52 protein-coding genes (1 of these 52 cut by a window edge) are annotated in these 56,881 nt (G+C 70.5%); 29 read left to right on the plus strand and 23 right to left on the minus strand.

Features of this window, described 5'->3' with window-relative positions; all coding sequences use genetic code 11:
• Positions 1-142: 142 nt before the first annotated feature.
• The 6 genes from VF584_15125 to VF584_15150 all read right to left on the minus strand — a co-directional run bounded on the left by VF584_15125 (position 143) and on the right by VF584_15150 (position 6,897).
• Complete coding sequence (locus VF584_15125) at positions 143-2,488, minus strand: TonB-dependent siderophore receptor (protein HEX8211502.1); 2,346 nt, start codon at positions 2,486-2,488, stop codon at positions 143-145.
• 194 nt (positions 2,489-2,682) lie between these two features.
• Positions 2,683-4,059, minus strand: a complete 1,377-nt coding sequence (locus VF584_15130; GenBank protein ID HEX8211503.1) for a S41 family peptidase — start codon at positions 4,057-4,059, stop codon at positions 2,683-2,685.
• A gap of 86 nt (positions 4,060-4,145) precedes the next feature.
• Positions 4,146-5,300, minus strand: a complete 1,155-nt coding sequence (locus VF584_15135) for a M56 family metallopeptidase (protein HEX8211504.1) — start codon at positions 5,298-5,300, stop codon at positions 4,146-4,148.
• On the minus strand, positions 5,284-5,676 hold the full coding sequence (locus VF584_15140) for a BlaI/MecI/CopY family transcriptional regulator (GenBank protein HEX8211505.1): 393 nt from the start codon (positions 5,674-5,676) through the stop codon (positions 5,284-5,286). The genes VF584_15135 and VF584_15140 overlap by 17 nt, the downstream gene beginning before the upstream one ends.
• A 242-nt stretch (positions 5,677-5,918) precedes the next feature.
• A complete protein-coding gene (locus VF584_15145) occupies positions 5,919-6,047 on the minus strand; it encodes a hypothetical protein (GenBank protein ID HEX8211506.1) in 129 nt (42 codons plus the stop codon).
• 505 nt (positions 6,048-6,552) lie between these two features.
• Positions 6,553-6,897, minus strand: coding sequence for an antitoxin Xre-like helix-turn-helix domain-containing protein (locus VF584_15150; protein ID HEX8211507.1), 345 nt, complete (start codon positions 6,895-6,897; stop codon positions 6,553-6,555).
• Positions 6,898-7,040: 143 nt separating this feature from the next.
• Here VF584_15150 and VF584_15155 point away from each other — a divergent pair, with 143 nt between their 5' ends.
• A complete protein-coding gene (locus VF584_15155) occupies positions 7,041-7,478 on the plus strand; it encodes a hypothetical protein (GenBank protein HEX8211508.1) in 438 nt (145 codons plus the stop codon).
• A gap of 152 nt (positions 7,479-7,630) precedes the next feature.
• Here VF584_15155 and argS read toward each other — a convergent pair whose 3' ends face one another.
• From argS to VF584_15190, 7 genes are all read right to left on the minus strand, one after another.
• Positions 7,631-9,385, minus strand: coding sequence for an arginine--tRNA ligase (gene argS / locus VF584_15160; GenBank protein ID HEX8211509.1), 1,755 nt, complete (start codon positions 9,383-9,385; stop codon positions 7,631-7,633).
• A 226-nt stretch (positions 9,386-9,611) separates the two neighbouring features.
• Positions 9,612-11,681 carry a tetratricopeptide repeat protein gene (locus tag VF584_15165; GenBank protein HEX8211510.1) on the minus strand — a complete coding sequence of 690 codons (2,070 nt, stop codon included), beginning with the start codon at positions 11,679-11,681 and terminating at the stop codon, positions 9,612-9,614.
• 227 nt (positions 11,682-11,908) lie between these two features.
• Positions 11,909-13,744 (minus strand): carbamoyltransferase, encoded by a 1,836-nt coding sequence (locus tag VF584_15170; protein ID HEX8211511.1) that lies wholly within the window; start codon positions 13,742-13,744, stop codon positions 11,909-11,911.
• Positions 13,745-13,747: 3 nt separating this feature from the next.
• Entirely contained in the window at positions 13,748-13,897 is a 150-nt protein-coding gene (locus VF584_15175) for a DUF5989 family protein (protein HEX8211512.1), read from the minus strand.
• A 13-nt stretch (positions 13,898-13,910) separates the two neighbouring features.
• Complete coding sequence (locus tag VF584_15180; protein ID HEX8211513.1) at positions 13,911-14,384, minus strand: SxtJ family membrane protein; 474 nt, start codon at positions 14,382-14,384, stop codon at positions 13,911-13,913.
• Between the two features lie 88 nt (positions 14,385-14,472).
• Positions 14,473-15,027: a hypothetical protein gene (locus VF584_15185; protein ID HEX8211514.1), complete on the minus strand. Its 555-nt coding sequence runs from the start codon at positions 15,025-15,027 to the stop codon at positions 14,473-14,475.
• A gap of 96 nt (positions 15,028-15,123) precedes the next feature.
• Positions 15,124-15,669, minus strand: a complete 546-nt coding sequence (locus tag VF584_15190; protein ID HEX8211515.1) for a hypothetical protein — start codon at positions 15,667-15,669, stop codon at positions 15,124-15,126.
• Positions 15,670-16,063: 394 nt separating this feature from the next.
• Here VF584_15190 and VF584_15195 point away from each other — a divergent pair, with 394 nt between their 5' ends.
• The 6 genes from VF584_15195 (at position 16,064) to VF584_15220 (ending at position 21,446) form a co-directional block, all read left to right on the plus strand.
• Positions 16,064-17,503: a M28 family metallopeptidase gene (locus tag VF584_15195; protein HEX8211516.1), complete on the plus strand. Its 1,440-nt coding sequence runs from the start codon at positions 16,064-16,066 to the stop codon at positions 17,501-17,503.
• A gap of 199 nt (positions 17,504-17,702) precedes the next feature.
• On the plus strand, positions 17,703-18,353 hold the full coding sequence (locus tag VF584_15200; GenBank protein ID HEX8211517.1) for a hypothetical protein: 651 nt from the start codon (positions 17,703-17,705) through the stop codon (positions 18,351-18,353).
• Entirely contained in the window at positions 18,350-19,504 is a 1,155-nt protein-coding gene (locus tag VF584_15205) for a cellulase family glycosylhydrolase (GenBank protein HEX8211518.1), read from the plus strand. The genes VF584_15200 and VF584_15205 overlap by 4 nt, the downstream gene beginning before the upstream one ends.
• A gap of 190 nt (positions 19,505-19,694) precedes the next feature.
• Positions 19,695-20,693 (plus strand): hypothetical protein, encoded by a 999-nt coding sequence (locus tag VF584_15210; GenBank protein HEX8211519.1) that lies wholly within the window; start codon positions 19,695-19,697, stop codon positions 20,691-20,693.
• 5 nt (positions 20,694-20,698) lie between these two features.
• Positions 20,699-21,118 (plus strand): hypothetical protein, encoded by a 420-nt coding sequence (locus VF584_15215; protein HEX8211520.1) that lies wholly within the window; start codon positions 20,699-20,701, stop codon positions 21,116-21,118.
• Between the two features lie 97 nt (positions 21,119-21,215).
• Positions 21,216-21,446: a hypothetical protein gene (locus VF584_15220; GenBank protein HEX8211521.1), complete on the plus strand. Its 231-nt coding sequence runs from the start codon at positions 21,216-21,218 to the stop codon at positions 21,444-21,446.
• Positions 21,447-21,556: 110 nt separating this feature from the next.
• On the opposite strand, the gene VF584_15225 is transcribed toward VF584_15220, so the two are convergent.
• Together VF584_15225 and VF584_15230 are read right to left on the minus strand one after the other, a co-directional pair.
• Positions 21,557-21,937, minus strand: coding sequence for a helix-turn-helix domain-containing protein (locus VF584_15225; protein HEX8211522.1), 381 nt, complete (start codon positions 21,935-21,937; stop codon positions 21,557-21,559).
• Positions 21,937-22,239: a type II toxin-antitoxin system HigB family toxin gene (locus tag VF584_15230; protein HEX8211523.1), complete on the minus strand. Its 303-nt coding sequence runs from the start codon at positions 22,237-22,239 to the stop codon at positions 21,937-21,939. The genes VF584_15225 and VF584_15230 overlap by 1 nt, the downstream gene beginning before the upstream one ends.
• Positions 22,240-22,448: 209 nt before the next feature.
• On the opposite strand from VF584_15230, the gene VF584_15235 reads away from it, so the two are divergent.
• From VF584_15235 to VF584_15260, 6 genes are all read left to right on the plus strand, one after another.
• Positions 22,449-24,938: a TonB-dependent receptor gene (locus tag VF584_15235; GenBank protein ID HEX8211524.1), complete on the plus strand. Its 2,490-nt coding sequence runs from the start codon at positions 22,449-22,451 to the stop codon at positions 24,936-24,938.
• Between the two features lie 139 nt (positions 24,939-25,077).
• The gene (locus tag VF584_15240; protein ID HEX8211525.1) at positions 25,078-25,560 is read left to right on the plus strand and encodes an SRPBCC family protein; all 483 of its coding nucleotides are present in this window, start codon (positions 25,078-25,080) and stop codon (positions 25,558-25,560) included.
• Between the two features lie 90 nt (positions 25,561-25,650).
• Entirely contained in the window at positions 25,651-26,070 is a 420-nt protein-coding gene (locus tag VF584_15245) for a YciI family protein (GenBank protein ID HEX8211526.1), read from the plus strand.
• Positions 26,071-26,624: 554 nt separating this feature from the next.
• Positions 26,625-29,711 carry a DEAD/DEAH box helicase gene (locus VF584_15250; GenBank protein HEX8211527.1) on the plus strand — a complete coding sequence of 1,029 codons (3,087 nt, stop codon included), beginning with the start codon at positions 26,625-26,627 and terminating at the stop codon, positions 29,709-29,711.
• A 124-nt stretch (positions 29,712-29,835) separates the two neighbouring features.
• Complete coding sequence (locus VF584_15255; GenBank protein HEX8211528.1) at positions 29,836-30,711, plus strand: SWIM zinc finger family protein; 876 nt, start codon at positions 29,836-29,838, stop codon at positions 30,709-30,711.
• Between the two features lie 402 nt (positions 30,712-31,113).
• Positions 31,114-33,300 carry a M3 family metallopeptidase gene (locus VF584_15260; GenBank protein ID HEX8211529.1) on the plus strand — a complete coding sequence of 729 codons (2,187 nt, stop codon included), beginning with the start codon at positions 31,114-31,116 and terminating at the stop codon, positions 33,298-33,300.
• 325 nt (positions 33,301-33,625) lie between these two features.
• Here the strand turns inward: VF584_15260 and VF584_15265 are convergent, their stop codons facing one another.
• Positions 33,626-34,435 carry an SWIB/MDM2 domain-containing protein gene (locus VF584_15265; protein HEX8211530.1) on the minus strand — a complete coding sequence of 270 codons (810 nt, stop codon included), beginning with the start codon at positions 34,433-34,435 and terminating at the stop codon, positions 33,626-33,628.
• 312 nt (positions 34,436-34,747) lie between these two features.
• Here VF584_15265 and VF584_15270 point away from each other — a divergent pair, with 312 nt between their 5' ends.
• From VF584_15270 to VF584_15310, 9 genes are all read left to right on the plus strand, one after another.
• On the plus strand, positions 34,748-35,671 hold the full coding sequence (locus VF584_15270) for an SMP-30/gluconolactonase/LRE family protein (protein ID HEX8211531.1): 924 nt from the start codon (positions 34,748-34,750) through the stop codon (positions 35,669-35,671).
• A complete protein-coding gene (locus tag VF584_15275; GenBank protein HEX8211532.1) occupies positions 35,668-37,554 on the plus strand; it encodes a PQQ-dependent dehydrogenase, methanol/ethanol family in 1,887 nt (628 codons plus the stop codon). The genes VF584_15270 and VF584_15275 overlap by 4 nt, the downstream gene beginning before the upstream one ends.
• Positions 37,551-38,048, plus strand: coding sequence for a c-type cytochrome (locus VF584_15280; GenBank protein ID HEX8211533.1), 498 nt, complete (start codon positions 37,551-37,553; stop codon positions 38,046-38,048). Before VF584_15275 ends, VF584_15280 begins: the two co-directional genes overlap by 4 nt.
• A 124-nt stretch (positions 38,049-38,172) precedes the next feature.
• Positions 38,173-38,565, plus strand: coding sequence for a c-type cytochrome (locus VF584_15285; GenBank protein HEX8211534.1), 393 nt, complete (start codon positions 38,173-38,175; stop codon positions 38,563-38,565).
• A complete protein-coding gene (gene coxB / locus VF584_15290; GenBank protein HEX8211535.1) occupies positions 38,565-39,602 on the plus strand; it encodes a cytochrome c oxidase subunit II in 1,038 nt (345 codons plus the stop codon). The genes VF584_15285 and coxB overlap by 1 nt, the downstream gene beginning before the upstream one ends.
• A 13-nt stretch (positions 39,603-39,615) precedes the next feature.
• Positions 39,616-41,583 carry a cytochrome c oxidase subunit I gene (ctaD, locus tag VF584_15295; GenBank protein ID HEX8211536.1) on the plus strand — a complete coding sequence of 656 codons (1,968 nt, stop codon included), beginning with the start codon at positions 39,616-39,618 and terminating at the stop codon, positions 41,581-41,583.
• Entirely contained in the window at positions 41,580-42,191 is a 612-nt protein-coding gene (locus VF584_15300; GenBank protein HEX8211537.1) for a cytochrome c oxidase subunit 3, read from the plus strand. Before ctaD ends, VF584_15300 begins: the two co-directional genes overlap by 4 nt.
• The gene (locus VF584_15305) at positions 42,188-42,574 is read left to right on the plus strand and encodes a hypothetical protein (protein ID HEX8211538.1); all 387 of its coding nucleotides are present in this window, start codon (positions 42,188-42,190) and stop codon (positions 42,572-42,574) included. Before VF584_15300 ends, VF584_15305 begins: the two co-directional genes overlap by 4 nt.
• 294 nt (positions 42,575-42,868) lie before the next feature.
• Complete coding sequence (locus VF584_15310; GenBank protein ID HEX8211539.1) at positions 42,869-43,309, plus strand: hypothetical protein; 441 nt, start codon at positions 42,869-42,871, stop codon at positions 43,307-43,309.
• Here VF584_15310 and VF584_15315 read toward each other — a convergent pair.
• Complete coding sequence (locus tag VF584_15315) at positions 43,306-43,887, minus strand: hypothetical protein (protein ID HEX8211540.1); 582 nt, start codon at positions 43,885-43,887, stop codon at positions 43,306-43,308. The two genes, VF584_15310 and VF584_15315, sit on opposite strands and share 4 nt — an antisense overlap.
• Positions 43,888-44,100: 213 nt before the next feature.
• Between VF584_15315 and VF584_15320 the strand changes: the two genes are divergently transcribed.
• Together VF584_15320 and VF584_15325 are read left to right on the plus strand one after the other, a co-directional pair.
• The gene (locus VF584_15320) at positions 44,101-44,361 is read left to right on the plus strand and encodes a hypothetical protein (GenBank protein HEX8211541.1); all 261 of its coding nucleotides are present in this window, start codon (positions 44,101-44,103) and stop codon (positions 44,359-44,361) included.
• Positions 44,358-44,798, plus strand: a complete 441-nt coding sequence (locus tag VF584_15325; protein ID HEX8211542.1) for a PIN domain-containing protein — start codon at positions 44,358-44,360, stop codon at positions 44,796-44,798. The genes VF584_15320 and VF584_15325 overlap by 4 nt, the downstream gene beginning before the upstream one ends.
• Before the next feature lie 12 nt (positions 44,799-44,810).
• Here VF584_15325 and VF584_15330 read toward each other — a convergent pair whose 3' ends face one another.
• Positions 44,811-46,328, minus strand: a complete 1,518-nt coding sequence (locus VF584_15330) for an SDR family oxidoreductase (GenBank protein ID HEX8211543.1) — start codon at positions 46,326-46,328, stop codon at positions 44,811-44,813.
• A gap of 200 nt (positions 46,329-46,528) precedes the next feature.
• On the opposite strand from VF584_15330, the gene VF584_15335 reads away from it, so the two are divergent.
• Together VF584_15335 and VF584_15340 are read left to right on the plus strand one after the other, a co-directional pair.
• Positions 46,529-46,789 (plus strand): hypothetical protein, encoded by a 261-nt coding sequence (locus VF584_15335; protein ID HEX8211544.1) that lies wholly within the window; start codon positions 46,529-46,531, stop codon positions 46,787-46,789.
• Between the two features lie 4 nt (positions 46,790-46,793).
• Positions 46,794-47,369, plus strand: coding sequence for a hypothetical protein (locus tag VF584_15340; GenBank protein HEX8211545.1), 576 nt, complete (start codon positions 46,794-46,796; stop codon positions 47,367-47,369).
• Positions 47,370-47,463: 94 nt separating this feature from the next.
• On the opposite strand, the gene VF584_15345 is transcribed toward VF584_15340, so the two are convergent.
• From VF584_15345 to VF584_15365, 5 genes are all read right to left on the minus strand, one after another.
• Positions 47,464-48,993: a helicase HerA-like domain-containing protein gene (locus VF584_15345; GenBank protein ID HEX8211546.1), complete on the minus strand. Its 1,530-nt coding sequence runs from the start codon at positions 48,991-48,993 to the stop codon at positions 47,464-47,466.
• A gap of 79 nt (positions 48,994-49,072) precedes the next feature.
• On the minus strand, positions 49,073-49,636 hold the full coding sequence (locus VF584_15350; GenBank protein ID HEX8211547.1) for an HPP family protein: 564 nt from the start codon (positions 49,634-49,636) through the stop codon (positions 49,073-49,075).
• A 145-nt stretch (positions 49,637-49,781) separates the two neighbouring features.
• Positions 49,782-50,750 (minus strand): PQQ-dependent catabolism-associated beta-propeller protein, encoded by a 969-nt coding sequence (locus VF584_15355; GenBank protein ID HEX8211548.1) that lies wholly within the window; start codon positions 50,748-50,750, stop codon positions 49,782-49,784.
• Between the two features lie 103 nt (positions 50,751-50,853).
• Complete coding sequence (locus VF584_15360) at positions 50,854-51,459, minus strand: hypothetical protein (GenBank protein HEX8211549.1); 606 nt, start codon at positions 51,457-51,459, stop codon at positions 50,854-50,856.
• The gene (locus VF584_15365; GenBank protein ID HEX8211550.1) at positions 51,456-52,304 is read right to left on the minus strand and encodes a hypothetical protein; all 849 of its coding nucleotides are present in this window, start codon (positions 52,302-52,304) and stop codon (positions 51,456-51,458) included. Before VF584_15365 ends, VF584_15360 begins: the two co-directional genes overlap by 4 nt.
• Positions 52,305-52,543: 239 nt before the next feature.
• Between VF584_15365 and VF584_15370 the strand changes: the two genes are divergently transcribed.
• The 3 genes from VF584_15370 to VF584_15380 all read left to right on the plus strand — a co-directional run.
• Positions 52,544-54,397: a methanol/ethanol family PQQ-dependent dehydrogenase gene (locus VF584_15370; protein HEX8211551.1), complete on the plus strand. Its 1,854-nt coding sequence runs from the start codon at positions 52,544-52,546 to the stop codon at positions 54,395-54,397.
• Between the two features lie 125 nt (positions 54,398-54,522).
• Complete coding sequence (locus VF584_15375; protein HEX8211552.1) at positions 54,523-56,304, plus strand: methanol/ethanol family PQQ-dependent dehydrogenase; 1,782 nt, start codon at positions 54,523-54,525, stop codon at positions 56,302-56,304.
• A protein-coding gene (locus VF584_15380; GenBank protein HEX8211553.1) for a substrate-binding domain-containing protein crosses the window boundary here: on the plus strand, positions 56,285-56,881 show its 5' portion. The gene runs 279 nt beyond the window's last position; only the first 597 of its 876 coding nucleotides appear in the window; the start codon lies at positions 56,285-56,287; its stop codon lies off the right edge, out of view. Before VF584_15375 ends, VF584_15380 begins: the two co-directional genes overlap by 20 nt.

Consider the following 56,881-nt stretch of genomic DNA (forward strand, 5'->3'; position numbering starts at 1 on the left):
GCGGCATGTACCTGCGTCTCTGACCCAAACGGAGCGGAATCATACCCGCGGATCGGGTTCGAATTGCGTAGCAACCGCTCCGTACGACGTTTTCCACGGCTACCCGATACCCGCTTTTCCGCTGTTTCCGGATGGAAACTATTTACCGCCGCGTGCTCACCGACACCCGCACCGTCCGCGACGCGCCGGGCATGATGTTGTTGTTGCCATGCGAGGTGGCGTAGTAGCGCTCGTCAAGGACGTTCTCCACGTTGAGCTGCGCGCTGGCGCGGGCGCCGAGGCGCAGGAAGAGCGCGGCGTCGGCACGGGTGAAGCCGGGGAGCGTCACGGTGTTGTCGATGGCCGCGAACATCTCGGACTGGCGCACCACGCCGACCCCGAAGCCAAGCGCGGGGATGAGCTGCACCCGGTTCCACAGCGCGAGTGTGCGGTGCGGCACCAGCGCCACGCGCTGGCCCGCCTTCGCCGCGCTCGTGGTGCTCGTGATCTCCGCGTTCTGCGATGCGAAGCCGGCCACCACCTGCCACGACGAGGTCACGTCACCCGAGGCGCCCAGCTCCCAGCCCGTGGTGCGCTGGCTGCCCGTCTGCACCGTCTTCTTGGGGTCGGCCGGGTCCGGGGCCGAGGTGTTGTCACGGTCCAGGCGGTAGATGGCGCCGGTGAGGGCGAAGCTCGGGCGCACGTCCCACTTGGCGCCCACCTCGCGGTTGGTGAAGCGCTCCGGCTCCAGCGTCTCCGTCGTCGCCGTCAGCGAGCTGAACTGGTCGCCCGAGCTCGGCAGGTACGACACGCTGTACGTGCCGTAGAGCGACACCGGCTGCACCGGCTTCAGCACCAGCCCCGCGCGCGGCGACACCAGGTCGTCGCGGCGGTCCAGCACCTCGCCGTTGCGGTGGTTCACGAAGCCGATGTCGAAGCGCTCGAAGCGCACCCCGCCCACGACCTGGAGGAAGCGCGCGATCTCCACCTGGTCCTGCACGTATACCCCGGCCACCGAGGTGCGCGCGCGGTTGTCCGCGTCAGTGGCGCTCTGGCGGAAGGTGATGGGCGTGGCGACCGTCGGCTCGCCGATGGGGGCGGAGAAGGAGGTCGCGTTGTCGTTGTAGTAGCCCGTCTCGCGGTAGTTCTCCGTCTGCTGCCGCCCGATCTCCACGCCCGCCAGCAGCGTGTGGCGTACGGGGCCGGTGGCGGCTTCCACGATGACGTCCGTCTGGTTGAACAGGTTGGCGCGGTCCGTACCGTTGTTGTAGGCGGAGAGCGCCACCTGCGTCCCGTTCGCGTTCACCGCGCCGGGGTAGCTGTTCTGGTAGAACTTGTCGTACGTAGCGTAGCGCGTCCGGTTGCGCAGCGTGATCCCGCCGCGCGTGCGGTGCTCCAGAAGGCCGCCCAGCGAGTGCACCCGGATCCGCGAGTAGCTGGAGTCGGGATTGCCAAAGAAGGTGGTGATGTCCGCGTCCGACGGGCGCCCGTTGAACGACGGGAGGCCGCGGTCCACGGAGCGGTGGTCGCTGAAGAGCTCGTATCCTGCCCGGAAGGTGGTGCGCGTGCCGAGCGCGAGCGCCAGCGTCGGGTTGATGCCGTAGCGCTCAAGCGAGGCCCGGTCGCGGAAGCCGCCCGAGTTCTCGTACATCCCGTTGAAGCGCAGCGCCACCGCGCTCCCCAGCCCCTGCCCCAGGTCCACCATCCCGCGGCGGTGGTCGAAGGAGCCGCCCTCCATCGTCACCACGCGCGCGGGCGTCCACTGCGCCTCCTTGCTCACGCGGTTGAGCACGCCCCCGCCGCCGCCGCGCCCAAAGATCATCGCGTTGGAGCCCTTGAGCGCCTCCACCCGCTCCACGTTGTACAGGTCGCGGAAGTACTGCGCGTCGTCGCGCACGCCGTCCACGAAGAAGTCAGCCGTGGAGCTGTTTCCGCGGATGGTGGGAGCGTCGCGGTGCCCCTCCCCCTGCCCCATCGTGATCCCGGGAAGGTAGCGCACAACGTCGCCCATCCCCTGCATCGCCTGGTCGGCGATCAGCTCGCGCGTCACCAGGCTCACCGACTGCGGCACGTCGCGAAGCGGCGTCTCCGTCCTGGTGGCGCTGCTGGTGCGAGCCGCCGCATACCCGCGGTTCCTCGTCCCGAGGACGGTCAGCGGCGTCAGCGTGTACGCCGCCGTTCCGCCGCGCGTGATCTGCGCCGTCCCGTTCTCAGCGATGAAGCCCCTGAGCCCGGTCCCCTCCACCAGCCGCCCGAGCGCCTCCTCCGCGGTGTACGCGCCGGCAAGCGCACGCGACCGCACCCCCGCCGCCGCGGCCAGGTCGGCGCGCACCGGCACACCGGCCTGCCGCCCGAACTCGCGCAGCGCATCGGCGAGCGGCTGCGCCGGGATCTGGAAGCGGATGCTCGCCGGGACCTCGGCGGATACCGCGGTGGAAGCAGCGGACTGGGCCGCGAGCGGAGCGCTGCAGAGCAGGCACGCCGCCCCCAGAAGGGTGATCTGTCGCATCGGGTCGTCGGATAGAAGCTATATGGCGTTGAGAACGATTCTCAAACGCATTCTATCCTCCCTCTACGCCCGGCGCAAGAAGCTGGATCGACCACCCTCACACAGGGGGCACGGAGGGGAACCGCGAGCCGCGAAGAACTTCTCCGCTGTTCTTGCCGCTCCCTCTGTGGCTCCGTGTGAGGCTGTTTCGGTTCTTATCCGCGCCGGCACTGCGCCTGGGGAAGCGACGCAGCCGGCCGTCGGGCCGGGTCGCGGGCGGCACGCAGCGCGGCATTCAGCGCGTCGGCGGGCGCGACTGCGATGTCCGGCGCGATCCCCGTGCGCTCCCACTCCGCGCCCGTGCAGGGGTCCCATACGCGCGTCACGGAGATCGAGATGCTCATCCCCTCGCCCAGCGGGAAGAAGCGGTTGTTGCGTCCCGCTCCCGCCGTGCGCTCCCCCACCAGCGTCGCGCGTCCCAGGTTGCGCAGCACGAACGGCACGTCCTCCGCCGCCGAGCGCGAGCCCTTGTCGATCAGCACGAAGAGCGGTACGTCCAGCCGGCGCGGGCCGGCCACTTCCGGGAGCGTGCGGCGGAGCGTGGTGTCGCCGCTCGCGGGGTCGAACACCGCCAGCGAGAGCAGGTCGGGGGCGGTGAAGTGGCTGATGAGGAAGTTGGCGAGCTGCGCGCTTCCTCCCCGCGACTCGCGTACGTCGATGATCATGGCGTCGGTGCGCTCCAGCGTGCGCAGCGCCGCCGCCATCTCGTCCATCGCCTCGCTCGGGCCGGGGAAGGAGCTCATCTTCAAGTAGCCGACGTTGCCGTCCAGGACGCGCGCGTCGGTGATGAAGCGGAAGCGCCCCGCGGCTGAGTCCGCCTGTGGCGCGCGGCGCTGCGGCCCCTGCATCGCCGGGCCGGGGACGACGCGCAGGTGCTGGTCGGGGTGGGCGGCGAGGATGTCGGCCGTCAGCGCCGTGGCGAACGCGGCCCGGTCCGTCATCCCCGCGTACGCGCCGGATCGCGCGCGCTCGCGGAGGCGTGCGCCGATGATCTCGGCGGTGTCGCGCGTGACGTAGAAGCGCGCCAGGAGCCCCGCCGCGCTGTCCACCACCGCCATGCGCGCCTGGTCCGTGAGCGGACCCGTGGGGCGTGGCTCGGGCGCGCCGTCGCCCGCCGCCTGCACGCGCAGGTCCGAGATGCGGTGCGGAGCGGTGGGCTCCACTTCCAGCGACAGCATGAGCGGACCGCCCACCCCGCGCACCCTCACCTCCACCCGCGTCGGCGAGACGGAGCGCACCGCCTCCACCCCCGCCGTCCCGAAATCGGCGGACATGCGGCGGAACTGCGCCAGGTGGCGCTCAATCGGGATCTGCTGGAGCTCCCCCATCATCTGCTCTCCCACGAAGGCGCGCACGCGGTCCTCGCGCACCTCGCGGATCTCCGCCAGCAGCGCGGCGGCGCGGCGCCCGGCGGGCGTTTCGGGAAGCGCGGCGCCCTGCGCGTGCAGCGCCGGCGTGGTGCCCAGGAGCACGAGCGCGCCGCAGGCAAGGATGCGCCGCAGTGCGGCCGGAGCGCGGAATCGAGTCTTCATCGGTTCGTCTGATGTGGGGGGTTTCGAAGTACGATCTACAACTGTAGATCCCGATTGCACACGGATGGTTGCCGGGGTGGCGCGGGTCAGCGCGCCGGGGGCATCGAATCGAGGAGCCGCCTGTCGACGGTACGCACGTGGCGAAGGAGCTGGCCCGTCCGTGCGAGCTCCTCGAACATCACCTGCCGCGCCGCCACCCGCTTGGGAGTGGGCTGGCGGACGAAGGCGTGCGGCGCACTCATCAGCACCGCGCCGAGCAACAGGAGCGCGGCGACGGCACCCGCTCTCCATCCGCGGATGTCCTCACTGGAGCGCTCCGCGGCGACCAGGCGGTGGACGCGGCGCACGAGCGGCGACCCGTGCTCCACCATGGCGGCCATCGGCACCTCCCCCGCGGGAGCCGACAGCCACCCCGCGATGGAGGCGATGGAGCGCGCCAGCTCGCGCGGCCTCCCCGTCGCCCTCACCGCCCAGTCGTCGCACAGGAACTCGGCGCCCTCGCGGTAGCGGCGCAGCGCCAGGGCGTTGAGGGGCTGGAAGAAAAAGACGGCCCCCACCATCCCGAGCAGGAAAAGCCAGAGCGGATCGCGGCGGACGAGGTGCGCCGCCTCGTGCGCGACGATGCTGTGCTGCTGTCCCGTCGTGAGCTCGTCCAGCACGCGCCGCGGAAGGCAGATCTCCGCGCGCCCCAGCGCCACCGGCGCCGGGAGCAGATCTGACACGGTGATCCGCACGCCCGAGCCCGCGAGCGACTCCGCCAGCCGCGTCAGCTCTCCTGCCGGGAGCTCGCGCCGCCCCGCGAGGCAGCGGCGCAGGCGCAGGTGTGCCCCCGCCAGCATCGCCAGCCTCGCGGCGGCGGCCAGTGCCCACGCTGCGGTGAGCAGCGCGGCGAGCACCCCGGCCGGCGCTCTCGGCCCCACCTGCACCGGCCCGCTCCAGCGCCGGACGACGGGCGCCCCCCCGCCCGGACGTATCTGTGTCAGCTCCACTCGCCGCATCCGCACGGGCGCCGCGGCGGAGGGAATGCCGACAGACGGACCGACATCCGCCACGCTCTGCACGGTGGCCGTGGCGAGCCCACCCACCAGCGCCATCTTCCAGAGGAGGTCCGCCCCGCGCTCGCCTACGAAGCGGCCGCGGGCAACGAGCCACGCGCCGCCCAGCAGGAGGGTGCTGTGGATGGCGTACGTCAGCAGCCACCCCACGAGCGCGGAGAGCGCGCCGCTACCGAGCCCCGTCATCGTCCTCCTCGATCGAATTCAGCAGGGCCCTCACCGAATCCAGGTCGCCCGGCTCGATCTCGCGCGACTCCACCAGGTGAGACACGAGCGCCGCGCTGCTCCCGCCGAAGAGGAGCGACGTCAGCCCGGCCACCATCGAGCGCCGCACCTCCTCTTCAGTGACGGCGGGGCGGTACAGGTACTGGCGGTCCTCCCAGCGGCGCGTGAGGATCGCCCGCTTCTCCATCCGCCCGATCATCGTGGCGATCGTCGACTGCGCCAGCCGCCGCTCGTCCCACAGCGCGCGGTAAACCTCGGGCACCCCCGCCTCCCCGCGCTCCCAGAGGACGCGCAGGATCGCAAGCTGAAGCTCGGTGAGGTGGGGAGACTCGGTCATCGGCTATCGAGGCGGGAGACGCGATCTACACGTGTAAAGTGAGGGGCGGGCGAGACTAAGTCAATCAACCCAGCATTAGCTTGAAGAACAGCAACAGCGGCTCACACAGAGTGAGATTGCCGTTCGGGTTGCGCTGAGAACTTCGCGCCGCAGGAGTCGACGGCGGCGGCACTGCCCTGCGGGGCGGCTCCATCAGGATGACAACAGGGGCGCCCCCGACGCACTATCGCACCATCCGTCCTTCACCAGTCGCGGGTAAACTTCTGCACCGTCCCCGCCGCCGGAACGCGAGCCCCGTCCACCGCGACCCACCAGCGTGCGTCGTCGAAGAGGGTGGAGTCGACGAGGCCGCTCGTCCCAGGGCACGGCAAAGGGCTCGGAGACCCTGATCCGAGCGGCGTCCGGATGCTCTGGATTGATCAACAAGTTTAGTCCCACGGGGCGTGACGAAACGGCGGGCACCAGCAGTCCGGCGGAGCGCCTCTGGCCGTACCAGGCGTCGCCGAACGCGGCCGCGGCGGGCGACTGCCTGGCGTCCCATCCAGGGAGGACAGCCGGGTCGAGGCGTTCCATGAGCTCATCCGGAACATCGATGCGGACGGCGTGGTGGGGACCGGGAAGGGTGCGCGGCTTCAGCGTGTGCGCGAGGATCTCCAGGATGGCCCCGGCAAACGAGTCCGCGCCGTAGATGACGCGGCGCCCCCGCGAGTTCCACCGGCCGCCCCAGTCATGCGCACCCGTTCCATCGTAGGGCGGATGCCGCGTCTTGGTGATCCGCCAGGCGATCATACGGGAAGCGCGTACTCGATCCTCATCAGCAGCTCCTCCACCTCCCGCGCGCCGAGATCAGTGCGGGCGAGGTCGATCGGCCGCTCGTCACCGAGCTGGGGCTGGACACTGGTGAGGAACTCGCGCGCGAGCCCCGGATCTTTCCCACACGTGCTCGGCGAGCGTGGCGAGGCGGGCCAGCCGCTCCGTGCGCTCGCTTTCCTCGGGGCTGAGGCGGGTACGCCGCCGGAGCGTGGTCTTGGGCACGATGCGGTACTTGAGCGTGGACGCCTCGATTTCGTTCACGCTTAGATACCCCGCAACCGCATCCAGCGATTCCACGGGCAGCCCCTCCTCCACCGCGCGGCGCAGCTCCGTGAGCGTCCCCACGCGCCGCCCGAGCGTGCGAGCCCCGCCCAGCATCTCCGCGACTTCCATCGCGCTCACGGTCATGGCTCCTCCATGGTTGATCCATCTGGACCCAATATCTCGTCCAGATGGTTCCGCAACAAAGAGCGCTCACCCCGCGGCCGGATTCTTCCATCCGGTACGATACGATGCTCGCCTCACGAATACCTTCGAACCGCCGAGTCCCGATGAATCGCCTCCGTCGCATCGCTCTGGCCTCACTCGCGCTGGTGGCCGCCTGCGGGTCGCTGCCCCCGCGTACGGACGTCCCGCAGCCCAGCGGCGATCACAGCTGCTACCGCTCCTCGACGCCGCTCCTGTCCCGTTCCGCCACCCAGCTCTCCGGCCAGTGGCTGGTGCTTAGGGACCGTGGAGGAGGGGCGGTGGGGGCGCACTGGTACGACGGGCGGATCGTGGAGGAAAGCGGCGCCTGGCGCCCGGTTCGCTGGCAGTCCGTCCGTGGTGGCTCCTCCATCCGTGTCCGCTGGAACGAGGGCGCCACGGAAGGCACCATGGAGCTGAACGACCGCGGAACGGAGCTCGCCGGCACGGCGCAATCTGGAACGCAGAACTGGCACGTGCGCGCCACCCGCGTCGAATGCGCCACCCTCCCCCCCGCGCGCTGACCCAGGGCACGGACGCAACGAAACACGCCCCCACCGCGAAGGTCGCGGAGCGCTGTTCCAGCCCCCTCTCTCGATAACGGAGGGCGCAGCCCTCTCCCGTTATCGGGAGAGGGGGCAGTCGAGTGTAACGAGACGGGGGTGAGGCCCCCCGCCTACATCCGCTCCGGCGCCTCGATCCCCAGAATGCCCAACGCCAGCACGAGCTGGTCGCTTACCAGCCGCGTGAGGGTGAGCATGGAGGCGCGCCGGGCCGCATCTTCCTCGGAGAGGATGTGGTGGGCATGGTAGAAGGCGTTGAAGCTCTGCGCCAGCTCGAATGCGTGCTCGCACAGGGCGTTGGGCGCGCGCCGCTCGTAGGTGGCGAGCACCGCCCGCCCGAAGTCCAGCAGGCGCAGGCACACGTCGCGCTCCTCGTCGCTGCGCGGCGGCACCAGCTCGCCCGCCTCGAATCCGGCGGCCGCCGCCTTGGCCTGGATGGAGCGCGAGCGGACGATGGAGTAGCAGAGGTACGGCCCCGTCTTTCCCTCGAAAGAGGAGAACTGCGCGACGTCGAAGATGTAGTCCGACGTGCGGTGGTTGCGCAGGTCCGCGAACTTGATGGCGGCCAGACCGATCCGCTTCGCGATCGTCTCCCGCTCCTCGTCCGTGATGTCGGCGGAGAGCGCGATCTCGCCGAGGCGGCTGCGCGCCTCCGCGATGGTGAGCTCCAGGAGGTCGCGCAGGCTCATCACCTCGCCCGCGCGCGTCTTGAAGGGCTTGCCGTCCGGCGCGTTCATCGTGCCGAACCCCAGGTGCTCCAGCACGGGGCGGCCATCCTTTACCATCCCCCCCGCCTCGGCCGCGCGGAAGACCTGCACGAAGTGGAGCCGCTGCCGCTGGTCCACCACGTACCAGATGACGTCGGGATCGCGAAGCTCCACGCGGTGCTCGATGGTGGCGATGTCGGTGGCGCCGTAGGTGACGCTCCCGTCGCCTTTGACCAGGAGGAGGGGCGGCACCGGCTCCGAATCGTCGTCGCGCCCCACCTGCACCACCAGCGCGCCCTCGGAGCGCTCGGCCACGCCGCTCTCGGTGAGGCGCTCCAGCATCCCGTCCAGCCGGTCGCGGACGTCGCTCTCGCCTTCCCACAGGTCGAAGGTGACGCCCATCAGGTCCAGGTCGGCGCGCACGGACGCGACCGACACGTCCACCATCCGCCTCCAGAGCGCGCGGAGTCCGGGGTCGCCGGTCTGGAGCGCGGTGGTGGCCTGCTTCGCCTCCTCCAGCGCGGCGGGGTCGGCCTTTGTGCGCGCCGCGGCCTCCGGGTACAGCTTGTTGAGGACGTCCACGGTGATCCCGTCATCCACCGGGCCGGTGGGGCCGCCGGGGGCGAAGTACGGCAGCTCCGGCCAGCGGCGGCGAATCTCGGTGACGAGCATCCCCATGGGGAGCCCCCAGTCGCCCAGGTGCACGTCGCTGGTGACGTCGTGGCCCACGAAGCGGGCGCAGCGCTGCAGCGCGTCGCCGATGATGGAGGAGCGCAGGTGCCCCACGTGCATCCGCTTGGCGACGTTGGGCCCGCCGAAGTCCATCATCAGCTTGATGGGCTGCACCTGCGGCGCGCCGTGCCGCGGATCCTCGAGCAGCGCCCCGGCCTGGCGCGCGAGGTACTCGTCGGACAGCGAGAAGTTGATGAACCCCGGCCCGGCCACCGACACGCGGTCAAAAGGGAACTCCAGCTTCGCCGCCACCGCGTTCGCGATGGCGACGGGCGCCTGCCGCGCGGCCCTGGCCAGCGACATCGCGGTGTTGCACTGGAACTGCCCCGCCTCCGGCCGCCGCGACTTCTCAGCGACCGCCGGCACCTCGCCGTACCCCGCCGCGGCAAAGGCCTCCGCCAGCTTCTCGTTCAGGAAATCCCAGATCATATCCCGGCAGCGTCCCGTTTTCGTTCGTCGTGCTCACCAGACAGATCCGTCAGGTTTCGCGCGCCCAAAGTAGCAGGAGCGCGCCGGAATACCAACGCCCCGCCCGTTCGCGCAGCGCGCCGGGCCCGTTGGGGAATGGGGAATGGGGAATGGGGAATGGGGAATGGGGAATGGGGAATGGGGAATGGGGAATGGGGAATGGGGGGGCGGCCGGCCGCATTCCCACTCAGGGCAGCCGCTGCGCCAACTCCCGCGCCCCGGCATGCCCCGGCTCCACCTCCCGGAGCACCGCGAGCACTTCGCGCGCGCCGTCGAACTGCTGCGTCATGGCGTACACGGTCGCCAGGTTGAAGAGGACCCCGGGGTCGCGGGGCGTGCGGGCGCGGGCCTGCTCCAGCCGCGGGATCGCTTCGGCGGCGGTGGCGGCGAAGGCCATGCGCTGGTCGCTCGGGTCGAGCGCGGCGGCGCGCCGCAGGCTCCGCGCACCCCCCGCCTGGTCGCCGCGGCGCAGGAGGACGAAGCCCAGGAGCTGCGCCGACTGCGCCGTCTCCCCGCGCTCCACCGCGGCGCGGGCGTAGCGCAGCGCCTCGTCGTGGCGGCCCAGCACGAAGGCGAGCCGCCCCGCCGCGAAAGCGGGCTCCGCGTCGGCCCGGAACTCCTGGGCCATGGCGCGCGCGGCCCGCAGCGCCCCTTCGCGGTCGCCCGCGCGCTCGTAGGCGTCGCGCAGCCGGTCCGTGGCTTCGGGCCACGACATCGTCTCGCGCACCAGCCCCAGCGCCAGCTCTTCCTCGATGGCGCGCGGGCGGAGCGTGTCTGCCACGGGCGTCACGCGCGCGCCGCGGGGCTGAAAGGGCCACCCCGAGCGCAGCCGGTCCGCGCGATAGACGCCTACGAGCGAGTCCACCGCGGTCAGCGGCAGGGCGGCGCGGGCGTGCGCGGCGGGCACGGCGTGGGTCCAGGGGCCGATCATCCCCTTCGCCCGGAGCGCCTGGTAGAAGGCGTCCGCGATCACGAAGTAGCCCTGCACGTTGGGGTGCAGGTGCTCCAGCATCACGGCGTCGCCCACCACGCCGCCGGGGGATGCGCGCTCCAGCGCCCCGCGCGTGTCCACGACGGCCGCGCCGTGGCGGGCGGCCTCCTCGCGTATGATGCGGTTGACGTCCTCCGGCGCGCGGAAGCGGAGCTGGTCGCGGTCCCGCGCCGCGCGGTAGGCGGCGCGCGCTCCCGCCGCATCGCCGCGTGCCTCGGCGCAGCGCCCGAGCGCAAAGAACGGGTCGGCCGCGGTGCTGTCGATGCGCACGGCGGCGTGCAGCGCGCGCTCCGCGGCGGGGGTGTCGCCGCGCGCCATCGCCTCCACGCCGGCGCGGTAGGCGCGCTCCCATGCGGCGCGGTCGGTGCCCGGCAGCAGCGCGCTGGCGAACGGCCGCTGGCCGCGGTCGTTGCTGGCCACGGTGCCGATCAGCACCGGGATGCCGCGCGCGCGGTAGCGCGCCAGGAGCTCGGACAGGTTGGCGCGGAACTGCGCGAGCCCGGCCCGGTAGCGCGGCGAGCCGTACGGAATGAGCTGCTCGCCGGCCATCAGCTCCATCACCGAGCGCGCGGAGGCGTCCGCCGCCGGCGCCCGGGAGAGCGCCCGGTTCAGGAGCTGTACGCTGCGCAGCGGGCGGAGCGCGAGATACGCCTTCACCAGCGCCCGCGAGCGCCCGCCGGACTGCGACGAGCCCACGCCGAAGACGCCGTAGAACTCGTTGTGGCCCGTGTAGATCAGCACCGCGTCCGGCTTCTGCGCGATGATCTCCCGCTGCTGGTCGAGGAGCGTGTACGAGTTGACGGCGGTGAGGGCCGTGTTGACGACTTCGATGTCGCGGGCGGGAAAGGTGGCCTGCAGCCGCTCGGCCAGCATCCGCGAGGGGGCGCCCCCGTGCCGGTACGGAAAGCCCGCCGCCGACGACTCGCCCTGGAAGAAGATGCGGAAGCCGCCCGGCGCCTTTTGCGCGCGAAAGAAGTCCATCTGCGGCAGCGGAACGATGCTCCCCGGCCGAAAGTAGCGGCGCGCCACCTCCGGATTCGGAAAGAGGTAGTCCGGCTGGCTGGGCGCGCTCACGAAGAGCGGGTACGAGTCGCCGAACCCCGCCAGGCGCAGCCCGCCTTCCAGCACGAGGAAGAAGAGCAGCGGCACCGCGAGCATCACCCCGGCAAAGAGCCGCCGCCGAGCGGGGGAGAGCGGGGCGCGGGGTGCGGGCGGGGACGGTGGCGCCGCAGGTGCCGGGCGGCGGGGCTTGGGCGGTTTGGCCATGGTACCATTCGTCACACAGGTTCGAGCAAAGCCCGAAACGGATCTCTCACGCGGAGGCGCAGAGACGCGGGAGGGAACTGCAACTGCATGGCTCACACAGAGACACAGAGCCACAGAGAGAACCGCCAAAAGTTTTCTCCGTGGCTTTCAGTTCCTTCTGTGGCCTCTGTGTGATGCTTTTCTCTGTTGTCTCTTCCCTGCGCCTCTGCGTGACACCCTCGATCCTTTCAGTCGGCTTCGAAGGCGTCGCGGTACGACAGGCGCAGGGCGGGGTCCTGCTCCTCGCGCAGGAGGAAGCAGTTCTCCGCCGCCAGGATGTCGATGTCGGTCCCCATGAAACAGCGAAAGGCGTCGAGCGGGGAAAGGACGATGGGCTCGCCGCGCACGTTGAACGAGGTGTTCACCAGCACCGGGCACCCCGTGCGCGCCTTCCACGCCGTGAGCAGGGCGTGGAAGCGCGGGTTCGTCTCGCGGTGCACCGTCTGGATGCGGGCGGAGTGGTCCACGTGCGTGACGGCCGGGATCGACGAGCGGGCGACGTTCAGCCGGTCGATCCCAAAGAGGGCCTCCTCGCCGGCCGCGGGCGGGCGCCGGCGGCTGGCGGCCACCTCCGCCACCAGGAGCATGTAGGGGCTGTCGCCGTCCAGATCGAACCACTCCGCCACGTCCTCGCGCAGCACCGAAGGGGCAAAGGGGCGGAACGACTCGCGGAACTTCACCTGCAGGTTGAGCCGCCTCTGCATCTCCGGCGAGCGGGGGTCGGCCAGGATGGAGCGGGCCCCCAGCGCACGCGGCCCGAACTCCATCCGCCCCTGGAACCACCCCACCGCCTTCCCCTCCTCCAGCGCAACCACGGTTCGCGCGATCAGCTCCGCGTCATCCAGCACGGTGAAGCGCGCCCCGGCCGCCGTCAGACGCCGCTCCACGTCGCGCTGGCCGTACGATGGGCCCAGGTAGCTGCCGTGCATGGCATCCAAGCCGGCCGCCGGCTCGCGCGGGCCGTCCTGGAAACCGTGGTACGCCGCCAGCGCCGCGCCCAGCGCGCCACCCGCGTCGCCGGACGCGGGCTGGATCCAGATGCGCTCGAAGCGCCCGTCGCGCAGCACCCGCCCGTTGGCCACGCAGTTGAGCGCCACGCCGCCCGCCAGGCACAGGTTCTTCGCCCCGGTCTCGGCCGCGATGGCGCGGGTCAGGCGCAGGACCACTTCATCGGTGACGGCCTGCACCGACGCGGCCAGGTCCATGTGGCGCTGCGTCAGCGGCTCGTCGGGCCGGCGCGGCGGGCCGCCGAAGAGGTCGTGGAAGCGGGCGCCGGTCATCCGCAGCCCGGTGCAGTAGTCGAAGTAGCGCTGGTCCAGCCGGAAGGAGCCGTCCTCCTTTAGGTCCATCACCCGCTCGAGGATCAGGGGCGCGAAGCGCGGCACTCCGTACGGCGCCAGCCCCATCACCTTGTACTCGCCGGAGTTCACGCGGAACCCCGTGTAGTAGGTGAACGCGGAATAGAGGAGGCCCAGCGAGTGCGGAAAGTGGATCTCGCGCGTGATCTCCAGCCGGTTGCCGGATCCGTGCCCCACGGAGGTGGTCGCCCACTCGCCCACGCCGTCCATCGTCAGCACCGCCGCCTCGTGGAAGGGCGACGGGTAGAAGGCGCTGGCCGCGTGGCTCAGGTGGTGCTCGCCGAAGAGGAGCCGCTCCTTCCAGCGCGGGCCGGGCGCGAGTGCGCTCAGCTCCCCGGCGAGGAGATCCCTTTGGAAGAGCTTCTCGCGGATCCAGAGCGGCATCGCGCGCCGAAAGGAGGCGAAGCCGCGCGGCGCGAAGGCCAGGTACGTCTCCAGCAGCCGCTCGAACTTGAGGAAGGGCTTGTCGTAGAAGGCGACGTAGTCCACCTCGTCCAGCGCGATTCCCGCTTCGGAAAGGCAGTACAGGAGGGCGTTGCGCGGAAAGCGCGCGTCGTGCCGGCGGCGGGTGAAGCGCTCTTCCTGTGCCGCCGCGACCACGCGGCCGTCGTGCACCAGGGCGGCCGCGCTGTCGTGGTAGTAGGCGGAGATCCCCGCGATCCGCACCCGTTAAAAGAGCGCGTAGATGAAGGGCGCCAGCGCCGAGCCCTGCACCAGCACCAGGAGCCCGCCCACCAGCAGGAAGACGATGATGATGGGTGCCAGCCAGAACTTCTTCCTCACCCGCATGTAGTGCCACAGCTCCACGACGATGGACATCCGGAGATCTCCTCTAGAACTCGCGTTTCATGGATTCCGGCGCAGGGCCCGGCTCGCGCGGCGTCCAGTAGCTGCGCGCCCGCGGGTCGAAGCCCAGCTGGAGGGGACGCCTCCCCACGAGGCGCATCAGCAGCCCCACCGGCATCAGCACCAGGTAAAAGAGGACGGCGAGGATGATGGGATTCGTGATGAGCGCGAGCAGCATCCCCAGGTGCGTCCAGGCCCAGTTGAGGGGTGCCAGCACACGGGGGAGCGCGAGCGCGGCGGCCAGGAACAAGGCCGCCACGGCGAGCGCCCACCCGCGCACACCGCGCCCGTGGAGCAGCGGGAGGAGCGCCCACGCGCCGAACCCCACCGCGAACACGACGCCGAACGCGCGGTCGCTGGAGCCCGCTACCCCGTGGGGCCGCTCGATGTCTTCGTGAAGCTGTGGGCGCAAGGCGGGCAATGCGCGGGTGGGGATGCAGGCGTCCGAAGTGATAATCATACCGCCGCCGCACCCGTGCAAGGGCGCGGCGGCGGCTCTTCGGCTCCCTGTTCTCAGCGGCCGGGCGTGAGGGCCGGCCGGTCCGCGATCAGAAGCGCAGCTTTGCCTGGAGGGTCACGCGTCCGTCCGCCGCCGGCGCCGCGGACACCGTCACGGGAGCATCCACCCGCCTCCATCTCTCCTCCGGAAACGCCGCTCCCGCCAGCGATCCCAGCGCGCCTCCGATAACCCCCAGCGTCACGCCGCCGTAGATCGCCGCGGTTTCGGGCGAGCAGATGACGCACGGGCCGTCAGCGGAATCGTTGTCCCCGGCGAATGCAGCGAAGCCAAGCGCGATCCCCGTCGCCGCGCCGCCGATGACGCCGATGCGGCCGTACTTGAACGCGGAGCGTCCGCGCGAGCCGCCCTCCGCGACGTGGAGCGTCCGCACGTCGGCCCAGGCGGTGTAGATCGTCTCGCCGCGCGAGCGGAGGACCAGCGTGTCAGGATTCGTCTCCAGCACGATCCCGTTCGTGCGCGGGATGCTGCTGGAGGTCACCCGCACCCGGTCGCCCGGAGAGATGGCGGCGCGCTCCTGCGCGAGCAGCGGCCCGGCGGCGGCCAGCGAGAGAAAGAGGGCAAGGTAAGTGTGGCGTTTCATCATCGTCCTTTCGTATGACAAGACTGCGTAGCACGACACATGCGGCGCGCCTTTCTCTCCTGCGCCTCTGCGCCTCTGCGTGAGACCAGCCGTTCGGGATCAGAACCTCAGCCGCGCGTGCAGGGCGACGCCGCCCTCCGCCGCCGGGGCCGCGGACACGGTCACGGGTGTCTCCGCACGGCGCCAGCGATGCGCCGGAAAGACCGCTCCGGACAGCACGCCCGTCGCGCCGCCCACGATCCCAAAGAACGCCGCGCCCGCGAGCCCCGCGTCGCCCGGCGAGCAGATGAGGATGCACCAGTCCTCGTCGTCCTCGTGGTATGTGGTGTAGCCGAGCACACCTCCCGCCACGACGCCGGTAAGCATGCCGATGCCGCCGTAGCGCAGCGCGGTGCCCACCCGCGAGCGGCCGCCGCTTACGTCCAGTGTCCGCACGTCGGCCCAGGCGGTTTGGATGGTGTCCCCGCCGCGCGCGCGCAGCACCAGCGAGTCGGGGCGCGCGTCGAGGACGGTCCCGCTCATCCGCGGAAAGCTCCGCGCGCTCACCCGCACGCGGTCGCCGGGGGATACGGACTGCCGCTGGGCATCCAGCGGACCCGCGGCGCACAGGCAGAGGAAGAGCGCAAGGTATGTCCGGCGAATCATGTCGTTCCTCCGTTCGGCAGGCGGGTTTCGGGCGGCGCCCCGCACGGGCGCCGGCGCAATCGCAGCAAGATGCGCGGGGGTTGCACGCGCTGGAATACGTAATTCGACGTATGCGCCCTCATAGCATTCGTCATCCAGGTTTGTGCAAAGCCGGAAAAGGAAGTCTCACGCGGAGGCGCAGAGACGCAGGAGAGAGCTGCAACTGCATGGCTCACACAGAGACACGGAGCCACAGAGTGAACCGCATCAAGGTTTTCTCTGTGGCTTTCAGTTCCTTCTGTGGCCTCTGTGTGAGCTTTTCTCCGTTGTTCTCTCCCTGCGTCTCTGCGTGAGACAAGCCGGTCAGAATGCACACCGGTTTCTTCTAAATGGTATCACAACGACCTCCCACGGGATGGCCGGAACGCCGCCACGCGCGCAGATTGACCAGGACGCCATCGCCACCCCTGCCCTGCTCCGCGCCATGACCCTGCACCGCCCGATCCTCGCCCTGGCCCTGCTGGCCGCCGTGCCCGCCGCGGCCCAGGATGCATCCCGCTACCGCGCCCCCGCCGACTCGCTGATCCGCGCCGCCACGCGCGACAGCGCCGCCTGGAACCGCATCGCCGAGCTGGTGGACACATTCGGCCCGCGCTTCAGCGGCACGCCGGAGCTGGAGCGCGCCATCGACTGGGTGGTGGAGCAGATGAAGCGCGACGGGCTGGAGAACGTGCACACCGAGCCGGTGATGGTGCCGCGATGGTTGCGCGGCCAGGAATCGGCCACCCTGCTGAGCCCCCGCAACACCGAGCTGCACATGCTGGGGCTGGGCGGCAGCGTGGGTACGCCGGGGATCGAGGCCGAGGTGCTGGTGGTGGGGAGCTTCGACGAGCTCACCCGCCGCGCGGCCGAGGCGCGGGGGAAGATCGTGCTCTTCGACGTCCCCTTCACCGAGTACCGCGAGACGGTGCAGTACCGCGCACGCGGCGCGGTGGAGGCGGCGCGGGTGGGCGCGGTGGCGGCGCTGATCCGCTCCGTGGGGCCCTTTGGGATGCAGACGCCGCACACCGGCAGCATGCGCTACAACGACAGCATCCCAAAGATCCCTGGCGCGGCGCTCTCCATCGAAGACGCCATGATGCTGCGCCGCATGCAGGCACGCGGGCAGCGTCCGCGCGTTCGGCTGCGCATGGGCGCGCAGATGCTGCCGGACGTGCAGTCGCGCAACGTGGTCGCGGAGATCCGTGGACGCGAGCGGCCGGCGGAGGTGGTGGTGATCGGCGGGCACATCGACTCGTGGGACATCACCCCGGGCGCGATGGACGACGCGGGCGGGTGCGTGGCGGCGTGGGAGGCGGTGCGGCTGATGAAGGTGCTCGGCCTGCGCCCGCGCCGCACGGTGCGCGTGGTGCTGTGGACCAACGAGGAGAACGGCATCCGCGGCGGCAACGCGTACCGCGACGCCCACCGCGCCGAGCTCCCCAACCACGTCCTCGCCATCGAGTCCGACGCGGGAGTCTTTGCGCCGAAGGGCTTCAGCATCACCGCCACGGACGCGGCGTTCGAGGCGGTGCGGTCGATCGGCCGCCTTCTGGCCCCCATCGGCGCGGACAGCGTGGGGCGCGGCGGCGGCGGGGCGGACATCGGCCCCATCATGGCGCTGGGCGTGCCGGGGATGGGGCTGGAGGTGGATGGCACCCGCTACTTCTGGTACCACCACACCGCCGCCGACACCCCGGACAAGCTGGATCCCCGCGACGTCGCCCGCTCCGTCGCCGCGATGGCCGTCATGGCCTACGTCGCCGCCGAGATGCCCGAGCGCATCCCGTTCGGCACGGCGCCGGCCGGCCGGTGAGCGTTCAGGCGGGTCGACACCGCGGCGTGAGAAGGCGGCCACCGGGGCCAAAGACGTAAATCTGTCGATCCGCCCCGCCGCTCTTTATGTTTCCCCCGCTGCACCTCAGTTCGCGACTGCCCGCCCCGCCAGGCGGGTGGGCAGGCGGCCGATCCCCGATCCACACACCCCGCACAACCTGAACGGAGAAGCCCCACGGATGCGTTCGACCATCTCGCTCACCTGCCTCACGCTGCTGCTCGCCACGAGCGGCGCGGCGGCGGCCCAGAGCCGTTCGCCGTTCGAGACGATGATCGGTTTCGAGCTGATCACGATTGGCATCGAGACCGCTGCCGCCGACAGCGCGGGTGTCGGCAGCCGGGCCTGGGGATTCCAGATGCCGGCCAGCGTGACCGCCTTCCGTGTGCTGACGCTGAACGCTGACGGAGGCCTCCTCTTCCTGAGCGACGAGCAGGCGTTCACGCAGGAAACCAACGTGGGCGAGAGGACGTCCGGCGTGTCCGCGGGGACGCTGGCGCTCTCGGCGGGGCTGCGGACGCCCACGCTCTCGCTGGGCGGCGAGCAGCCGCTCTTCGTCTCGGCGGGCGTGAACGCCGGGCGCAACTTCGTCAACGTGGAGCGCTCGATCGCCCAGTGCGTGGACTGCCACTCTGAGGACGTGAGAGTGCGCGCCGGCAACTACTGGGAAGGCGTGCTGCACGTGGCCCCCAGGAGCGGAACCATCAGCGCGCGCTATCGCAAGTACAGCGGCGACTCGAACTTCCGCGACGCGCTGATGATCGGATACTCCACCCCGCTCCGCCGGCTCACGCGGACGCCTGAAACGCCGCCCACGGAGCCGTCGCCATGACGCGGTGCACGCCGTCGGTTCTGCGGTCGATCGTCTTCGCAGCGCTGCTGGCGCTCCCCGCCGCCGCGCAGGCGCAGGGAGTGTGGCCGCGCGAGCGGGCGGCGGCGTGGCAACGTGAAGCGGGATGGCTGGTGGGGAGCAACTACGCCCCCAGCACCGCCATCAACCAGCTGGAGATGTGGCAGGCGGAAACGTTCGACCCGCGGACCATCGACCGGGAGCTGGGGTGGGCGCAGTCCATCGGGCTGAACACGATGCGCGTCTTCCTCCACGACCTGGCGTACAAGCAGGATCCCCGTGGTTTTCTCGACCGCGTGGACCAGTACCTCGCCATCGCGGACCGCCACGGCATCCGCACGATGCTGGTGATCTTTGACGGGGTGTGGGACCCGTTCCCGCGCCCCGGCAGGCAGCGCGCGCCCAAGCCGCACCTCCACAACTCGGGATGGGTGCAGAGCCCCGGGCTGGACATCCTGACCGACACCGCCCGCCACGACGAGATGGAGGGCTACGTGAAGGCCGTGGTGGGCCGCTTCGCCAACGACCGCCGCGTGGTGGCGTGGGACCTCTTCAACGAGCCGGACAACACCAATCCGTCGTCGTACTACGTCTACGAGCCGGAGAACAAGGCGGAGCTCTCGCTCGCGCTGCTGCGCAAGACCTTTCGCTGGGCGCGCGCCATGAACCCGTCGCAGCCGCTGACCGTGGGCCCATGGCGGGGCGACTGGCGCGACCCGGCGAAGCTGTCGCCGCTGACCGGGTTCATGCTCGCCAACTCGGACGTGATCACCTTCCACAGCTACGACCCGCCCGCGACGCTCCGCCCCCTGGTGGACGCGCTGGAGCGGTACGGGCGCCCCATCCTGTGCACCGAGTACATGGCGCGTCCGCGGGGGAGCACCTTTGCGGCGATCCTCCCCATCCTGAAGGAGGAAGGGGTGGGCGCGTACAACTGGGGAATGGTGCAGGGGAAGAGCCAGACCATCTACCCGTGGGATACCTGGGACCGGCACTACACCGCCGAGCCCGACGTCTGGTTCCACGACATCTTTCGCACGGACGGCAGGCCGTACGACCCCCGCGAGGTGGAGCTGATCCGCCGCCTCACCGGCCGCCGCCCCGCGCCCCGGGCGACCTCCGGCACGCACTGATCGCGGAACCGGCCGGGCGCGCCCCTCCGTCCGGCCCCCTGACGATAGCTGGGCCGGATCACGAGAAGCCACGGCGAGCACCGCGTCGCCGTGGCTTCGTTGCGTTCTCCCGATGCCGCTTGCCTCCGCGCCGCGGCCCACCACAGATTCGCAGGCGAGCCCGCGCCAAACCGCCGCACCCCGGACCGCCATGATGCAGCTCCTCCCCGCCCTCCTCTGGACCCTTGCCGCCGGCCCCGACACACTCGCGGTGGTGGACGTGTACGGGTTGCGCACCGTTCCCGAAGCGGCGGTGCGTGCGGCGGTCGGGCTGCGCCCCGGCGACCCGGTGCCGGAGTCGGGCGACCCGATCCGCGCGCGCGTGCTGGCGGTGCGCGGCGTGGCGGAGGTGGACGTCTCGCGCGTATGCTGCACGGACGACGGCGGCACCATGCTGTACGTGGGGATCCGTGAAGACGAGACCACGCCCATGGTCCGCCACCGCCCCACCCCCACCGGCGCCGCGCGGCTCCCGGCGGACATCGTGGCGGCGGGCGCGGCGTTCGACAGCGCCCTCATGAGCGCGGTGCGCCGCGGCGCGGCCGAGGAGGAGGACTCGCTCGGCTACGCGCTGGCGCGGGATTCCTCGCTCCGCGCCGTTCAGGAGCGGTTCATCGGCTTCGCCGCGCGCCGCCACGCCCTGCTCAACGAGGTTCTGCGCACCTCCGCGGATGCCGGGCACCGCGCCCTCGCCGCGCAGGTGATCGCGTACGGCGCGGACCGCAAGGCGATCGCCGCGGCGCTGCTCCACGCGGTCGACGACCCGGACGACGGGGTGAGGAACAACGCCGTGCGCGCCCTCGCCCTGCTCGCGGGGTGGGCGAGGCGGCACCCGGAGGCCGGCGTCGCCATCCCCTCCCACGCCTTCCTGCGGCTCCTGGATTCCGTACACTGGACCGACCGCAACAAGGGCGCGTTCGCGCTGATGACGCTCACCGCGTCTCGCGACCCGGCGCTCCTGGCCGAGCTGCGCGCGCGCTCCCTCCCCGCGCTGGTGGAGATGGCGCGCTGGAAGCACCCGGGGCACGCGCTCGCGCCCTTTCTGATCCTCTCCCGCATCGCCGGGATGGACGACGCGGCCGCGTTCCGTGCGTGGCAGGCCGGGGAGCGCGAGCCGGTGATTGAGCGCGCGGCATCCGCCACGCGCTGAGCCCGGTGCCCGTCACGATCCGGGCGCACACGCATCTCGGCATGCAGCCGTTAACCCGTACGCGCACACGTATCTTCCAGTGTATCCTGATCCCGGACTGCCCCATGGAAATCTCCAGCAACCCCCGGCGTGTCGTCGCCCGCCGCCGCCGTGGTGCGAGCCACAATCTTCGTAAAGCGACGTTCCAGGTGGATGGCCGTGTGTTGCAGGCGATTCGCTCCCTGGTGGAACAGGGGGAGGCGCCGAGCGCTCACGCGTTCGTGGAAGATGCGCTTCGGCTGAAGCTTCGCGAGGTCAGGCGAGCGAGGCTGTACGCGGCCTACGAGGAGGCGTCGCAGGATCCGGAGTTCCTCGCGGACATGGAAGCCCCGACGCGGGCCTTCGATGCCACCGCCGGCGATGGACCTGCCGACGACGCCGAGTAGACGGGCCAGATGGCGTATCCTGGGAAGGTTCGGCAATGAGACGTCCTGCGCGCCGACTTGTCACCGGAAGCGAGCAGGGCGGCTCGAACCCCGCACGGTGCTCACCTCCGGGACGAAGCTCGCGCTGGTCGGCTCCGCGCCCGGGATGCTGGGCGCCTTCGGCTTCTCGCGCCTGGTGGGCGCCGCGTGGCCCAACATGGAGGCCAACAGCCCCGTCGTCATGGCTGCCGTCGCCCTCCTGCTGATGGCCGTCGCCCTTGTCGCCTGCTACCCCCCTGCCCGCCACGTCTCGCGCATCAGCCCGGCGGAGACGCTGAAATCGCAGTAGGCGGTCGCCTAACCAAATCACACAATGGACGAAAGCGGCGGGCTCTGGAGCCGCCGCTTTCGTATTTACCTCGCCCAGGGTTGTGCGCGGAGAGGTGCCACCAGGTTGCTCTACGGCTGTATGGCGCCGCGCGATTCCTGGATGAGAATGTCCGCGCGTAGTCCCAGTCCCGCCGCAAGCTTGCGAATCATCGGAAGGGTAAGCGCTCGCTTGCGAGACAGGACCTCGGAAACGCGCCCCCGCGAGCCGATCATCGGCTCCAGATCGCGCTGGCGCAGACCCTTCTGTTCCATGCGCACCCTGATTGCTTCGATGGGATCTGGCGCGGCAATGGCCCAGTGTCGTGCTTCATAGGCCTCGATCAAAGTCACGAGCACGTCCAGACGGTCACCCTCCGGGGTGCCCGGCTCAGCATCCATCAACGTGGCTACGAGCGCGAGCGTCGCATCGTAATCTTCTTCCGTATGGATCGGGCGCACCATGATTTCCATCAGATCGTCTCCACGCCGATTGCGTCGTACTCCTCGTGCGTGCCCACGAATCGGACGTAGACAACACGATAGGGATAGTTGATCCGCGCGACGAGCCGGAACTTGTTTCCCGAGATGTTGAACACGACCCTGCTCTCCTGAAGAATGCTGGCATCGCCATAGGTGGCTTTCACATCCGCCGGGCTCGCCCAGTCCGCGTCTTCGACGGTGCTGTACCACACCCGAAGCGGCGTCTCAGCCTGTGCCCCACGAGGATGTGTTTCCCAGAATTGCCATAGGGTTCGCTTGGCGATGATTCGCATGATGGCAACCTACACTGCTCCCACCATGGGATCAAGCCTATTCAGCGAAGACCCCTGCCGTTCATTTGCGTTTGGTTAAGACGGAGGGTCGGCGAAACCCGCGCGGAGGAGGAGCCGTAGCGTCCTATGTCCGCATTCGCGGCACGCTCGCCGGGGATCGTCATGGCATGGCCGTGGCGGGTCTCCATCCCCCTTCTGGAGGTGCTTCCATGCACCGGTTCATTCTCGCCACTCTCGCAATCTCGGCCGCCGGCGCTTCGTCGCTCCAGGCCCAAACTCCCGGACAGCCGCCCGCCGCGCAACGCCCCGCGCCGCAACCGCCCGCAGCCGGGCCCGGAGAGATCCGGGGGACGGTGGTGGATGCGGGGAGCAGCGCGCCCGTCGCCCGTGCAAGCGTCGCGGTGCTGAGCACGCGCGACTCGGCGCTGATCGCGGGGGCCATCGCGCGGCCGGACGGGACGTTCCGCATCGAGGGGCTACGCCCGGGGACGTACTACCTGCGCGTGAGCATGATGGGGTTCACGGCGCAGACCACCGGCCAGCTCACCGTGGCCGAGGCATCGCCGCGCGCGAACGTGGGGAACGTGCGGCTGGCCCGCTCCGCCGTGATGCTGGAGGGGCTGGAGGTGACGGCGCAGCGCCAGGCCGTCACCATCGCGCCCGACCGCAACACGTACCAGACCCGCGACGTCGCCCCCGCGGCCACCAATGCCAGCGAGGTGCTGGAGGCGGTCCCCTCGGTGCAGGTGGACGCGGACGGCAAGGTGAGCCTGCGCGGCAACGAGAACGTCGTGGTGCAGATCAACGGCCGCCCGTCGCCGATCCGCGGGTCGCAGCTCGCCGGCTACCTCAAGCAGCTCCCCGCCAACACGCTGGACCGCGTGGAGGTGGTTCCGAACCCGTCCGCCAAGTACGATCCGGAGGGGATGGCAGGCATCATCAACATCGTGCTGAAGCAGAACGTGGACCTGGGGCTGAGCGGCGGGGCCACGCTGGGCGCATCCACCGCCGACCGCTACACGGCGGCGGGGAACGTGGGGTACCAGCGCGGCCCCGCAACCTTTTCGCTGAACTACGGCTTCACCAGCGATGATCGCGCGCTCATCGGGATCAACGACCGCACCCGGCTCGGCGCGCTGAAGGCTCCGCTCTCCTTCACCGAGCAGGACATCCGCGGCAGCAACGGGAACGGGGGGCACAACCTCAACGCCGCCGTCGACATCCGGCTGGGCGAGCGCGACCTGCTGTCCAACGCGCTGCAGCTCAACTCGCGCGGCTCCACCGAGGAATCGCGCAGCGCGTACACCGAGCTGGACGCCACCCGACTGCTGCTGAACGCGTATGACCGGGTGCGCGACTCGGACCAGGACGGGCGCATGCTGGACTACACCCTCGCCTTCAAGCGCACGCTGCAGCCGCAACGGCACGAGATCGCGGCCGAGGTGCGCATCAACCGGATGGAGGACGACGACCGCACCGCGCTCTGGCGCCAGACGACCGTCGGCGGCCTGCACCTGGACGGGGAGAACAACCGCACCGATTCGCGCGCGCAGCAGCTCACCGCGCAGGTGGACTACACGCGCTCCCTGTCGCCGCAACTGAAGCTGGAGACCGGGTACAAGGGGAACACGCGCGCGCTGGACCGTGACTACACCGTCCTCAAGGACCCGCTCGGCACCGGCCAGTGGGTGCGCAGCGACCTGAGCAACGCGCTGGAGTTCGACGAGAGCGTGAACGCGGTGTACGGCGTCCTGAGCCGCGGCGGGCCCAAGACGGAGCTGCAGGCGGGGCTCCGCGCGGAGTACGCCAGCCGCGACTTCTCGCTGGGCGACACCGGCGAGCGCTTTCCGTACGACTACACGAGCTTCTTCCCCAGCGGGCTCGTCAGCCACAAGCTGAGCGACCAGACGCAGGTGAAGCTGAGCTACTCGCGCCGCATCCGCCGGCCGGGGACGCAGGAGCTGAACCCGTTCCCCTCCTTCTTCGACCAGCAGAACGTCTTCCTGGGGAATCCGCGGCTGAACCCGGAGTACACGGACGCGCTGGAGCTGAGCCTCCAGCAGTCGATGAAGCTGGGCACGGTGCAGCTCTCGCCCTTTTACCGCCGCACCACGGACGTCATCCGCGTCATCATCAACACGGCGGACACGGTGGCGGGGCGCGAGGTCACATCGGTGAGCTTCAAGAACCTGGACACCGGCAGCTCGTGGGGTGCGGATCTGAACGGGACGATGCGGCTGGGACAGGCGTTCAACGGGCTGGCCGCCTTCAACGTCTTCCAGATGGTCACCGACGGCGGGGGCGAGTCGTCCATCTCGTCGAACGCGGTGACGTGGTCCGCGCGGTTCAACGGCACGCTGAACGTAAGCCCGCGGACTTCGCTCAGCGCGTCGTACTTCTACCGCGCACCCATGGCCATCGAAGGCGGGCGCTTCGAAGCCTTTTCGAACGCCAACCTTTCCGTGCGGCAGAAGCTGTACGGCGAGAAGCTGAACGTGACGCTGCGCCTCTCCGATCCGTTCAACACGCAGCGTTTCCGCGTGCGCGCCGGCGACGACAACGTCCTCCAGATCACCGAGCGGGCGCAGACTTCGCGCGCCCTGCACCTGACCGTGCAGTCCACGTTTGGCCGCCCGCCGCGCGTGCGGCAGCCCCGCCGCGAGGCCCAGCCGGAGTCGACTTCGCCCTTCCCCGGCTAGCTCGCGGTTTCGCGAACCAACAGGAGCGGCCCCGTGCTTCGGCGCGGGGCCGCTCTCTTCGTGGGCCGCCGGAACTTGATCGCATCGCGCTCCCCGGCTACTCTGTCGCTCCTTCCCTGCGAGCCCATAGCGGAGGCGCATGTCCGATCCTCAACTTACCGAGCCGCTGGCGGTGCAGACCGGGATGCTCATCCGTTGCCCGGCCGCGGAGGTGTTCGAAGCGTTCGTCGACCCGGAAATCACGTCGCGATTCTGGTTCACGCGCGGCAGCGGCAGGCTGGTGGCCGGCCAGCAGGTGCAGTGGGAATGGGAGATGTACGGCGTCTCCATCCCGGTCGACGTGAAGGTGGTGGAGGCGCACCGGCGCATCGTCGTTGAGTGGCCGGGGGAGGACGGACCCGGCACCGTCGAATGGATCTTCACTGCGATGGACGAGGTCTCGACCTTTGTCAGCATCACGAACACGGGCATCAGCGGCAGCGGTGCCGAGCTGGCGACGCAGGCGGCGGACGCGGCAGAGGGGTTTTCGCTGGTGCTGGCGGGCCTCAAGGCGCTCCTGGAGCACGGCATCCGGCTGAACCTGGTGGCCGACCGATTCCCGAAGGGGCTGGACGAAGATTGATCGCGCGCGGCGTGTCGATTCCGCCGCGGCTCGTTCGACGTACAGGTAAAACGCGGTACAGATCCCCAACCGACTACAAGGATACGACCGATGCGAGTCATGGTTCTGGTGAAGGCCAATGCCGATTCCGAGGCCGGCGTGATGCCGAGCGAAGAGATGCTGGCCGAGATGGGGAAGTACAACGAGGAGCTGGTGAACGCGGGCGTGATGGTTTCGGGGGAGGGGCTCCACCCTACGTCCCGGGCGAAGCGCGTGCGCTTCAACGGCAAGGAGCGGACGGTGATCGACGGGCCGTTCACCGAGACCAAGGAGCTGGTGGCCGGCTTCTGGGTCTGGCAGGTGAAGGACATGGACGAGGCGGTCGAGTGGCTGAAGCGCGCCCCGTTCCAGGGTGAGGAGCTGGAGATCCGCCCGGTCTTTGAGGCCGAGGACTTCGGGGCGGAGTTCACGCCGGAGCTCCGCGAGCAGGAGGATCGGCTGCGGGAGCGGATCGCGGCGCAGCAGGCGTAGGAGGCCGAGGGCCCCCTCCAGGGCCCCCTCCCCCGCTCGTCACCTCGCGGCCCCTCCCCCAATAACTACCTGGGGGAGGGGCGTTCGCATGCATTCGTGTGCGGCGCAGGGGATGGGCCCCGCCAACATCGCCGGGGGCTGAAGCCCCCGGCTGGAACCACGGGAAGGCGGCTGAAGCCGGCTCGCAAGCCGCGGGCATCCATTTGTCATCCTGAGCGATGCGCTTCTCTGTCCTATCCCATGCTCCATCCTTTGGCGCGGCGCGAAGGATCTACTGCGCGTGCTGAGGGGGTGGCTTGTTGCGCCGGCCTCTTGCTGCGCCGGCTAGATCCTTCGTTCGCCGCACGAGCCCCGCGTGCGGCGCGGCGATTCGTGGGGGCGGCTCGCTCAGGATGACAGAAAGGGGGGGAGGAGCCGAAGCAGCCCGAGCGCACTCACGCACTCACGCACTCACGCACTTCCCTTCCCCCTGGCCGCTTCTTTGCGAGCCTCCCCGCTCCCGGCCGCGGAACCCGCGCAGCCCTCCACAAAGCACGAACGCCGACCGAGCTGTCTTGATCGTCCTGCACGCCTGCTGGAGCCATCCCACCCTGCGCGTGTGGGGCGAGTCGGAGCACCGTAGGGTGGGGGTGCGGCGGCGCGCCGCCAACCACCCGCCCTCCAGGCCGTGGCCGCACCCGTTCGCCGCGGAGTGGCGCGAGCTCCACGACGCGCTCGAGCGCGTGGGGCTCATCGACTGGAAGGACGTGGCGCGCCAGGACCTCACCCTGCGCATCCCGTCGTACCCGCGCAGCCCGCAGCCGTCGCCCCAGGCCCACCGCTTCGATTCAATCGAGGCCGGGGAAGGGCTTGTGGGGAGCGCGTTGTGGACGATGCCCGCCGTGTACCTTTCCGGGACGACCTCCCGGGCGATGGACTTCCTCCTCGCGCTCCCCGCCGGGGCGCCGCAGGGGGTGGTGATCGGCGACACGCTTCGCGGGATGGCGGAGGTGGCGAAGCTGGCCCTGGAGCTGGTGGCGAGGGGGCGCGTCCTTCCCGTGCTGGAGCGTCCGTCCGGGCGCGGGTGGACGGTGGGATGGCGCCCGGTGCTCACCGATCCGGCCGACGAGGAGCGCTTCGCGGTGCTTGCCCGCGCTCTGCCCGGCGCGTGCTGGGCCGCGGAGCCCGCGCGCGAGGACGACGGCGTCGCGGGGCTGCTCGCGACGCTGGTAGACCGTTGCGTCCGGCAGGCGCTCGTGGGGAGCCGGGTGGTGCCGCCGCGCAAGGTGCGCCGCTCCGCCGCCGAGTGGTGGCTGATTGCGCTCACCGACCGTTTCGGTGCGTTCAGCGCCGACGCGCATACGGTGGAGCCGCTGGCGAACGCGCTGGCGGCGTGGTCGAGGAGCATCGTGCCGCCCGGGCGCGGCGGCGTGCGCACCTGCTTCTTCCTGGCCCCGCCGGCGGGGGCGGCCGACGACGGCGCCACGCCGGACGATCCCTGGCAACTCGATTTCCTCCTCCAGTCGGTGGACGATCCGTCGTTGATGGTCACCGCGGAGGAGGTTTGGCGCTCGCCGGGGCCAATCCGCGTGCTGCGCTCGGTGGCGGACCCGCAGGAGCGGCTGATCGCGGACCTGGGCCGGGCGATGCGCCTCTTTCCGCCGCTGGAGCCGGCGCTGCGCACCCCGCACCCCACTCGCGCGGAGCTGACGGCGGAGGAGGCGTTCCGCTTCCTGCGCGAGGGTGCGCCGCTGCTGTCGCAGGCGGGGTTCGCCGTGCGCGTGCCGCCGTGGTGGAACCGCCCCGCGGCGCGGCTGGGGGTCAAGCTGCGCGCCCGCCCCGCCGTCCCGCGGGAGAACGGACCCGGTCGTTTTGGGCTGGATGCGATCGTCGCGTACGATTGGGAGGTCTCGCTGGGCGGCGCCTCGATCTCGGCCGAGGAGTTCAGGGCGCTGGCAGGTCGCAAGGTGCCGCTGGTGCGCTTCCGCGGCGAGTGGGTGGAGCTGAAGCCGTCCGAGGTGGAGGCGGCTCTCCGCATCTTCGACCGCCACGCCACCGGCGAGATGACCGCCGCCCAGCTCCTGCGCCTCGCCGCCGGCGCAGAGGAGGTCGCCGAGGGGCTCCCCCTCTCCGGCGTGGAGGCGGAAGGCTGGCTCGGCGAGCTGCTGGCCGGCGCGGGCGACGCGCAGGCCAAACCCGTCCCCACGCCCGCCGGCTTCAACGGCAAGCTGCGCCCCTATCAGCGCCGCGGCGTGGGGTGGCTCGCGTTCCTCGATCGCATCGGTGTCGGCGCATGCCTGGCGGACGACATGGGTTTGGGGAAAACTCCACAAACGCTCGCGCTCCTCGTCAAAGAGCGGGAAGGACGGGGAAAGAAGCACCTTCCAGCGACTCTCCTCGTCTGCCCGATGTCGCTGGTGGGGAACTGGCAGAGGGAGTCGGCGCGGTTTGCGCCGGGGCTCAAGGTGCACGTGCACCACGGAGCCGAGCGGCTGAGCGGGGCGGCCCTGCAGGAGGCGGTGCGCGGGAGCGACCTCGTGCTCACCACGTACGCCCTCGCCGCGCGCGACCGCGACGAGCTGGCGTCGGTGGAGTGGGGTCGGGTGGTGCTGGACGAGGCGCAGAACGTCAAGAACGCGGCGGCGCGCCAGTCGCAGGCGGTGCGCGCCTTTCGCACGCCGCGCCGCATCGCGCTCACGGGCACGCCGGTGGAGAACCGTCTGGCGGAGCTGTGGTCAATCCTGGACTTCCTCAACCCGGGGCTCCTGGGCCCCCTGGCCGGCTTCCGACGCCGCTTCGCCACCCCCATCGAGCGCTTCCACGACGCCGAGCGCGCCGCCGAGCTTCAGCGGCTGACGCGCCCCTTCATCCTGCGCCGCCTTAAGACGGACCGCCGCATCATCCGCGACCTGCCGGAGAAGCACGAGATGCGCGTCTTCTGCAACCTGACGCGCGAACAGGCGTCGCTCTACCAAGCGACGGTGGACGAGATGCTGGCCCGCATCGAAGCGAGCGAGGGGATCGAACGGCGCGGCCTGGTGCTGGCGACGCTCACGCGGCTCAAACAGGTGTGCAACCATCCCGCGCACCTCCTCCGCGACGGGTCCGCGCTGGAGGGGAGGTCAGGAAAGGTGGCGCGGCTGGAGGAGATCCTGGAGGAGGTGCTGGAGCTGGGGGACCGCGCGCTCGTCTTCACGCAGTTCGCGGAGATGGGGCACCTGCTGCGGGGACACCTGGAGGCGCGCTTCGGGAGCGAGGTCCCCTTCCTGCACGGCGCCACCTCCAAGACGGCGCGCGACACGCTGGTGGCGCGCTTCCAGGAGGGCGACGGGCCGTCGATTCTCCTCCTTTCGCTCAAGGCGGGGGGCACGGGGCTCAACCTGACGGCGGCCAATCACGTGATCCACTTCGACCGCTGGTGGAACCCGGCCGTGGAGGATCAGGCCACCGACCGCGCCTTTCGCATCGGGCAACGGCGCGACGTTCAGGTGCGGAAGCTGGTGTGCGCCGGGACGCTGGAGGAGCGCATCGACGCGATGATCGAGGAGAAGAAGCAGCTCGCGGAGAGCGTGCTGGGCGCCGGCGAGGCGTGGCTGACGGAGCTTTCGACCGCCCAGCTCCGGCAGGTCGTTGCGCTGGCGGCGGATGCGGTGTCGGAATGAAAAAACGAACACAGCCTCGCACAGAGGGCACGGAGGGAACTGAAAGCCACAGAGAACACCCTTTTTGCAGTTGTCTCTGTGGCACTGTGTCTCTGTGTGAGATGGATTTTGGGGAAGGTACGCGATGAGCGATGCATGGTACTTCGACGCGGGGCCACGGCGGCCCGCGAAAGATGGGATCGCGGCGCGCAGCACGCACGGCGAGATCGGCGAAAGCTGGTGGTCGCGGCGGTTCATCGCGGCGCTCCACCAGGTGGCGGATACGTCGCGGCTCGGGCGGGGGCGAAGCTACGCGCGCAGCGGCCAGGTGATGGATCTGCGCGTGAGCCCGGGCGAGGTGACCGCAAAGGTGCAGGGTTCCGATCCCAGGCCTTACCGGGTAAAGATCGGCCTCGTGCCCTTCGGCGACGAGCAGTGGGCGCGCGCAGAGGAGGCGCTGGCGGGGCAGGCGCTCTTCCTGGCATCGCTGCTGGCCGGGGAGATGCCGCGCGACGTGGAGGATGCGTTCACGGCGGCGGGGCTTTCGCTCTTCCCCAGCTCGCCGGACGAGCTCAGGACCGAGTGCTCGTGTCCGGACGCCGCCAACCCGTGCAAGCACATCGCGGCCACCTTCTACATCCTGGCCGAAGCCTTCGACGACGACCCCTTCCTGGTGCTCGCCTGGCGCGGGCGGACGCGCGATCGCCTGCTGGAGCGCCTCCGCGAGCTGCGTGGTGCGCTCCCCGCGGCGGCCGAGGATGCGCCGGAAGCGCCGCCGCCTCCCCCGGCCGACTACTGGAGGGCGGGGCCGGAGCTGGCGGCGCTCCACTTTACCCCGCGCGCGACCGGGATCGCGGACGCGGTCCTTCGCCAGCTCGGCCCGCTCCCGCCCGAGGCCGGCGGCGAGCGCATCCAGCAGTCGCTCTCGCAGGCGTACGCCCTGTTTACCGCCGCCGCCGAGCGCCGCGCCTTCGCGGATTCGGACCCGGCGCCGGAGGGGGGCAGCGGCACCGTGGAGTGAGGGCAGGTAGCGCTGGCCCTCTCCCTCGCTCCTTCCTCGCTGCCCCCTCTCCCGAACTGCTGGGCGAGGGGGCGTTCGCATGGATCTCTGTGCGGGGCGTGGTTCAGCGCGGGGGCAGGCACGGGCAGCCACGTGGGTCGGCCCCTACCGGGTTCGGTACGTCGGGCGGGCGCCGCGGTGGGGGAGAGGGTGGGCGCGATGAATCGCGCCCCTACAAGATCGATGCGTTTCTCGATGCGGGGGCACCGCGCGAATGGACGCGATCTCCCCCCTCTCCCAGCGGTTTGGGAGAGGGGGGGCCGGGGAGGGTGAGGGGCCCGCAGTTGGAACCCCGCCCGCTTCCGCTGGTACGGGGTGCGCGCGGTGGACAGCCGCGCACGACGAACTCCAACCCACGCACACATGCGCCACCTGACACTCGCCCGCACCGGGGCGGTCGTGCTTGCGACCGCGGCCGCCGGGTGCGCCAGCGTACAGACCATGGACCCGGCGTCCTCCCGCGCCGACGCGCCCGCGCAGCAGGCGCCCGCCGCGGCCTCCAACAACCCGCTCCTCGCCCCCTGGACCGGGCCCTACGGCGGCATCCCGCCCTTCGACCGGGTGCGGGTGGAGGACATCAAGCCCGCCCTCGAAGCCGCGATGGCCGAGAACCTGGGCGAGGTGGAGCGCATCGCGAACGACCCCGCCGCGCCCACCTTCGAGAACACGCTGGCGGCGCTGGAGCGCGCGGGCTCGTCGATGGAGCGCGTGATGACCGTCTTCGGGATCTGGAGCGGGAACCTCAACACCCCCGAGTTCCAGAGGGTGGAGAGCGAGATGGCGCCGCGGCTGGCCGCCTTCAACGACCGCATCACGCAGAACGAGGCGCTCTTCCGCCGCATCCAGGCGGTGTACGACGCGCGCGAGACGGCGGGGCTCACGCCGGAGCAGAAGCGGCTGGCGTGGTACTACCACAACAACTTCGTGCGCGCCGGCGCCCGGCTGGACGCGGCGAGCAAGGCGCGCCTGTCCGAGATCAACCAGCAGCTCGCCGGGCTCTTCACCCGCTTCGGCCAGCACGTGCTGGCGGACGAGACCGACCAGACGCTGGTGCTGCGCAGCGAGGCCGAGCTGGCCGGCCTTCCGCAGGAGCTGCGGGCCTCCGCTGCGGCGGCGGCGGCCTCGCGCAACATGCCCGGCGCGTGGGTCATCACCAACACCCGCTCGTCGGTGGACCCCTTCCTCACCTACTCCGAGCGGCGCGAGCTGCGGGAGAAGGCGTGGCGGATGTTCATCAACCGCGGCGACAGCGGCGGCGAGCGCGACAACAACGCCATCATCAGCCAGATCCTGCAGCTCCGCGCGGAGCGGGCGAAGCTCCTTGGGTTCCCCACGCACGCCCACTGGCGGTTGGAGAACACCATGGCGAAGACCCCCGAGCGGGCCATGCAGCTGATGACCTCCGTGTGGACGCCTGCCGTGGCCCGCGTGCGCCAGGAGGTGGCCGACATGCAGGCGCTGGCGGACCGTGAGGGCGCCCGCATCAAGATCGAGCCGTGGGACTATCGCTTCTACCAGGAAAAGGTGCGCAAGGCGCGCTACGACCTGGACCAGAACGAGGTGAAGCAGTACCTGCAGCTCGACAGGCTGCGCGAGGGGATGTTCTGGGTGGCGGGCGAGCTGTTCGGGATGCAGTTCTCCCCGGTGACCGGCGTCCCCGTCTACCACCCCGACGTCACCGTGTACCGCGTGACGGACCGGGCCAGCGGGCGGCAGATCGGCCTCTGGTACTTCGACCCGTACGCCCGCCCCGGCAAGCGGTCGGGGGCGTGGATGAACGCGTACCGCAACCAGTCGCGCTTCGACGGCGAGGTGACGACGCTCGTCTCCAACAACTCGAACTTCGTAAAGGGCCAGGGGAACCAGCCCGTCCTGATCTCCTGGGACGACGCCACCACCCTCTTCCACGAGTTCGGACACGCGCTGCACGGGCTGCTCTCCAACGTCAACTACCCGTCGCTCTCCGGGACGGCGGTGGCGCGCGACTACGTGGAGTTCCCCTCGCAGCTGCTGGAGCACTGGCTTTCCACGCCGCAGGTGCTGCAGCGCTTCGCCCTGCACCACCAGACGGGGCGGCCGATCCCGCAGGAGCTGGTGGACCGCATCAAGCGCGCGTCCACCTTCAACCAGGGCTTCGGCACCACCGAGTACCTGTCCAGCGCCCTCGTCGACATGAAGCTGCACCTGGCCGGCGCGCGGCAGATCGATCCGGACGCCTTTGAGCGCCAGACGCTGGCGGAGCTGGGCATGCCCGCCGAGCTGGTGATGCGCCACCGCACGCCGCACTTCGGCCACATCTTCGCCGGCGACAGCTACTCCGCCGGCTACTACAGCTACCTGTGGTCCGACGTCCTCACCGCCGACGCGGCCGAGGCGTTCACCGGCGCGGGTGGCTTCTACGACCGCGCCGTGGCTGAGCGGCTCCGGACCCTGCTCTCCATCGGCAACACCGTGGACCCCGCCGAGGCGTACCGCGCCTTCCGCGGCCGCGACCCCTCGACCGACGCGCTGATGCGGAAGCGCGGGTTTCCGGTGGCGGGGCAGCGGTAGGCGCCCAGCCCGGCATCGCCGGGGGCTGAAGCCCCCGGCTGGAACGACGGAAAGACCGCTGAAGCGGTCTCGGGTGGCTCGATGGTAGGTGTTTCCGGCGGGGGACGGTGCGGCGCGGGACACGGGCGCGATAAATCGCGCCCCTACCGGATCTGGGCGCAACGAGCAGATGCACGCGTACGCCCCTCTCCCAGCAGTTTGGGAGAGGGGCAGCGAGGACGAGCGGGGAGAGGGCCCCACGCAAACCGCCCCTCCCCAGGTAGTTATTGGGGGAGGGGCGGCGAGGAACGAGCGGGGAGGGGGCCCGCGAAGGCCCCCGGTCCGTTCAGGCCTTCTCGAAGTGCTGGTTGACCAGGCGCGTCATCTCGAACATCGAGACCTGGTCGCTGCCGAAGATGGGCCTCAGGCGGTCGTCGGCGTTGATCATCCGGCGATTGGTGGAGTCCTGGAGGTTGTTCTTCTTCACGTAGTCCCACAGGCGCTTGGTGATCTCCGAGCGCGGCGCCGCCTCCTTGCCGACCACGGCCGCGAGCTGCGCGTCCGGCTGCACCGGCTGCGCAAGGCCGCCGCGGGCGGCCCCACCACCACCGCCGCCACCGCCACCGCCACCGCTGCGGCGGGTGCTCTTCTTGGCGCCTGCGCTCTTGGTGCCGCCGCTGCTCTTCTTGGCGGCAGAGCCCCCGCCGCCGCTACCCGAGTCCGACGACCCGCCCGACCCGCCGCCGCTGCGGCTGGCCGACTTGGTGCCCGAGGACTTCTTGGCGCCGGTGGACTTCTTGGCACCCGTGTCCCCGGTGGAGCGGCTGGAGCTGGACTTCGAGGCCGACTTGGTGCCGGAGGACGACTTGGTGCCGGAGGACTTCTTGGCGCCGCCGGACGACTTCTTGCCGCCGCCCTTCTTGCCGCCCTCCTCCTCACCGCCCATCGCGTTCACCAGCCCGGCGATGGCCGCCGCGCCCGCCAGCGCCGCTGCGCCCGCGGCGATGGGATGCGCCTTCACCATTCCCGCCACCCCGCCTTCCTCGTTGCCGCCCTGGCGCTGGCTTCCGCCCTCGCGCTGTCCGCCATTGGAGCCCGAATTGGAGCCGCCCTGCCGGTCCCCACCCTGCCGCTGCCCTGCACTCTTCTCAGCCATCGCGGATCCTCCGGTGTCTGGTACCTGGGTGCTTCTCTGGGCTACGTAGAGCCTCTCGGCCCCGCCCGCACACGGGCGGAGCGCCGGGTGCGGGTTCTAACCAATGCAAAGACGGAGCCGAACGCAAGGATTTTCTGGCTTCGAGCCTTCAAAAAGTTCAAAATAGCGGTTCCGGGACCGCCGGGAGTGCTCCAAACGCCCTCTTTGGGCCTTGGCTGTAGCCACCGCTGGCATGTGTCTGGCGTGCCTTTTTCAGCGCTGGGCCCGCCGCCGCAAGCTGGCACACCCGCACCCTTCCGGACCGTGTACCCCATGGCGCACCGGCTCCCCTTCCCCCTGGGCGCACTCCTCGCGCTCTGCCTCTGCGCGTGCGGCTCGGCCGAGGCGCGCGACGCGCCGCTGGCCCGCAAGCTCCACGTGGTGCAGGGGCTCGGCTTTCCGGAGTCGGTGCGCTACGACGCGGAGCAGGACGTCTACTTCGTCTCCAACATGGTAGGCCCCGGGTCGGTCAAGGATGGCAAGGGCTACATCGCGCGCATCCCCGCGGCGACGCTGGGGCCGGTGACGATATTCGCGCAGGGCGGCACCGGCGGGGTGGTGCTGGACGCGCCGAAAGGGATGGCGATCCAGGGCGACACGCTGTGGGTGGCGGACATCGACGTGCTGCGCGGCTTCCATCGCCGCACCGGCGCGCCGCTCGCCACGCTCGACCTGCGCCCGCACCGCGCGATGCTGCTCAACGACATCGCGGTGGGGCCGGACGGCACGATGCGCGTGACGGACACGGGGATCTCGATGACGCCCAAGGGGGTCCTCTACCACGGCACGGACAAGATCTTTGCGATCGGGCCGGGCCGGGCGGTCTCGCTGCTGGCCAGCGGCAAGGAGCTGAAGCTGCCGAACGGGATCACCTGGGACTCCGCGGGGCGGCGCTGGGTCGTGGTGGCGTTCCACCCCTTCCGCAGCGAGGTGTACACGCTGGGCCAGGGCACCCGCACCACGATCGCAATCGGAACGGGGCGGTTCGACGGAGTGGAGGCGCTCAGCGACGGCCGGCTCCTGGTGACCTCGTGGAGCGATTCCAGCCTGCACGTCTTCAGCGGAAAGACGGAGCAGCGCGTGATCCGCGGGATATGGCAGCCGGCCGACCTGGGGGTGGACACGCGGAGGCAGCGCGTCGCTATCCCCCTCGTGCTGCAAGGGCGTGTGGAGATCTGGGAGATTCCGGGCGCATGATCCTCCCCTCGCGCGCCTTCCGCGCCACCGCTGTCGCATGCCTGCTTCTGGGCGGGTGCAAGTCCCGCGAGCCCCAGGAAGATCCCAAGTTCCCGCGCGAGATGCTCAAGAGCACCGCGGTGCCCTTCGCCACGCCCACTGAACGCACGCACGAGACGACGCGTGCGCGTCCCGCCGCGGCCGCCTTCCGGCCGGAGGACGGGCAATGGGTGATGTCGCTCAAGGACTACGCGGGGACGCGGTACAGCGGGCTGGACCAGATCAACACCGGCACCGTCAGGGGGCTGAAGCTGGCCTGGCACTTCGACCTGAAGCTGGCACGCGGGCAGGAGGCCACGCCGCTCGTGGTGGACAACACCATGTACGTGGTCACCTCCTTTCCCAACCTGCTGTACGCCTTCGACCTGACGCGCCCCGGCCCGGCGGTGAAGTGGGTGTACGATCCCAAGCCCGCGCGCGCGGCGCAGGGCGTTGCGTGTTGCGACCACGTGAACCGCGGCGCGGCGTACGCGGCGGGCCGGCTCTTCTACGCCACGCTGGACAACTACGCGGTGGCGGTGGACGCGGCGACGGGGCGCGAGATCTGGCGCACGCGGCTGGGGAGCATCCACGCCGGCGAGACGATGACCATGGCGCCGCTGGTGGTGCGCGACAAGGTGATCTTTGGCAACGCCGGCGCGGAGTTCGGGGTGCGCGGCTGGGTGCGGGCGCTGGACGTGGCGACAGGACGCGTGGTGTGGACGGCGTGGGCCACGGGGCCTGACCGCGACGTGCTGATCGGCCCCCGCTTCCGTCCCTTCTACGCCAAGGACCGGGGGCGCGACCTGGGCGTCACCACCTGGCCGGCGGAGCACTGGAAGATCGGCGGCGGCACCATGTGGGGGTGGCTCAACTACGATCCCGAGCTGGACCTCCTTTACTACGGCACCGCCAACGCCGCCCCCTGGAACCCCGAGCAGCGCCCCGGCGACAACAAGTGGACGGCCACCCTCTTCGCGCGGCGGCCGGACACGGGCGAGGCGGTGTGGGCGTACCAGTGGGACCCGCACAACGTCTTCGACTGGGACGGCGTCAACGAGAGCCTCCTCCTGGACATGCCGGTGGAGGGGCGGATGCGCCGCGTGATGGTGCGCGCCGAGCGCAACGGCTTCGTGTACGTGATCGACCGCGCCACGGGCGAGGTGCTCTCCGCTACGCCCTACATGCACAGCACGGTAGTGAAGGGGGTGGACACGCGCTCCGGGATGCCGGTGGAGGACCTGACGATGAAGCCCGGCTACGGCAAGACGGCGCACGGCATCTGCCCGGCCGTCCCCGGCGCCAAGGACTGGGAGCCGACCGCCTTCTCGCCGCGCACGGGGCTCGTCTACATCCCCGCCAACAACCTGTGCATGGACGTGGAGGGGATGGAGGCCAACTACATCGCGGGCACCCCGTACATGGGGGTGAGCGTCAAGATGTACCCCGGCCCCGGGGGCCACCGCGGCGAGATGATCGGCTGGGACCCGGTCAACCGCAGGCGCGCGTGGACGATCATCGAGAAGTTCGTGCTCTGGAGCGGCCCCCTGGCGACGGCCGGCGACCTGGTGTTCTACGGCACGATGGACCGCTGGCTCAAGGCGGTGGACGCCCGCACCGGCCAGGTGCTCTGGCGCTTCCAGACGGCCACGGGGATCATCGCCCCGCCCATCTCCTACCGCGGTCCGGACGGCAAGCAGTACGTGGCGGTCCTCTCCGGGCCGGGCGGATGGCCGGGCTCCGTCGTCTCCGTCCCCCTGGACCCGCGCGACGAGACGGCGGACAAGGGATTCGCGGGCGCCATGCACGACCTGCCGGAGTACACCGGGCGCGGCGGCCACCTCTACGTCTTCGCGCTGCCATGAGGACGGGCACCGGGTGGGCCCGGCTGACATGCGTGCTCCTGTGCGCGCTCGCGCTGGCCGCGTGCAAGCGGCACGAGAAGGCGCCCAAGGCGTGGCACGTCACGCAGTCGCACGAGATCCGCGACACGGCGCATCGGGTGCGGCCGGGGCCGGGGAAGCCGGGGCCGGAGGCGTTCCGAGCGCGCGGGCTGCCGGTGGACAATCCGTACGAGGGCGACGTGAAGGCGATCCAGGAGGGGCGGCGGCTCTACAACTGGATGAACTGCAAGGGGTGCCACGGCGAGGGCGGCGGCGGCATCGGCCCCACGCTGTGGGACGACCAGTGGCGCTACGGCGGGCGCGGCGTGGACATCGCCGAATCCATCCTCCACGGCCGCCCGGACGGGATGCCCGCCTTCGCGGGGCACATCCCCGAAGACCAGGTGTGGCGCATCGTCGCCTACGTGCAGTCGCTGGAGCCGCGCGGCGGGCCCTACCACGCGGGGGTGAAGTGATGCGCCTATGGGGACTGCTCGCATCGCCGCGCCCGCGCGCACGAGTCCGCTTCAGCGGACTTCCCGTGGTTCCAGCCGGGGGATTCATCCCCCGGTGTTTGGGGTGCCGGCCGTGCGGCGCACGATGACCGCCGCGATCCGGGCCGCCACGCTCGCGCTCGCCTGCACGGGGCTGCTGGGCGGCTGCCTGCGTGACCTGGACCCGCGTCTGGGCGAGCGGCACACGGTGCCGGGGGGGAAGCCAAAGGAGGGGCCGGCCGCGATCCGCGCGTACGGCTGCGGGAGCTGCCACGTGATCCCCGGCGTGCGTGGGGCGCGGGGGCTGACGGCTCCGCCGCTCGCGGCGTGGAGCGGGCGGAGGTTCATCGCGGGGCGGGTGCCCAACACGCCGCACGAGCTGGTGAGCTGGATCATCCACCCGCAGGGGATCAAGCCCGGAACGGCGATGCCCGATCTGGGCGTGACCGATCAGGACGCGCGCCACATCGCCGCGTACCTGTACACGCTGAAGGAGTGATGGCGATGCGCTCTCCCTCCATCCGGCTCGCGCCCTCGCTGGCCGCGTGCGCGCTCGCCGGGTGCACGGGCACCGGCGTGCAGGACGTGCTCGCCCCCGCGGGGCCGCAGGCGGCGCGCATCGCGGCGTGGTTCTGGTTCAGCTTCGCGCTGGCGGTGGCGGTGTTCGTGGCGTTCGCGGCGATCCTGTTCTGGGGCCTCTTCCGCGCCCACCGCCGACACCTGCGCGGCGAAGACACCGAGCTGCCGGACAAACACGGAAACCGGCTGGTGATCTGGGGCGGCGTCGTGATCCCCACCGTCATCCTGCTGGCGCTGCTGGTGTTCAGCGCGTACACGGACCGCATGATCTCGCGCCTGGGGCGCGGGCCGGGCGAGAAACCGCTGACCATCGAGGTGGTGGGCGAGCAGTTCTGGTGGCAGGTGCGCTACCTGGACCCCGAGCACCCGCACCGCGAGTTCATTACCGCCAACGAGATCCACGTCCCCGCCGGGAGGCCGGTGAGGCTGCTGCTGAAGTCGCGCGACGTCATACACTCCTTCTGGGTGCCCAACCTGAACGGGAAGCAGGACCTGGTGCCGGGGCGCACCAACGACCTGGTGGTGCAGGTGGACGACCCCGGCACCTACCGCGGCCAGTGCGCCGAGTTCTGCGGAGTGCAGCACGCCAAGATGGCGATGCTCGTGGTCGCGCACCCGCCCAGGGAGTTCGACGCGTGGTGGGAATCGCAGCTTCGCCCCCACGCCCCGCCCTCGGACCCAGAGGCGGCGCGCGGGGAGGAGGTATTCATGACCAACGGCTGCGGCACCTGCCACTCCATCCGCGGCACGCTGGCCAAGGGGACGGTGGCGCCCGACCTGTCGCACTTCGGCAGCCGCCGCACCGTCGCGGCGGGGACGCTTCCCAACACGAAGGGGCACCTGGGCGGGTGGATCGCGGACCCGCAGGCCATCAAGCCGGGCAACCGGATGCCCCCCGTGCCCCTCAAGGGCGAGGAGCTGCGCGCGCTCGTCAGCTATCTCCACAGCCTCAAGTAACGCGGAGCCCGCCTTGTCCACACTCGATCCCGCCCTCGGCACCGGCAAGCTCGCGGACGACACCGCGCAGCTCGACGAGGTGTGGAGCTCGCCGCCGGGCCTGTACGGCTGGCTGACCGAGGTGAACCACCGGCGCATCGGGCGGCGCTACATCGCCACGGGGTTCGCGCTATTCCTGCTGGCCGGGCTGGAGGCGCTCGCCATCCGCACGCAGCTCGCCGTTCCGGAGAACGACGCGCTGGGGCCCGAGATCTACCGGCAGGTCTTCACGATGCACGGCGCCACCATGATGTTCCTCTTCGCCGTGCCCATCATGATCGGCGTGGGGATCTACCTGGTGCCGCTGATGATCGGCACGCGCGACATGGCGCTGCCGCGGCTCAACGCGTTCGGCTACTGGATCTACCTGATCGGCGCCATCACGCTGTACACGGCCTTTATCCTGGGGGTGGCTCCCAACAGCGGGTGGTTCAACTATCCGCCGCTCTCCCGCCGCGAGCACGAGCTCAGCATCGGCATCGACGTTTGGGTGGTGGTGGTGGTCCTGCTGGAGGTGGCGGCGCTGGTGGGGGCGGTGGGGCTCATCGTCACCATCCTCAAGCAGCGCGCGCCGGGGATGTCGCTCAACCGCATGCCGGTGTTCGTATGGTCGATCCTGGTGATGGGGTTCATGATCGTCTTCGCCATGCCGACGCTCATGACCACCACCATCTTTTTGGGGATGGACCGCATGGTGGGCGCCCACTTCTTCGACCCCGCGGGGATGGGCGACCCGCTCCTCTGGCAGCACATGTTCTGGTACTTCGGGCATCCCGAGGTCTACATCATGTTCGTGCCGGGGCTGGGGATGGTGTCGATGGTGATCGCCACCATGTGCCGCCGCCCCGTCTTCGGCTACACGGCCGTGGTGCTCTCGCTGGTGGCGACGGGGGTGCTGAGCTTTGGGCTGTGGGTGCACCACATGTACGCCACCGGCCTGCCGCGGCTGGGGACGAGCATGTTCACCGCGGCCAGCATGCTCGTCACCATCCCCACCGCCGTGCAGTTCTTCTGCTGGACGGCCACGCTGTGGGGGAGCCGGCCGCGCTTCACGGTGGCGCTGCACTACGTCCTCGGCTTCCTGCTGATCTTTCTGATCGGCGGGATCACGGGGGTGCAATTGGGAGCGGTCCCCTTCGACCTGCAGGTGCACGACACGTACTTCGTGGTGGCGCACTTCCACTACGTGCTGCTGGGCGGCGTCGTCTTTCCGCTCTTCGCGGGGATCTACTACTGGTTCCCCAAGGTGACGGGGCGCATGATGAGCGAGCCGCTGGGAAAGGTGAGCTTCTGGATGATGTTCCTGGGGGTGCACGCGGCGTTCTGGCCGCAGCACCACCTGGGCTTCATGGGGATGCCGCGCCGCGTCTACACCTACCTGCCGGAGATGGGGTGGACGCAGCTCAACCTCCTCTCCACCGTCGGCGCCTTCACCATCGCGACCGGCGTGGGGGTGACGGTGGTGAACCTGCTGGTCTCCGCGCGGCGCGGATCGCCGGCGGGGAACGATCCCTGGCGCGCCGAGTCGCTGGAGTGGGCCACCTCGTCGCCGCCCCAGCGCTACAACTTCCGCTTCATCCCCACCGTGCGCAGCCGCGCGCCGCTGTGGGACGCGGACTGGAACGAGCAGCCGCTCGTCGTCGGCCTGCGCGACGACCAGCGGGAGGCGCTCTCCACCAGCATCCTGGACGCGCGGCCGGACCACCGCGCCATCCTTCCGGGGCCCACCCTGGTCCCCTTCTTCGCGGCGCTCGCGGCGTCGGTGCCGGTGGTGGGGGTGCTCTTCGGGCTGCACTGGGTGCCGATCGGGGGGGCGCTCTTCTTCATCGCGATCAGCGCCTGGAACCGGCCGCACCACCTGCCGCACCGCATGGAGGAGGAGAGCGGCCGCGAGCACCGGCTGGCCGAGCAGGAGCGCGAGCGCGAGGAGGAACGCCAATGAGCGAGCGCGTGGTGCTGGACGTGTCCGAGTATCCCGCGCTGGTGCAGGGGCCGCGCGGGGGGCTCTGGTGGGGGATGGCGGGGCTGATCCTGATCGAGGTGGTGGTCTTCACCGCCCTGATCGCCACCTACTTCTACCTCAAGTTTCTCAACCCGCACTGGCCGCCGGCCGGGGACCCGCTCCCCAAGCTCGCGCTCCCCACCATCAACACCATCATCCTGATCGGGAGCAGCTTCGCGGTGCACTACGCGGACGTCTCCATCACCGAGCGCAACAACCTGCGCGGGATGACACTCGGCCTGGCGCTCTCGCTCACGCTGGGCGTCGTCTTCCTGGTGCTGAAGATCATCGAGTACAGCCAGGTGGAGTACTTCTGGGACAGCCATGCGTACGGCTCCATCGTGTGGACGATGATCGCCTTCCACTCGTCGCACGTCCTTTCGGTGGTGCTGAAGACGGCCGTGGTGATCGCGCTCGCCCGCAAGGGCCACTGGACGCAGTCGCGCATGCAGGGGATCAAGGTGAACGGGCTGTACTGGCACTTCGTGGTGATCATCTGGATCCCGCTCTACCTCACCATCTACTGGTCGCCCAGGATCTCGGGATGACGGACTCGCCCGTCGAAGAGCGCTTCCTGCAGACCGGCGGCCAGGGGCGGCTGTGGTACGGCGTTCTGATCGGCGTCGTCGCGTGGAAGCTGCAGCTCGTGGTGAACTACGCGCTGGTCCCCTACGCCTGCTGGCACCGCGCGGAGTGGATGAACCACCTCGCCTCGTTCGCGATGATCGCGCTGGCGCTGAGCGGCGCGTGGGTCTCGTGGGGGAGCTGGAAGCGGATGGGGGGGAGCCTGGACACGTCGGTGGGCGGGCCGGTGGGGCGCGGCAGCTTCATGGCGCTCTCCGGCATCGCGCTCAACGCCCTGCTCGCGCTCCACATCCTGGGCCAGTGGCTGCCGAACCTGTTTCTTAGCGCGTGCGACGGGCTGTCGTGAGGGGGGAGCCCCGCAGTCCGGCGGTTGAAACCGCGGCAACAACCGCGGGAAGCCTGCCTTCGCAGGCTCCGGTGGACGGGATCGGCGCGCGAGGCGGGCACGGGGGCCGCTTCGCGGGAAGGAATCACCGGGGCCGCATCGCCGGAATCGGCGTGGTACGCAGGCCTCGTAGGGGCGCGATTCATCGCGCCCACCCTTTGCGCGCCTCGACCGCCACCCTGTGCACCGAAACTCCGTAGGGGCCGCCCCACGTGGCTGCCCGTGCCTTCACCTTCACCGCCCCCCGGATTCGGCATGACGCCACCGGCCCCCGCCGCAAACAGCACGAGCCCGCCGAAGCGGGCTCGCGTCGCCATCCTGGCCGCGGTGCTGGTGCTGGCCGCCTGCCACCCGCCCCGCTCTCCGCGCGAGGTGGCGCAGGGCAACGTCACCGGCACCTGGACCGCCGAGTCCGCCGCCATCGGCGAGCCGCAGGATTCCGGGCACGTCGCCTGGCGCCTCACACTCCAGGAGCACGCCGCCGGAAAGGTGGACGGACGCGGCACCGCCCGCCACGGCACCGAGTCCACCGCTTTTGTCCTCACCGGCCATCGCGGCGAGAACGAGGTGACGCTCCAGTGGGAGCTGCTTGGCGCCCCCGTGAAGTACCACGGCGCCATCATGGACGCCAGGACGATGGTCGGCGAGATGCAGATGCCGCGCGACACGCTGCACGTGACCCTTACCCGCGACTAAGAAGTCGAGGCGACGAGGGCCCTGTAGGCGAGCATCTTCGCTCGCTGGATGGCGATGAGCTCCTGCGCTTCGTCGCCGCTCAGGGTGATCTCGCCGTACTGCTCCGCGCGCGATCCACGGTTCATCAGCTCGAACTCGGCGTCGGCGGCCTGGATGTACTTCTGGATTTCGGGCCGGGGCGAGAGCGCGCGCCGCACGTTGTTCAGCGGTTTGCCGTTGGGTGCGCGGGCCGGGTCCGGCAGGAAAAGGATCGTGTCGACAGGGTTCAGCGCCGGGGTGAGGTCGTGCAGCTGCTGCGCGGCGTCTTCCCAGACCGCGTGGAATTCGGCCTCGATCATCACGCCGGGCCACTCCCAGATCCGCCACCCATAGCGAACCGAGCCGCCGTGCCGCTCCACGTGCCGCTCCACGATCCCGAAGCTGTCGTCCGCCTGCGCACCCTGCTCCGGGGTCACCTGGAGATACTGCGGGTGCGCGGCCGGCGAGAGCTCGCGGCAGAGTTCGCGGACCGGATGCGAGATCGTGCGCGGAGTCGTTCCGCGCATGTAAGGCCGGGTGGGCGGGTTCAGCATCGACATACAAAATCGGCCGAGGGCGGGCGGATCCGCTTAACACATTCGAACAATATTAGCGAACGCCCGGCGGTTTGTCACCAGGAACATTCCCCGGCTCGATGGTGCGGTCCCGCCTTCGCATGCCGCAACCGTTCCGCCGAACCCGGGGTATTCTAGTTGCAGCCAACCGGAATCAGCCGGCGGGTTAGACGGGCCGGCCACTCAGAGGGGGAGGTAATGACTACGAAAGAGCTGGCGATGCGGATGATCGAGGAGCTTCCAGCGGATGCAACCCTCGAGGAGATCGTGGGCACGCTTCACCACATGCGCGCGGAACGCGAACGCGAGCAGCATGACGACGAGGAGGTGGACTTCCCGGAAGGCGGAGTGTGGGACCTACTCGAACACGCCGCCGGAACAGTGGATATGCCTGCGGATTGGGCGAGTGAGCATGATCACTATCTGTACGGGACGCCCAAGCGGTCTTCTACGGCATGATCTCTCCGGCACGCGGTGCTCGACTGTTCCTGGACACCTTCTACGTGCAGGCGCTCCTCGACCCCCGGGACTCCCACCACCGGCGTGCTCGGTCACTGTTTCCAGAGGTGAAGCGCGCGTCGGAGGTGGTCATCACCGAAGCGGTGTTCACCGAGGTAGGAAACGCGCTTAGCGGCACGCGACGAGTTCGACGCCTCGCGGCGGCGTTCATTCGACGTTGTTACGTGGAGGCGAACATGGTAGTGGTTCCAGTCGATACCCTGCTCCTTTCGCGGGGCCTGGAACTGTATGAGAGCCGAGCGGACAAGGGATGGGGGCTTACTGACTGCATCTCCTTCGTCGTAATGGGTGACCATGGTTTGGCGGATGCCGCCACGGGCGACCGGCACTTTCAGCAGGCGGGCTTCCGAGCCCTGATGGCGGACCCGGAGCCCTGATCCGCCCCCCGCCTACCAATCCGTCGGCTTGTAGTCCTTGAGGAAGGCGCCCCAGACGTGGTGGCCGGTGTTGATGCCGCTGATGATGGGGTCCACGATGCGCGCGGCGCCGTCCACGATGTCGAGCGGGGGGTGGAAGCCGTGCTCGGCCGTCTTGCGCGCGGCGAGCTCCGCCGGGTCCTCGTCGGTCACCCAGCCGGTGTCCACGCTGTTCATGTGGATGCCGCTCGCGTAGTAGTCGATGGCGGAGGTGCGCGTCATCATGTTGAGCGCCGCCTTGGCCATGTTGGTGTGCGGGTGCCGCGCCGTCTTGAAGCGGCGGTAGAACTGCCCCTCCATCGCCGACACGTTGACGATGTGCTTGTCGCGCTCCGGGGTGCGCGTCATCAGCGCCTTGAGGCGGGCGTTGAGGATGAAGGGCGCCACCGCGTTGACGAGCTGCACCTCCAGTAGCTCCACCGCGGGAACCTCGTCCATCATCATCCGCCACGAGTTCCGGTCGCGGAGGTCGATCTGCTGCAGGTCCTGGTCGAGCCGTCCGGCCGGGAAGAGCGCCTGGTCCACCGAGAACTCCTCCGGGAGGAGTGGGAGCTGCGACAGCTCCGCGGCGCGCGCGAGGCCGGCCACCGCGTCGTCGGTGCGCGCGGGAACGAGAGCGGCGGCGGCGAGCGCGGGCGCGTCGTACGAACCCAGGAGGCGCCGCACGTGCTCGGGCACCTGGTCCAGGCGCGCGGTCTCGCCTTCCATCATGTGCCGGTAGAACTCGGGCGGGCGGCGTACGGTCTGGCAGGCGTTGTTGACGATGAAGTCCAGCCGCTCGTGGGTCGCCAGGAGCTCGCGGCAGAACGCCTCGACGCTGGGCGTGTGGCGCAGGTCCAGGCCAAAGATCTCCAGGCGGTGTCCCCAATCCGCGAAGTCAGGCTCCTGCGCGTATCGGGCGGCGGAGTCGCGCGGAAAGCGGGTGGTGACGATCAGGTGCGCGCCCGCGCGCAGCAGCTTGATCCCCGCCTGGTAGCCGATCTTGACGCGCCCGCCAGTGAGCAGCGCGACGCGGCCCGTGAGGTCCGCCGTCTCGCCGCGCTTGGCGAAGTTGAGCTCGGCGCAGGGCGGGCAGAGCTGGTCGTAGAAGTGGTGCAGCTCCGTGTAGTCGCGCTTGCAGATGTAGCAGTTGTGCACGTCCGGCGTCGGCACCTGCGACTTCTCGGTGAGCAGGTACGGCTGGTCGAAGCCCGCCGGCGCGAACATCGGCGTGACGAAGACCGGCTCCTGGCGCAGCTTGCGGATGCCGCGCTGCGACAGCACCTCTTCGGCGCGCTGGGCACGCTCGGCGCGGCGCTCGCGGCGCGTGGCCTTCTGCAGGCGGCGCCGGTCGTTGGCGTCGGGGCGGGCGATGAGGCCGGTGGCACGGAGGAAGCGGTTGCGCTCTTCCTCGCTCACTTCGGCCAGCAGGGCGCGGTCGGCGACCACCTCTTCCAGCAGCTCCGCCGCGGCGCGGATGCGCTCCGCGATGGGGCGCGCGTCTGTCGACATCGTGTTCATCTCACTTGGGAACGCGCCTCGACTCCGGCGGGCCGGCTTCGAGGCGCGTGGTGTGGTCCGCGTTTCTAATTGCGGCGTGCGCTGTGTACCCTCGTGCGGCTTCGCGGTGCCCCAAAGCGGCCCCGGCGCGCCTCTTGCCGCGTCCGGCGCCGGGTAGCTCGCGCGGTCCTACCGATGACGGGAGGTGGTGAATGACTGTGGTCCGTTGCCGCGAATGCGGCGGAGACGTCAGTACGCAGGCCGCGGTCTGTCCGCACTGCGGCATCAGCAACCCGGTCCTCGCGGCCGACCATCGCGATCACGGGAGAGGCGCGCACGTGGCCGGCACGCACGACCACGCGCCCGTGCGACGGCGGGGCGGCAAGGGCGGGTGGATGATGGCGTTCCTGCTGCTCCTGATCCTCGCCGCGCTCGTCGCCCTCTGGTACTTCGACATCGTGGACTTCAACTGATCCCGTGCCGCTGCCCGACGCGAAGACGCTGCGCCGCGCGCTCGACGAGTACACCGCCGTGGTCGAGCGGCAGGGCGTCGCGCGGCTGCCCGAGCTGGACCGCTGGTACCGCGACGAGCTGCCGGGGCTGATCGCCGCCCGGAGCCCGGCGCACGTCACGCTCCCCGAGCTGGTGCGGCTGACGGAGTGGAAGATGGCGCGGGGCGTGTGGCGCGCGCCCAACCTGGTGCTGGTGCGCGGCAACGACCCCGCGGCTGTGGTGGAGACGAGCACCGCCGCTCTCGCCAGAATTCCACACCCCACCGCGCCCGTCTCCGAGCTGGCGAAGCTCAAGGGCGTCGGCCCGGCGACCGCATCGGCGGCGGCCTCCGCGGCGGCCCCGGAGATCTACCCTTTCTTCGACGAGCTGGTGGCGGCACAGCTTCCCGGCCTCGGCGCGGTCGCGTGGACGCTGGGCTACTACGCGAAGTACGCGGACGCGATCCGTTCCGCGGCCCGCGAGATGGGCGGCGAGTGGACACCGGTGCTGCTGGAGCGGGCGCTTTGGGCCCACGTCGGCGGCAAGGCGGGCGCCGCGTAAAAGCATCACACAGAGAACACGGAGGGGAACTGTAAGGCGCAGAGAACCCCTTCTGTGGTTCTTGCTGTACCCTCTGTGTCTCTGTGTGAGGCTCTTAGCGGCGCCTGCGACTGCGACTGGTTCCGCCGAGGAGCGCGCCCATGATGCCGCGCGTGATGGCCCCCGCTACGGTGCGCGTGAGCGGGGACTTGAGGATCTTGTCGAGGGCGCTCGGCGCCTCCTTCTCGCGTCGGGCGCGAGGCTTCTCGGGGGCCTCGTCCTCCTCCTCCTTCTCGCGAACCGGCGCGGCGCGGTCGGCGAGCATCTCGCGGGCGCTCTCGCGGTCGATGTCGGTGGCGTAGCGGCGCACCTGCTCGGATCGCTCGTTGACGTCCGCGAGCTCGGAGGCGGTGAGCGGGCCCATGCGCGAGGCGGGGGGCACCATGCGCGTGGCGAACGGCTGCGTGGGGACACCATTAGTGGACAGAGTGGTCACGAGCGCTTCACCGATGCCGAGCGTGGTGAGCGTCTCCTCGATGTCGTAGAAGGTGGTCTTGGGAAAGGTGCGCGCGGCGGAGCGCAGCGCCTTCTCGTCGTCCGGCGTGAAGGCGCGCAGGGCGTGCTGGATGCGGTGGCCGAGCTGCCCCAGCACCTCGGCCGGCACGTCGCGCGGGTTCTGCGTGATGAAGAACACGCCGACGCCCTTGGAGCGGATCAGCCGCACCACCTGCTCCACTTGGTTCAGCAGCGCCTCGCTGGCGTTGTCGAAGAGCAAGTGCGCTTCGTCCAGGAAGAAGACCAGCTTCGGCCGCTCCACGTCGCCCACCTCGGGGAGCTGGTTGTAGAGGCGCGCCAGCATCCAGAGCATGAAGGTGCTGAAGAGCGCGGGCCGGTCCTGCACGTCCTGCAGCTCCAGCACGCTCACGCGTCCGCGCCCGTCCGCCTCCACCTCCAGCAGGTCGTCCAGGTCGAACTCCGGCTCGCCGAAGAAGTCCTCCGCGCCCTGCTGCTCCAGCTCGATCATCTCGCGCAGCAGCACGCCGACCGTGGCCTTCGACATCCCGCCGTACTGCGCCAGCTCGTCCGCGCCGTCGCCGGTGAGGTACTGCAGGACGGCGCGCAGGTCGGGGAAGTCGAGAAGGAGCAGGCCCTTGTCGTCGCAGTACTTGAAGACGAGGCTCAGCACGCTCGTCTGCGTCGCGTTCAGCCCCAGCACCTTGGCAAGGAGCACCGGACCGAACGACGAAACCGTCGCCCGCACCTGCGCGCCGTGCTTTCCCGTGAGGCTCAGGAACTCGACCGGCGCGGCGAGCGGCTTCCACGCGTAGCCCGTATCCGCGGCACGCGAGGCGACGCGGTCGCTGGCCTCGCCCGGCGCGCCGATGCCGGAGAGATCGCCCTTTACGTCAGACAGGAAGACCGGCACGCCGGCGGCGGAGAGCTGCTCGGCGATGAGCTGGAGCGACTTCGTCTTACCCGTCCCGGTGGCGCCGGCGATGAGGCCGTGGCGGTTGATCATCGAGATCGGGAGCCCGACGAGCGGCTCCGGATGGCACGCGCCGTCGTGCACGACCGCGCCGAGCGTCAGCGCGCCGGACGCTGCGGGAAAACAGGAGCGCGCCGACTCCAAGATCTTGGGATCCATGACGGTTCCGTGGGGGTGGGGATGCGGATGCTTCGCGGCGGCACAGCTTACGTCGCCGGGGCGCCCGCTACAAGGCCGGCTACGCCCTGACACCGTCCCGCGCGCGCAGGGAATCCACACCGCGGCGGCGGAGGTGGCGGCACAGCTCACCGGCCACGGCCACGATCAGCAAGCCGATCACGAATGTGACGGTGTCGCGCACGGAGGGGTGGAACGCGCCGAGCGACGCCAGCAGCGTGGTGGCGGCGGCGGGCGGGTGCGGAGCGCGCAGGAGCGTCTCCATCAGTGCCGCGAGCCCCACCGCCAGCGACGCCGCCCCCACGCGGCTCCACGAAAGCTCCCCCACCTCGAAGACCGACTTCGCGTGCGCGATGCCGAAGAGCGTCACCATCAGGAACGCAGACCCCAGGCCGAGCAGGTGCGCCACCACGACGTTGTAGAAGCGCGTCGATGGGTGGTCCGGCGTGCGGGCCTGCAGGAGCGCCGTCGGGCCGAGGCTGGGGAAGAGCGTGGGCCGCCCGATCGCCAGACCGACCAGCCCCGGCAGCAGCACGAGGAGCGCCGTGACCAGGGGCGTCCATGCCGCTTCCGGGACGGACTGTATGGGCGAGTCGAGCTCGGCCCCGGCTTCGCGTGTCTGCATCGGATCTCCTTGATTCGCGGACGGCAACTGCGATTTCACACAGAGACACAGAAGGCACAGAAAGCCACAGAGGGCTTCCTCGCACTCTCTTTCTCCTGTCTTCTTCCTCTGTGTCTCGGTGTCTCTGTGTGAGCCAGGCAGTTGATCACCGGGTGACGGCGACGCCCCACGGACGCTGCCCCACGCGGATGCTCCCCACCACGCGCAGGGTGCGAGTATCCGCGATCGAGACGTCGTTGGAAAGGCCGTTGGCGGTGTACAGCCAGCGTCCGTCCGCGCTCAGCGAGATCCCCCACGGGCGCCGCCCCACGCGGATGCGCGCCACCACCCGCTGCGCCCCGGGATCGACCACGGATACCGTGCTGGCGCCGCCGTTGGCCACGTACACCCGCGATCCATCGGCCGACACCGCCACGCCCACCGGTTTCCCCTCGCCGCGTTCCATCTCCACCGTCCCGATCACCTCGTGGCGGGCGACGTCGATGATGGAGAGGGTGCCGCTGATCTCGTTGGTGACGTACGCGCGCCGCCCGTCGCGCGAGAAGGCGACGGCGCGGGGGCGCACGTCCACCAGGAAGGAGGCGGCGACCCGGTTGGTGCGCGTGTCGATGACGGAGACCGTGTTGCTCGTCTCGGCCGTCACGTACACCCAGCGCCCCTCGGGGCTCATCCCCACCCCCTCCGGCTCGATACCAACTACCAGCGTGGCGATGGTGCGGCCGGTGCGCAGGTTGGTGGCGCTCGCGGTGCCCGCGTCCTCGTTGGATACGTACAGCCGCGAGCCGTCGGGGCTCACCGCGAACTGTTCGGGGTCCGTGCCGCCCGCGTACCGCGCGACCACCCGCCGCGTGGCGACGTCGATGACGGCGATGGCGTCGCGCCCGCTCTGCACGTTGGGGCGGTCGTCGCTGAGCGCCACGTACACGCGCCGCCCGTCTGGCGAGGCCTGGATGCCGCGCGGACGCTCGCCCACGGGGATCGTCGCCAGCACGTTGCGCGTGGTGGCGTCCACCATGGTGACGTTTCGCGACCCCTCGTTGCTCACGAAGAGGAGCGGGCGCTGCGCGGATGCGGGAAACGCCAGGAGCGCCGCGAGCAGAGCGTAGCGTTTCATCGAGATCGTAATAGGCTCACGCGGAGACGCGGAGGCGCAGAGGAAAGCACGCGAGGTCCTCTCTGCGTCTCCGCGTCTCCGCGTGAGGCCGTAGTTAGTCCGTTCACCGTGCCGAATCCGGCGGCGGCGCGCGGCGCGGCGGCGGGGCCGTGTTCTCGCGCTCGGGAAGCGGCGCGGGAAGCGTAGGGGCGGCGGAGCGCTTCGATACCGAGCCGCACACCTCTGGCCGCCCGCCGCGCCCGTACACCACCACGTGGCGTCCCTTCGTAAGGCTGTCGATGGGAACGGGGACGTCGCTGGAAGCGCGCCCGTTCCCCAGCGAGTCCGCGCTCACGGGGAATAGCGAGGCGATGTGGCTCCCCATCTTTGCGCAGTCTCCCTGGCGGACGGCGCCCTCGTAGGTGGCGCCCGGCGCGCCGCGAGCCAGCGCGACCGAGATGGAGGTGGACTTCCCCACCGCCGCCACCTCGCCGTTCCCCTGCACCAGCCCGCGCCCCAGCCGCGTCAGGGCGAGCGCGAGGGTGTCCTGCGGCGGTGGCGGCTTCTCCGCCGTGTCCGGGATGGCGACCACGCGCGTGGGGACGAGGGTGCTGTCTTCCAACGAGGTGGAGGCCCTGTCGTTGCTGGGCGTGTACTCCGTCTGGGCGCGGTCCTCGTCGCCGCACGCGGCCACCAGGAGGAGCGCCGCCGCCCATGCCGTCTTCGTCATCGCGTTCCTCCCCGGCAGGTGGATGCGGAGGGACCGGCGCCCAGCCGGTCCAGCAGCTCGCCCGACGATGCCCCGCCCCCCGCGCCGCGGGCGGGGACCTCGCCCGCCACCTTCCCCGCCGCGTCCAACCGGTAGAGCGGCTGGCGGAGCTGGCGGTCCCACGCGCGAAAGGAGAGCGGCCATCCCTTGTGCCCGTCGAAGCGGGTGTCGCCGCGCACAAGGTACGCGCGCAGCGCCGCCGGCTGCGTGGAGCGCGCGCGGAGCGCTGCCTCCCAGAGCACCTTGACCGCCATCCACCCGGCCCACGCGGGCCCGTCCATCCCGGCGGCGAAGCGGGCGCGGAAGCGGTCGTTGAGCTGCGCGGCCCCGAAGCGCTCCAGCGACGGGTGCCAGAGGACGGCGCGCCCACCGCTGGCCGCCGCGGCGTACATGGCGGCGCTCGCCTCCACGTGAAAGGTGTTCCGCCCGCACCCGCGCAGCGCGTCCGCCGGGGAGCCGGCGTTGATGAAGAGGACGCCCGCGCGCTCAGCCAGCGCACTCGCCGCGCGTGCCGGCCCCTCGCCGGAGCCGCCCACCAGCGCCGCCAGCCCGCGCCGTCCCGCCAGGCTTTCCGCCGTCCCGGTGACGAGCTCGATGGCGCGGCCGAAGAGCGTCCCCGTGCGCGCGGCTTCCTCCACCCCAAGCGTAACACCGCGGGTGGCGGAGGGTCCCGCTGCTACGAGACCGATGCGCAACGGCACCGCCGGTTGAACCGGTACGGCGCCGCCCGCGACGAGAGCCGCGCACCCCCGCGAGGCCCTGCGCAGGAACTCCCTCCGGCCTATCTCCTCTCCCTGCATGGACATCCGGAGGCTGGGCGGAAACATGCGTAGCACCCCAGTGAAACACTGGTGTTTCCTTGTGTCAGACTCGCAAGAGAAAGGCCACTTGGCGGCATGAATGCTGCGAAAAATGGACGCGCCACCGCGAGGATCCGTTCCGCGGCGTCCGTCCAGTTTTCGCACCGACCCCACGGCCCGGCTCCCCGGGCTGCAGCATCCTTTCAGGCCGGACGCTCCATGCGGCTCACTCTGTGGGAGGCGTGTTGAGGCGAAGGTTCCCGGCGGGCCGCCCCTGGCCCCTCCGGCCGCTCCGCACGTGCGTCCTGCTCGTGGCGGCGCTCGGCTGCTCGCGCGGCGAGCCGGCGGAGGCGCCGGTCTCCACGGCGCTGGCCGCGCGGCGCGCGCTGGGGATCGCCCCCGCCGCCTACGCCGAGGACGGGCAGTGGACGATCCCGGCCAAGGACTACCAGAGCACGCGCTTCAGCGGCCTCGCGCAGATCACCACGCAGAACGTCGCCAGGCTGCAGCCGGCGTGGATGTTCTCGACGGGGATCCGCCGCGGCCACGAGGCGGCGCCGCTGGTGGTGGGGAGCACGATGTACATCATCACTCCCTTCCCCAACCAGCTCTTCGCGCTCGACCTGGCGCGGGGCGGCGAGCTGAAGTGGACGTACGCGCCGCCGCTGCTGCGCGCCGCGGCCGGCGTGGCGTGCTGCGACGTGGTGAACCGCGGCGCCGCGTACTCGGCTGGCAAGGTCTTCTTCAACACGCTGGACAACCAGACCGTCGCGGTGGACGCGGAGACGGGGAAGGAGGTGTGGCGCACGCGGCTGGGCGACATCAACCGCGGCGAGACCATGACCATGGCCCCGCTGGTGGTGAAGGACAAAGTGCTGGTGGGGAACAGCGGCGGCGAGATGGGGGTGCGCGGCTGGCTCACCGCGCTGGATGCGGAGAGCGGCAAGGTTGCGTGGCGGGCGTACAGTACGGGGCCGGACAGCGAGGTGCTGATCGGCCCCGACTTCAAGCCGTTCTACCCGCAGGACCGCGGCAAGGACCTGGGCGTGAGCAGCTGGCCCTCCACCACCTGGCGCGTGGGCGGGGGCACCGTGTGGGGGTGGATCTCGTACGATCCCGAGCTGGACCTGATCTTCTACGGCACGGGCAACCCCGGCCCCTGGAATCCCGAGCAGCGCCCCGGCGACAACAAGTGGACGGCCGGAATCTTTGCACGCGATCCGGACACCGGGCAGGCGCGCTGGTTCTACCAGTGGAGCCCGCACGACGTGCACGACTACGACGGCGTCAACGAGAACGTCCTGCTCGACCTCCCCATCGGCGGGCGGGTGCGCAAGGTGATCGTGCGCGCGGAGCGGAACGGCTACATGTACGTGCTGGACCGCGCCACCGGCCAGGTGCTCTCCGCTGACCCCTTCGTCCACATCACCTCGTCGAAGGGGGTGGACGTGAAGACGGGGACCTACATCCCGAACATGGCCAAGTATCCGCACATGGCCCAGCCGGTGCGCGACATCTGCCCCAGCGCGCCCGGCGCCAAGGACTGGCAGCCGACCGCCTTCTCGCCCCGCACCGGCTTCCTCTACATCCCGCACAACAACCTGTGCATGGACGTGGAGTCGGTGGAGGCCAACTACATCGCGGGCACGCCCTACGTGGGGATGAACGTGGTGATGAAGGCGGGCCCTGGCGGCCACCGCGGCGAGTTCACGGCGTGGGACCCGGTGCGGCGCCGCGCCATGTGGAAGATCCGCGAGCGCTTCCCCGTGTGGAGCGGCGCCCTGGCGACGGCGGGCGACGTGGTGTTCTACGGGACGATGGAGGGGTGGTTCAAGGCGGTGGACGCGCGGAATGGGCGCCTCCTCTGGCAGTTCAAGACCGAGTCGGGGATCATCGGCCAGCCCATCACCTACCGCGCGCCGGACGGCAAGCAGTACGTCGCCATCCTCTCCGGCGTGGGCGGCTGGCCGGGCGCCATCGTGGCGGGGATGGCGAACCCCGAGGACAGCACCGTGGCGCTCGGCTTCGCGGGCGCCATGCGCGACCTCCCGCAGGCCACCACGCGGGGCGGGACCCTTTACGTGTTCGCGCTGCCATGAAGAAAATGCGTGAGTGCGTGAGTGCGTCAGTGCATTGGGGTGCCCCGGTTTTCCGGCGCACTCACGCACTCACGCACTTACGCACTCTTGTCATCGTCCTGGCGGCGGGGTGCATCGAGCACGACATGTCCGGCGAGTACGGCGCCAAGGAGAAACCGGGGGAGTGGCCTGCGTTGCGGACGATGTTCCCCGCGACGCCGCGGAACGCGCCGGTGGTGGAGGACGGGCAGTGGGTGATGCCGGCGCGCGATTACGCCAGCACGAGGTTCAGCGGGCTGGGCGAGATCAACCGCGGCAACGTGAAGGGGCTGCGGCTGGCCTGGACCTTCTCGGATGGGAACTTCTACGGGCACGAGGGGGCGCCGCTGGTGGTGGGAAGCACCCTGTACTGGGTGAGCCCCTTCCCCAACGAGCTCTTCGCGCTCGACCTCACCAAGCCGGGCGCGCCGGTGAAGTGGCACTACAAGCCGCCGGTGCAGACCGCGGCGCAGGGGGTGGCCTGCTGCGACAAGGTGAACCGCGGCGCCGCCTACGCGGACGGGCGCATCTTCTTCAACACGCTGGACAACCAGGTGGTCGCCGTCGATGCCGCCACCGGGGCCGAGGCGTGGCGCGTCCGCATCGGCGACATCAATCGCGGCGAGACCATGACCATGGCCCCGCTGGTGGTGAAGGGGAAGGTGCTGGTGGGGAACAGCGGCGGCGAGATGGGGGTGCGCGGCTGGCTCACCGCCCTGGACGCCGCCACGGGCCGCACCGCCTGGCGCGCGTACAGCACGGGGCCTGACGCGGACGTGCTGATCGGCCCCAACTTCAAGCCGCACTACGCCCAGGACCGCGGCAAGGACCTGGGCGTCACGAGCTGGCCTCCCGGCGCGTGGGAGACGGGGGGCGGCACGGTGTGGGGGTGGATCTCGTACGATCCCGAGCTGGACCTGATCTTCTACGGCACGGGCAACCCCGGCCCCTGGAACCCCGAGCAGCGCCCGGGCGACAACAAGTGGACGGCCGGGATCTTTGCCCGCGACCCGGATACGGGCGAGGCGCGCTGGTTCTACCAGTGGAGCCCGCACGACGTGCACGACTACGACGGCGTCAACGAGAACGTCCTTCTCGACCTCCCCATCGGCGGTCGCACGCGCAAGGTGATCGTGCGGGCGGAGCGGAACGGCTACATGTACGTGCTGGACCGCGCCACCGGACAGGTGCTCTCGGCCGACCCCTTCGTCCACATCACCTCCTCCAAGGGCGTGGACCTGAAGACGGGCGCGTACCAGCCCAACCCCACCGCCACTCCGCGGCTGGGGACGGTGGTGCGCGGGATCTGCCCCAGCGCGCCCGGCGCCAAGGACTGGCAGCCGATGTCGTTCTCGCCGCGCACCGGGCTCCTCTACGTCCCGCACAACAACCTGTGCATGGACTACGAGGCGCTGGAGGCCAACTACATCGCCGGCACTCCGTACGTGGGCGCCAACGTCACCATGTACGCGGGCCCCGGCGGCCACCGCGGCGAGTTCACGGCATGGGACCCGGTGCGGAGGCGCGCCGCGTGGAAGATCCGCGAGCGCTTCCCCGTGTGGAGCGGCGCCCTGGCCACGGCGGGCGACGTGGTGTTCTACGGCACCATGGACCGCTGGTTCAGGGCAGTCGACGCCACCACGGGAAAGATCCTCTGGCAGTTCCGCACCGGCTCGGGCATCATCGGCCAGCCGGTCACCTTTCGCGGCCCGGACGGCAAGCAGTACGTGGCGATCTTTGACGGCGTGGGCGGGTGGCCCGGCGCCATCGTCTCCGGCGACCTCTCGCCCGAGGACAAGTCCGCGGCGGGGGGCTTCGTGGGCGCCATGAGCGACCTGCCGGAGTACACGGAAAAGGGAGGGACGCTGTATGTGTTCGCGCTTCCCTGAGGCCCTCACCCCCCGAGGAACGAGCGGGGGTGAGGGCCCCCTCCGGCGCCTGCTCCTGCTCCTCCTCCTCCCCCTCCTCGCCGCGTGCGCCGAGACGCAGGCGAAACCCTCGCGGGAGCTCCGGGTGTGCGCCGATCCCAACAACCTCCCCTTCTCCAACGAAAAGGGCGAGGGGTTCGAGAACCGGCTGGCGGAGCTGGTGGCGCGCGACATGGGGGCGCGGGTCAAGTACACCTGGTGGGCGCAGCGGCGCGGCTTCATCCGCAACACCCTGCGCGCCGGGGAGTGCGACCTGGTGATGGGGGTGCCCAGTGGGTTTGAGCTCGCCCTCCCCACGCGGCCGTACTACCGCTCCACCTACGTCTTCGTCTACCGAAGGGACGCGGGGTTCGAGGTGCGCTCGTTCGACGATCCGGTGCTGAAGCGGGTCAAGATCGGCGTGCACCTGGTGGGCGACGACTACTCCAACACGCCGCCCGCCCACGCGCTCGGCACCCGCGGCATCATCCGCAACGTGCGGGGCTACACGCTGTACGGCGACTACTCCAAGCCCAACCCGCCGGCCGACATCCTGACG

It is taken from the genome of Longimicrobium sp. (genome assembly GCA_036389135.1).
Taxonomy (GTDB): Bacteria; Gemmatimonadota; Gemmatimonadetes; order Longimicrobiales; family Longimicrobiaceae; genus Longimicrobium.

Bases quoted from the DNA above. Each gene is read 5' to 3' on its own strand.
- VF584_15310 (HEX8211539.1), top strand. From the start codon at position 42,869: ATGACGCCACCGGCCCCCGCCGCAAACAGCACGAGCCCGCCGAAGCGG.
- VF584_15150 (HEX8211507.1), bottom strand. From the start codon at position 6,897: ATGACCGTGAGCGCGATGGAAGTCGCGGAGATGCTGGGCGGGGCTCGC.
- VF584_15195 (HEX8211516.1), top strand. From the start codon at position 16,064: ATGGCCGGAACGCCGCCACGCGCGCAGATTGACCAGGACGCCATCGCC.
- VF584_15315 (HEX8211540.1), bottom strand. From the start codon at position 43,887: ATGTCGATGCTGAACCCGCCCACCCGGCCTTACATGCGCGGAACGACT.
- VF584_15210 (HEX8211519.1), top strand. From the start codon at position 19,695: ATGATGCAGCTCCTCCCCGCCCTCCTCTGGACCCTTGCCGCCGGCCCC.
- VF584_15350 (HEX8211547.1), bottom strand. From the start codon at position 49,636: ATGCAGACACGCGAAGCCGGGGCCGAGCTCGACTCGCCCATACAGTCC.
- VF584_15260 (HEX8211529.1), top strand. From the start codon at position 31,114: ATGCGCCACCTGACACTCGCCCGCACCGGGGCGGTCGTGCTTGCGACC.
- VF584_15130 (HEX8211503.1), bottom strand. From the start codon at position 4,059: ATGAAGACTCGATTCCGCGCTCCGGCCGCACTGCGGCGCATCCTTGCC.
- VF584_15365 (HEX8211550.1), bottom strand. From the start codon at position 52,304: ATGTCCATGCAGGGAGAGGAGATAGGCCGGAGGGAGTTCCTGCGCAGG.
- VF584_15185 (HEX8211514.1), bottom strand. From the start codon at position 15,027: ATGATGAAACGCCACACTTACCTTGCCCTCTTTCTCTCGCTGGCCGCC.
- VF584_15200 (HEX8211517.1), top strand. From the start codon at position 17,703: ATGCGTTCGACCATCTCGCTCACCTGCCTCACGCTGCTGCTCGCCACG.
- VF584_15305 (HEX8211538.1), top strand. From the start codon at position 42,188: ATGACGGACTCGCCCGTCGAAGAGCGCTTCCTGCAGACCGGCGGCCAG.
- VF584_15255 (HEX8211528.1), top strand. From the start codon at position 29,836: ATGAGCGATGCATGGTACTTCGACGCGGGGCCACGGCGGCCCGCGAAA.
- VF584_15165 (HEX8211510.1), bottom strand. From the start codon at position 11,681: ATGGCCAAACCGCCCAAGCCCCGCCGCCCGGCACCTGCGGCGCCACCG.
- VF584_15205 (HEX8211518.1), top strand. From the start codon at position 18,350: ATGACGCGGTGCACGCCGTCGGTTCTGCGGTCGATCGTCTTCGCAGCG.
- VF584_15325 (HEX8211542.1), top strand. From the start codon at position 44,358: ATGATCTCTCCGGCACGCGGTGCTCGACTGTTCCTGGACACCTTCTAC.
- VF584_15125 (HEX8211502.1), bottom strand. From the start codon at position 2,488: ATGCGACAGATCACCCTTCTGGGGGCGGCGTGCCTGCTCTGCAGCGCT.
- VF584_15175 (HEX8211512.1), bottom strand. From the start codon at position 13,897: ATGTCCATCGTCGTGGAGCTGTGGCACTACATGCGGGTGAGGAAGAAG.
- VF584_15360 (HEX8211549.1), bottom strand. From the start codon at position 51,459: ATGACGAAGACGGCATGGGCGGCGGCGCTCCTCCTGGTGGCCGCGTGC.
- VF584_15230 (HEX8211523.1), bottom strand. From the start codon at position 22,239: ATGCGAATCATCGCCAAGCGAACCCTATGGCAATTCTGGGAAACACAT.
- VF584_15300 (HEX8211537.1), top strand. From the start codon at position 41,580: ATGAGCGAGCGCGTGGTGCTGGACGTGTCCGAGTATCCCGCGCTGGTG.
- VF584_15245 (HEX8211526.1), top strand. From the start codon at position 25,651: ATGCGAGTCATGGTTCTGGTGAAGGCCAATGCCGATTCCGAGGCCGGC.
- VF584_15335 (HEX8211544.1), top strand. From the start codon at position 46,529: ATGACTGTGGTCCGTTGCCGCGAATGCGGCGGAGACGTCAGTACGCAG.
- VF584_15265 (HEX8211530.1), bottom strand. From the start codon at position 34,435: ATGGCTGAGAAGAGTGCAGGGCAGCGGCAGGGTGGGGACCGGCAGGGC.
- VF584_15320 (HEX8211541.1), top strand. From the start codon at position 44,101: ATGACTACGAAAGAGCTGGCGATGCGGATGATCGAGGAGCTTCCAGCG.
- VF584_15345 (HEX8211546.1), bottom strand. From the start codon at position 48,993: ATGGATCCCAAGATCTTGGAGTCGGCGCGCTCCTGTTTTCCCGCAGCG.
- VF584_15180 (HEX8211513.1), bottom strand. From the start codon at position 14,384: ATGATTATCACTTCGGACGCCTGCATCCCCACCCGCGCATTGCCCGCC.
- VF584_15240 (HEX8211525.1), top strand. From the start codon at position 25,078: ATGTCCGATCCTCAACTTACCGAGCCGCTGGCGGTGCAGACCGGGATG.
- VF584_15270 (HEX8211531.1), top strand. From the start codon at position 34,748: ATGGCGCACCGGCTCCCCTTCCCCCTGGGCGCACTCCTCGCGCTCTGC.
- VF584_15275 (HEX8211532.1), top strand. From the start codon at position 35,668: ATGATCCTCCCCTCGCGCGCCTTCCGCGCCACCGCTGTCGCATGCCTG.
- VF584_15225 (HEX8211522.1), bottom strand. From the start codon at position 21,937: ATGGAAATCATGGTGCGCCCGATCCATACGGAAGAAGATTACGATGCG.
- VF584_15135 (HEX8211504.1), bottom strand. From the start codon at position 5,300: ATGACGGGGCTCGGTAGCGGCGCGCTCTCCGCGCTCGTGGGGTGGCTG.
- VF584_15355 (HEX8211548.1), bottom strand. From the start codon at position 50,750: ATGAAACGCTACGCTCTGCTCGCGGCGCTCCTGGCGTTTCCCGCATCC.
- VF584_15330 (HEX8211543.1), bottom strand. From the start codon at position 46,328: ATGTCGACAGACGCGCGCCCCATCGCGGAGCGCATCCGCGCCGCGGCG.
- VF584_15235 (HEX8211524.1), top strand. From the start codon at position 22,449: ATGCACCGGTTCATTCTCGCCACTCTCGCAATCTCGGCCGCCGGCGCT.
- argS (HEX8211509.1), bottom strand. From the start codon at position 9,385: ATGATCTGGGATTTCCTGAACGAGAAGCTGGCGGAGGCCTTTGCCGCG.
- VF584_15285 (HEX8211534.1), top strand. From the start codon at position 38,173: ATGACCGCCGCGATCCGGGCCGCCACGCTCGCGCTCGCCTGCACGGGG.
- VF584_15155 (HEX8211508.1), top strand. From the start codon at position 7,041: ATGAATCGCCTCCGTCGCATCGCTCTGGCCTCACTCGCGCTGGTGGCC.
- VF584_15140 (HEX8211505.1), bottom strand. From the start codon at position 5,676: ATGACCGAGTCTCCCCACCTCACCGAGCTTCAGCTTGCGATCCTGCGC.
- VF584_15375 (HEX8211552.1), top strand. From the start codon at position 54,523: ATGTCCGGCGAGTACGGCGCCAAGGAGAAACCGGGGGAGTGGCCTGCG.
- VF584_15190 (HEX8211515.1), bottom strand. From the start codon at position 15,669: ATGATTCGCCGGACATACCTTGCGCTCTTCCTCTGCCTGTGCGCCGCG.
- VF584_15280 (HEX8211533.1), top strand. From the start codon at position 37,551: ATGAGGACGGGCACCGGGTGGGCCCGGCTGACATGCGTGCTCCTGTGC.
- coxB (HEX8211535.1), top strand. From the start codon at position 38,565: ATGGCGATGCGCTCTCCCTCCATCCGGCTCGCGCCCTCGCTGGCCGCG.